45 protein-coding genes and 1 pseudogene (1 of these 46 running past the window's edge) are annotated in these 57,671 nt (G+C 70.9%); 22 read left to right on the forward strand and 24 right to left on the reverse strand.

The genetic code is table 11. The features are described from left to right. Positions 1–82: 82 nt before the first annotated feature. The 6 genes from Vqi01_RS17720 to Vqi01_RS17745 all read right to left on the reverse strand — a co-directional run bounded on the left by Vqi01_RS17720 (position 83) and on the right by Vqi01_RS17745 (position 7,391). A complete protein-coding gene (locus Vqi01_RS17720) occupies positions 83–1,285 on the reverse strand; it encodes a DUF6004 family protein (RefSeq protein WP_204035916.1) in 1,203 nt (400 codons plus the stop codon). Positions 1,286–1,533: 248 nt separating this feature from the next. After that, positions 1,534–2,886, reverse strand: coding sequence for a metallopeptidase TldD-related protein (locus Vqi01_RS17725; protein ID WP_204035967.1), 1,353 nt, complete (start codon positions 2,884–2,886; stop codon positions 1,534–1,536). Positions 2,887–2,909: 23 nt separating this feature from the next. Then, the gene (locus Vqi01_RS17730) at positions 2,910–4,457 is read right to left on the reverse strand and encodes a TldD/PmbA family protein (protein WP_204035917.1); all 1,548 of its coding nucleotides are present in this window, start codon (positions 4,455–4,457) and stop codon (positions 2,910–2,912) included. Next, entirely contained in the window at positions 4,421–5,689 is a 1,269-nt protein-coding gene (locus tag Vqi01_RS17735) for a cysteine desulfurase (protein ID WP_204035918.1), read from the reverse strand. The genes Vqi01_RS17730 and Vqi01_RS17735 overlap by 37 nt, the downstream gene beginning before the upstream one ends. Next, positions 5,686–6,504 (reverse strand): crotonobetainyl-CoA--carnitine CoA-transferase, encoded by an 819-nt coding sequence (locus Vqi01_RS17740; protein ID WP_204035919.1) that lies wholly within the window; start codon positions 6,502–6,504, stop codon positions 5,686–5,688. The genes Vqi01_RS17735 and Vqi01_RS17740 overlap by 4 nt, the downstream gene beginning before the upstream one ends. After that, complete coding sequence (locus Vqi01_RS17745) at positions 6,501–7,391, reverse strand: class I SAM-dependent methyltransferase (protein WP_204035920.1); 891 nt, start codon at positions 7,389–7,391, stop codon at positions 6,501–6,503. The genes Vqi01_RS17740 and Vqi01_RS17745 overlap by 4 nt, the downstream gene beginning before the upstream one ends. A gap of 200 nt (positions 7,392–7,591) precedes the next feature. Between Vqi01_RS17745 and Vqi01_RS17750 the strand changes: the two genes are divergently transcribed. After that, entirely contained in the window at positions 7,592–8,320 is a 729-nt protein-coding gene (locus Vqi01_RS17750) for a DUF899 family protein (RefSeq protein WP_204035921.1), read from the forward strand. Here Vqi01_RS17750 and Vqi01_RS17755 read toward each other — a convergent pair. Genes Vqi01_RS17755 through Vqi01_RS17785 form a run of 7 tightly spaced genes read right to left on the reverse strand, consistent with a single transcriptional unit; the run spans position 8,278 to position 20,274 of the window. Next, a complete protein-coding gene (locus tag Vqi01_RS17755; protein WP_239098471.1) occupies positions 8,278–8,997 on the reverse strand; it encodes an NHL repeat-containing protein in 720 nt (239 codons plus the stop codon). The genes Vqi01_RS17750 and Vqi01_RS17755 overlap by 43 nt on opposite strands. A gap of 45 nt (positions 8,998–9,042) precedes the next feature. Further along, positions 9,043–10,179 carry a trans-sulfuration enzyme family protein gene (locus Vqi01_RS17760; RefSeq protein WP_204035922.1) on the reverse strand — a complete coding sequence of 379 codons (1,137 nt, stop codon included), beginning with the start codon at positions 10,177–10,179 and terminating at the stop codon, positions 9,043–9,045. Between the two features lie 3 nt (positions 10,180–10,182). Beyond that, on the reverse strand, positions 10,183–10,629 hold the full coding sequence (locus Vqi01_RS17765) for an acyl-CoA thioesterase (RefSeq protein WP_204035923.1): 447 nt from the start codon (positions 10,627–10,629) through the stop codon (positions 10,183–10,185). Continuing rightward, entirely contained in the window at positions 10,626–16,478 is a 5,853-nt protein-coding gene (locus Vqi01_RS17770) for a type I polyketide synthase (protein WP_204035924.1), read from the reverse strand. Before Vqi01_RS17770 ends, Vqi01_RS17765 begins: the two co-directional genes overlap by 4 nt. Next, positions 16,370–17,332 carry an enediyne biosynthesis protein gene (locus Vqi01_RS17775; RefSeq protein WP_204035925.1) on the reverse strand — a complete coding sequence of 321 codons (963 nt, stop codon included), beginning with the start codon at positions 17,330–17,332 and terminating at the stop codon, positions 16,370–16,372. Before Vqi01_RS17775 ends, Vqi01_RS17770 begins: the two co-directional genes overlap by 109 nt. Beyond that, positions 17,329–19,302, reverse strand: a complete 1,974-nt coding sequence (locus tag Vqi01_RS17780) for a CRTAC1 family protein (protein ID WP_204035926.1) — start codon at positions 19,300–19,302, stop codon at positions 17,329–17,331. The genes Vqi01_RS17775 and Vqi01_RS17780 overlap by 4 nt, the downstream gene beginning before the upstream one ends. A gap of 3 nt (positions 19,303–19,305) precedes the next feature. Further along, positions 19,306–20,274: a DUF1702 family protein gene (locus Vqi01_RS17785; protein WP_204035927.1), complete on the reverse strand. Its 969-nt coding sequence runs from the start codon at positions 20,272–20,274 to the stop codon at positions 19,306–19,308. Positions 20,275–20,540: 266 nt separating this feature from the next. Between Vqi01_RS17785 and Vqi01_RS17790 the strand changes: the two genes are divergently transcribed. The 3 genes from Vqi01_RS17790 to Vqi01_RS17800 all read left to right on the forward strand — a co-directional run bounded on the left by Vqi01_RS17790 (position 20,541) and on the right by Vqi01_RS17800 (position 23,848). After that, on the forward strand, positions 20,541–21,416 hold the full coding sequence (locus Vqi01_RS17790) for a helix-turn-helix domain-containing protein (RefSeq protein WP_372444374.1): 876 nt from the start codon (positions 20,541–20,543) through the stop codon (positions 21,414–21,416). A gap of 76 nt (positions 21,417–21,492) precedes the next feature. Next, on the forward strand, positions 21,493–22,854 hold the full coding sequence (locus Vqi01_RS17795) for a nucleotide sugar dehydrogenase (protein ID WP_204035928.1): 1,362 nt from the start codon (positions 21,493–21,495) through the stop codon (positions 22,852–22,854). A 4-nt stretch (positions 22,855–22,858) separates the two neighbouring features. After that, positions 22,859–23,848, forward strand: coding sequence for an NAD-dependent epimerase/dehydratase family protein (locus Vqi01_RS17800; protein WP_204035929.1), 990 nt, complete (start codon positions 22,859–22,861; stop codon positions 23,846–23,848). A 51-nt stretch (positions 23,849–23,899) separates the two neighbouring features. On the opposite strand, the gene Vqi01_RS17805 is transcribed toward Vqi01_RS17800, so the two are convergent. Together Vqi01_RS17805 and Vqi01_RS17810 are read right to left on the reverse strand one after the other, a co-directional pair. Next, a complete protein-coding gene (locus Vqi01_RS17805) occupies positions 23,900–25,087 on the reverse strand; it encodes an acyltransferase family protein (protein ID WP_204035930.1) in 1,188 nt (395 codons plus the stop codon). A 287-nt stretch (positions 25,088–25,374) separates the two neighbouring features. Then, positions 25,375–26,097, reverse strand: a complete 723-nt coding sequence (locus Vqi01_RS17810; RefSeq protein ID WP_204035931.1) for a class I SAM-dependent methyltransferase — start codon at positions 26,095–26,097, stop codon at positions 25,375–25,377. Between the two features lie 104 nt (positions 26,098–26,201). Between Vqi01_RS17810 and Vqi01_RS17815 the strand changes: the two genes are divergently transcribed. After that, on the forward strand, positions 26,202–26,591 hold the full coding sequence (locus Vqi01_RS17815) for an ArsR/SmtB family transcription factor (protein ID WP_204035932.1): 390 nt from the start codon (positions 26,202–26,204) through the stop codon (positions 26,589–26,591). On the opposite strand, the gene Vqi01_RS17820 is transcribed toward Vqi01_RS17815, so the two are convergent. Continuing rightward, entirely contained in the window at positions 26,588–27,760 is a 1,173-nt protein-coding gene (locus Vqi01_RS17820) for a glycosyltransferase (RefSeq protein ID WP_204035933.1), read from the reverse strand. The two genes, Vqi01_RS17815 and Vqi01_RS17820, sit on opposite strands and share 4 nt — an antisense overlap. 172 nt (positions 27,761–27,932) lie before the next feature. On the opposite strand from Vqi01_RS17820, the gene Vqi01_RS17825 reads away from it, so the two are divergent. The 3 genes from Vqi01_RS17825 (at position 27,933) to Vqi01_RS17835 (ending at position 29,960) form a co-directional block, all read left to right on the forward strand. Then, positions 27,933–28,706 carry a class I SAM-dependent methyltransferase gene (locus Vqi01_RS17825; protein ID WP_204035969.1) on the forward strand — a complete coding sequence of 258 codons (774 nt, stop codon included), beginning with the start codon at positions 27,933–27,935 and terminating at the stop codon, positions 28,704–28,706. A gap of 145 nt (positions 28,707–28,851) precedes the next feature. Next, positions 28,852–29,394 (forward strand): SRPBCC family protein, encoded by a 543-nt coding sequence (locus Vqi01_RS17830; RefSeq protein WP_204035934.1) that lies wholly within the window; start codon positions 28,852–28,854, stop codon positions 29,392–29,394. Continuing rightward, positions 29,391–29,960, forward strand: a complete 570-nt coding sequence (locus Vqi01_RS17835; protein ID WP_204035935.1) for an SRPBCC family protein — start codon at positions 29,391–29,393, stop codon at positions 29,958–29,960. The genes Vqi01_RS17830 and Vqi01_RS17835 overlap by 4 nt, the downstream gene beginning before the upstream one ends. Positions 29,961–30,020: 60 nt before the next feature. On the opposite strand, the gene Vqi01_RS17840 is transcribed toward Vqi01_RS17835, so the two are convergent. From Vqi01_RS17840 to Vqi01_RS17855, 4 genes are all read right to left on the reverse strand, one after another. Next, on the reverse strand, positions 30,021–30,860 hold the full coding sequence (locus Vqi01_RS17840) for an ABC transporter permease (protein WP_204035936.1): 840 nt from the start codon (positions 30,858–30,860) through the stop codon (positions 30,021–30,023). Continuing rightward, positions 30,857–31,843 carry an ATP-binding cassette domain-containing protein gene (locus Vqi01_RS17845; RefSeq protein WP_204035937.1) on the reverse strand — a complete coding sequence of 329 codons (987 nt, stop codon included), beginning with the start codon at positions 31,841–31,843 and terminating at the stop codon, positions 30,857–30,859. The genes Vqi01_RS17840 and Vqi01_RS17845 overlap by 4 nt, the downstream gene beginning before the upstream one ends. Before the next feature lie 117 nt (positions 31,844–31,960). Beyond that, positions 31,961–33,667, reverse strand: a complete 1,707-nt coding sequence (locus Vqi01_RS17850; protein ID WP_204035938.1) for an ABC transporter substrate-binding protein — start codon at positions 33,665–33,667, stop codon at positions 31,961–31,963. A gap of 19 nt (positions 33,668–33,686) precedes the next feature. Next, positions 33,687–34,685 carry a methyltransferase gene (locus Vqi01_RS17855; RefSeq protein ID WP_204035939.1) on the reverse strand — a complete coding sequence of 333 codons (999 nt, stop codon included), beginning with the start codon at positions 34,683–34,685 and terminating at the stop codon, positions 33,687–33,689. Between the two features lie 202 nt (positions 34,686–34,887). Between Vqi01_RS17855 and Vqi01_RS17860 the strand changes: the two genes are divergently transcribed. From Vqi01_RS17860 to Vqi01_RS17870, 3 genes are read left to right on the forward strand one after another with little or no spacing between them, the layout of a single operon-like run. Continuing rightward, positions 34,888–36,216 (forward strand): aminotransferase class V-fold PLP-dependent enzyme, encoded by a 1,329-nt coding sequence (locus Vqi01_RS17860; protein ID WP_204035970.1) that lies wholly within the window; start codon positions 34,888–34,890, stop codon positions 36,214–36,216. A 1-nt stretch (position 36,217) separates the two neighbouring features. Then, on the forward strand, positions 36,218–37,891 hold the full coding sequence (locus Vqi01_RS17865) for an ABC transporter substrate-binding protein (protein ID WP_204035940.1): 1,674 nt from the start codon (positions 36,218–36,220) through the stop codon (positions 37,889–37,891). After that, positions 37,888–39,120 carry a DUF885 domain-containing protein gene (locus tag Vqi01_RS17870; RefSeq protein ID WP_204035941.1) on the forward strand — a complete coding sequence of 411 codons (1,233 nt, stop codon included), beginning with the start codon at positions 37,888–37,890 and terminating at the stop codon, positions 39,118–39,120. The genes Vqi01_RS17865 and Vqi01_RS17870 overlap by 4 nt, the downstream gene beginning before the upstream one ends. Before the next feature lie 156 nt (positions 39,121–39,276). On the opposite strand, the gene Vqi01_RS17875 is transcribed toward Vqi01_RS17870, so the two are convergent. Together Vqi01_RS17875 and Vqi01_RS17880 are read right to left on the reverse strand one after the other, a co-directional pair. Continuing rightward, positions 39,277–40,470: a macrolide family glycosyltransferase gene (locus Vqi01_RS17875; protein WP_204035942.1), complete on the reverse strand. Its 1,194-nt coding sequence runs from the start codon at positions 40,468–40,470 to the stop codon at positions 39,277–39,279. Positions 40,471–40,521: 51 nt separating this feature from the next. Beyond that, positions 40,522–41,548 (reverse strand): annotated as a pseudogene (locus Vqi01_RS17880) (aldo/keto reductase). 163 nt (positions 41,549–41,711) lie between these two features. Between Vqi01_RS17880 and Vqi01_RS17885 the strand changes: the two are divergent. The 11 genes from Vqi01_RS17885 (at position 41,712) to Vqi01_RS17935 (ending at position 56,582) form a co-directional block, all read left to right on the forward strand. Next, complete coding sequence (locus tag Vqi01_RS17885; protein WP_204035944.1) at positions 41,712–42,842, forward strand: DegT/DnrJ/EryC1/StrS family aminotransferase; 1,131 nt, start codon at positions 41,712–41,714, stop codon at positions 42,840–42,842. A 37-nt stretch (positions 42,843–42,879) separates the two neighbouring features. Then, on the forward strand, positions 42,880–44,061 hold the full coding sequence (locus Vqi01_RS17890) for a nucleotide disphospho-sugar-binding domain-containing protein (protein WP_204035945.1): 1,182 nt from the start codon (positions 42,880–42,882) through the stop codon (positions 44,059–44,061). A 23-nt stretch (positions 44,062–44,084) separates the two neighbouring features. Further along, positions 44,085–45,290 (forward strand): cytochrome P450, encoded by a 1,206-nt coding sequence (locus tag Vqi01_RS17895; RefSeq protein ID WP_204035946.1) that lies wholly within the window; start codon positions 44,085–44,087, stop codon positions 45,288–45,290. Between the two features lie 45 nt (positions 45,291–45,335). After that, entirely contained in the window at positions 45,336–46,577 is a 1,242-nt protein-coding gene (locus Vqi01_RS17900) for an NAD(P)/FAD-dependent oxidoreductase (RefSeq protein WP_204035947.1), read from the forward strand. Positions 46,578–46,649: 72 nt separating this feature from the next. Further along, the gene (locus Vqi01_RS17905) at positions 46,650–47,681 is read left to right on the forward strand and encodes a ketoacyl-ACP synthase III family protein (RefSeq protein ID WP_204035948.1); all 1,032 of its coding nucleotides are present in this window, start codon (positions 46,650–46,652) and stop codon (positions 47,679–47,681) included. A 39-nt stretch (positions 47,682–47,720) separates the two neighbouring features. Beyond that, on the forward strand, positions 47,721–51,521 hold the full coding sequence (locus Vqi01_RS17910; RefSeq protein ID WP_204035949.1) for a type I polyketide synthase: 3,801 nt from the start codon (positions 47,721–47,723) through the stop codon (positions 51,519–51,521). Between the two features lie 30 nt (positions 51,522–51,551). Next, positions 51,552–52,622: a methyltransferase gene (locus Vqi01_RS17915; RefSeq protein WP_204035950.1), complete on the forward strand. Its 1,071-nt coding sequence runs from the start codon at positions 51,552–51,554 to the stop codon at positions 52,620–52,622. Continuing rightward, positions 52,619–53,563 (forward strand): formylglycine-generating enzyme family protein, encoded by a 945-nt coding sequence (locus Vqi01_RS17920; RefSeq protein WP_204035951.1) that lies wholly within the window; start codon positions 52,619–52,621, stop codon positions 53,561–53,563. Before Vqi01_RS17915 ends, Vqi01_RS17920 begins: the two co-directional genes overlap by 4 nt. Before the next feature lie 3 nt (positions 53,564–53,566). Continuing rightward, positions 53,567–53,833, forward strand: a complete 267-nt coding sequence (locus tag Vqi01_RS17925; protein WP_189046940.1) for a MoaD/ThiS family protein — start codon at positions 53,567–53,569, stop codon at positions 53,831–53,833. A 53-nt stretch (positions 53,834–53,886) separates the two neighbouring features. Next, on the forward strand, positions 53,887–55,311 hold the full coding sequence (locus Vqi01_RS17930; protein WP_204035952.1) for an NDP-hexose 2,3-dehydratase family protein: 1,425 nt from the start codon (positions 53,887–53,889) through the stop codon (positions 55,309–55,311). Further along, complete coding sequence (locus Vqi01_RS17935) at positions 55,308–56,582, forward strand: cytochrome P450 (RefSeq protein WP_204035953.1); 1,275 nt, start codon at positions 55,308–55,310, stop codon at positions 56,580–56,582. Before Vqi01_RS17930 ends, Vqi01_RS17935 begins: the two co-directional genes overlap by 4 nt. A 107-nt stretch (positions 56,583–56,689) precedes the next feature. Here the strand turns inward: Vqi01_RS17935 and Vqi01_RS17940 are convergent, their stop codons facing one another. Further along, complete coding sequence (locus Vqi01_RS17940; RefSeq protein ID WP_204035954.1) at positions 56,690–57,262, reverse strand: SRPBCC family protein; 573 nt, start codon at positions 57,260–57,262, stop codon at positions 56,690–56,692. Positions 57,263–57,438: 176 nt separating this feature from the next. Then, positions 57,439–57,671 carry the final stretch of a copper resistance CopC family protein gene (locus tag Vqi01_RS17945; protein WP_204035955.1) on the reverse strand. The gene runs 325 nt beyond the window's last position, so the window shows 233 of its 558 coding nt (coding positions 326–558); its start codon lies beyond the right edge, outside the window; the stop codon is at positions 57,439–57,441.

A 57,671-nucleotide genomic window follows, 5' to 3' on the forward strand; every position in this document is an offset into this window, starting at 1 on the left:
AACCGCCACCCTTGAAGAGTGACGTCGCCCCGGGTGACGAAGGGCACCCGGGGCGACGTCTGCTACCGGACTGAACCAACCGTCACGCGCTGACGTAGGCCTCGGAGCCCACGAGTGCGTCGGCCAGCTTCATCTGCACGCCGGTCAGGCGCGCCCGGACGTCGCCGCCGGAGGTGCGCAGAGCGGCGTCCGCGTGGTCGGCCGTCAGTACCGTGCCGGTCGGCTCGAGGTCCTTGAGCCGTCCGGCCAGGTGCACCGGAGCCGTCGCGTACAGCGTCGCCGACGGAGTGAGCAGCTCGAAGTGAGCGTCGAAGTGCAGCTCACCCGGGTAGCGCAGGGTGCTCAGGCTGTCCTCCGTACCCTCACCGAGCTGGCCGCCCGAGACGGTGAAGAAGCTGGCCCGCAGCATGACCTTGCCACCCAGAGCCGGGCTGTTGCCCACCAGCGCCACCCGCGCAAGCTGGGCCAACACGCCGGAACCCTGGTCGTGCTTCTCCGGGCCGAAGAGGAGGATCTCGGTGCCGGCGGCCAAGGGGTAGTCGCCAGCGAGTTCGATCTCCTCGGTACGGCCGTTGACCTCGACCTTGATCTTCGCCTCGGTCGACGCCTGAATGATGATCGACGGGTCGACCAGCATCGAGACGCACGGGCCGATGCTCGACGCGAAGAAGGCGCTCGGCGTGTCGCCGACGGCCTCGTTCTCGTCGTTCGACGGGTACCACGCGGCCGGCAGGTTGGTGCCCCCGACCACGTTGTGCGCCAGCATGACCTCGCCCTGGTCACCGTAGGGGCGACCGAGGAGCCCCGTTGTGAGCGGGGTCTTGTACGGCGGCACGCCGTCAACGATCCCCTTGACGTCGATGACGCCCCGGTGGACCAGCCGCATGGTGCTGGTCTCCAGGATGCCGAACCGACGGATGTGGAACTCCGCGGGGAAGTTCTTGCCGGGCACGATCTGCTTGATGTGACCGGTGTTCGGCAGGTAGGGGTTCGACAGGATCTGGATCCGGTCGTTGAGCGTGTAGCTGAACCCCTTGATGCCGACCTCGGGGGCGCTGATGAGCTCCAGGTTGAAGCTCGCCTTGCCGTCCTCGTCGACGGTGTGCTTGAACCCCTGCATCGGCCACTTGTTCATCTGCACGAAACCCGACATGTTGATCGTCTCTCGGCGACCACCGTAGTAGTCGTCGCCGAAGACGACCGTCGCCGCCGCCAGGATGTGCGGCCGCAGCGGCTTCGGCTCGATGTTGAGTGACTCGTAGGTCTCTCTCGCCGTGTCAGTCACGGCTCCACCTCCCTGTATGCCCCGGATGCGGTGACGCCTCTGTGACGCCTCTCGACCGGAGGACCACAACTCGGGACGCTATCGATTTTTAAAGTGCTCGTCAATCGGCCTCGATTGATCATTAGCGAAATAATGTCCCAATTCACGTATGGTTGAAGCCAAAGTACGAGGTAGGGCTGAGACTGTTCCACACACCAGTCCAGCGGAGTGCTATCGGTTTCTCTACCGCGAAGCTCGACCGGCGACCGTCAGACCGCACCCGTCGTGGCGGTCAGCGGAAAGTCCGGCACCCGCAGCATCGGCATGGCCACGTGCGCCACCGCGTCGCCCCAGTCCCGCGCCCGGGTCGGCACGGTGCGCCCAACCTCCGTGGCCCGCCTGACCATCGCCAGCGGGCTGTCGTTGAAGCGGAAGTTGTGCACCGCACCGACGACCTCGCCGTCCTCGACCAGGTAGACACCGTCCCGGGTCACCCCGGTCAGGGCCATCGTCGCCAGGTCCACTTCCCGGATGTACCACAGGCTGGTCAGCAGCAGGCCACGGCGGGTGCGGGCAATCAGGTCCGCCTCGGCACCGCCGCCCGGCGGCCCTTCGAGGATCAAATTCTCCACCAGCGGGGTCAGCGGCATGCCCAGTTCCTCGGCGCTGTGCCGGGTGTGCACCAGCGAGCGCAACCGCCCCTGCTCCCACCAGCGGGTCGGGCCCAGCGGCAGGCCGTTGTCGAAGACCGACCGGGCACCGCTCGACGCCGCCGCCACCAGGAAAGGCGCACAACGCAACCCCTCGGCCCGCGGATCGCTGCGGAGGGTCAACGGAACCCCGGCGATCGTCTCCCCGATCCGGGTACGGCCGCCGGCACGGCTGTAGGCCGTCCGGCCCTGCGCCGCCGCCCCGGCACCCGCCGTGGTGTACGCGTAGTTCATCAGATCGGCGACCGCGCTCGGCGGCACGAGGCACTCGTACCGGCCGGGTGGCAGGTCGACCCGCCGCCGCTCCCAACGCAGTCGCCGGTCGAGATCGTCCTGAAGCCCGGCCACCGACACGTCAGTGAAGTCGTCGGTGACGGCGCTGGTCCACACCGGAGCACCGCGCCCGTCACGCGCGGTGAACTCCAGGTGCCCGGCGGATCCGTCATGCCGCAGCCGGGCACCGGTGGAGGTCCCGAGAAACGTCGTCCGGGCCCGGTGTTCGGCGTACCCGTGCAGCACCTGGCCGTGGCGATCGGCCCGCGCGAACCCGGTCGAGAGCTGCTCGACCAGGCCGGCGAGCACGCCCGACGCGAGCGGCCGGACCGGGTCGTCCCAGTGCGGCGACGCCGCACCCGGCTCCGGCAATGGCCGGGCGTCCGGTGCCGGCGGTGCCTGCCGGGCCACGGCCTCCGCGCCATCCACCGCGTCGACGATCTCGGCCCGACCCACCCGGCCGGACACCGACACCGCGCCCACCCGGCCGCCGACGACCGACACCACCGACACCCGATACTCGTCCGCGTCGCCGGCCGCCACCAGCGCGCTGTCGGCCCACCGCAGGTAACGGTCGACGCCGGACTCCACGATCACCACGGTGGCGTCGCCCCGAGCGGCGGCGAGGGCCATCTCGATGGTCTCCTGCGGCCCCGGCGTGCTCATCCCGTCGCCCCCGTCCGCGTGTCCATCACGGGCACCGCCCGGAACAGCGCCGACGGGCAGCCGTGCCCCGCCGCGGCGATCTGGAGCGGCTGGGCCTTGCCGCACTGGCCGGCACCGGACATCAGCCAGGTCTGCGGACCACCGACCACCTCCAGCGATCGCCAGAAGTCGAGCGTCGTGCCCGTGTACGCGACGTCGCGTACCTGGCCGACCAGCCGCCCGTTGCGGATCCGGTGAAATCGCTGGGCGGTGAACTGGAAATTCACCCGGGCCATGTCGATGGAGAAGCTGTTGTCACCGACGACGTAGAGGCCGTCGCGGACCCGACCGATCAGCTCGTCGGTGTCCGGGCCGTCGGGTGCCGGGCACAGCGAGACGTTCGGCATCCGGGGCACTGGCAGGTGCCGGTAGGACTCCGCGTACGCGCAGCCGGTCGAGCGGTCCAGTCCGGCGGCACCCGCGGTCTGCCGATCGTGCTGCACCCCCACCAGCAGGCCCTCGGTGACCAGCGGCCAGGAGCCGGCGGCCACCCCGTCGTCGTCGTAGCCGACGGTCGCCAGCGCGTGCGGGGTTGTCCGGTCGGCCACCACCGTCATCTGCGGTGAGCCGTAGCGCAGGACACCGACGTCCTGTTGCCGGACGAAGGAGCTGCCCGCGAAGGCCGCCTCCCGACCGCGCATCCGATCCAGTTCGGTGGCGTGGCCGACCGTTTCGTGGATCGTCAGCCACAGGTTGGTCGGGTCGATCACCAGGTCGTACCGTCCCGGCTCGAGCCTCGGGGCGGCGGCCTTCTCGTCCAGCAGGTCGGGCATCCGGGCCAGTTCGCCGGCCCAGTCCCAGCCGGTGCCGGTCAGGTACTCCCACCCTCGGGCCGCCGGCGGCCCGAGCGTCCGCATCGCCTCGAACGTCCCGTCGCCGGCGTCGATCCGGAAGCCGAACGCCATCGGGTGCAGCCAGATGCGCCGTTGCCGGATCCGCCGGCCCTCGCTGTCGTGGTACACCGTCGACTCACGGAAGACCTGCAGGTACGCCTCGGCCAGGTGCGCGCCGCCGTCGCGCAGCAGCCCACACCAACCGGCCAGCAACGCGGTGCGCTCGGCGGCCGGGACCTCGAACGGATCCACCTCGTACGGCGACTGCCAGTCCACCGGTGCGGGCACCGGTTCGGCAGTGAGACGCACCGGCTCGCCCCGCAACGGTCGCACCGTACGGGCCAGAGCGCAGGCGCGGGCCGCCAGCGCGTCGACCCCGCCCGGGGACAACTCGACCCCGGCGGCGAAACCCCAGGTGCCGTCCACCAAAACCCGCACCCCGACACCGGTCTCCACGCTCTCCTGGCTACTCTCCGGACGGCCGTCGCGGACCCGCTCGCGCAACACACGGACCCGCCGCAGCCGGACGTCGGCGTACGTCGCGCCACCACGGCGAGCCTGCCGCAACGCCGCGTCGGCCAGGTCGTCGACCGGCAGCGTGTCGAATCCCGGCTCGACGGCCGGGGCCGGAGTGATCACCGGAAGCGGACCCCGGGGTAGTGCGTCGTCCACTCCCCTGCCCGCACGGTGCGCAGCACGGCCACCACCCGGTCGATCTCGGCGACGGTGCTGTAGACCGCGAAGGAGATCCGTACGGTTCCGACCAACCCCAGGTCGTCGAGGAAGGTGCTGGCACAGTGCACGCCGGAGCGGACGGCGATGCCGTGCCGGTCCAGGTGACCGCCGACATCGTAGGGATGCAGGCCGTCCACGGCGATCGAGACGATGCCGGCCGGATCGGCCGCCGGATCGCCGACGACCCGCACCCGTTCGATGTCGCCCAGCGCCTGCACGGCGTACCGGACCAGGTGCGCGTCGTGCGCCCGTACCGCCTCCCGATCGAGGCCCTCCAGCCAGGTCAACGCCGTGGCCAGCGCCACCGCCGCGGGGATGTCCGGGGTGCCTGCCTCCAGCCGGGCCGGTACCGGCACGTACGACACCGGGGCATCGTGGGAGACGCCCTTCACCGTCCCGCCACCGACCTGGTACGGCGGCAGGTCAGCGAGCAGGTCGCGACGGCCGTAGAGCACGCCCGAGCCCATCGGGCCGTACACCTTGTGACCGGAGAAGCAGTAGAAGTCGGCCCCGATCTCCCGTACGTCGACGGGCAGGTGTGGCACCGCCTGCGCGCCGTCGACGACGACCGGCACGCCGCGCTGGTGCGCGACGCGGACGAGGTCCCGAACCGGGTTGACGGTGCCGAGCACGTTGGAGACGTGGGTGACCGCGACGAGGCGGGTCCGGGGGCTCAGCTCGGCCGCCAGGGCGTCCGGCTGGACAGGCCGGCCGGCGGCGGTCGGCACCACCCGCAGGGTGGCGCCCTGCCGCTCGCACAACCGCCGCCAGGGCAGCAGGTTCGAGTTGTGTTCCATGCCGCTGACCACGATGTCGTCTCCTGGGCCGACGATCCGCGCGGCGAAGGTCTCGGCGAGCAGGTTCGTCGCGTCCGTGGTGCCCCGGGTGAAGACGATCTCCTCGTCATGGGCGGCGTTGAGGACGCGGCGCACGGTCGCCCGCGCCTGCTCGTACCGGTCGGTGGCCCGGCGGCTCAACTCGTAGAAGCCCCGGCCGATGTTGCTGTTGGCGGTGACGTACTGGTCGACCAGCGAGTCGAGCACACATCGGGGCTTCTGTGTGGTGGCCGCGTTGTCCAGGTATGCCAGCTGCGGGCGATGTTCGGCGTGGTCGAGGAACGGGAACTCGTCCCGCACCGATTCCAGGGGATGGGCAGCCGTGTCGGTCATCCTGACTCCTCCGTGAAGCTCGCGATGAAGCGGTCGAGGAAACCCGGTGGGCAGGGGAACAGCTTCTGCTCCGGGTAGGGCCGCTCCGTCGGCGGAATCCAGCCGGGAGCGCCGCGGCGGGGCCACCGCCCGGTCCGGTCCGCCAGGTGCGGCCCGTGGAAGAACCAGCAGATCTGGCTGACCTGCTCGGTGAAGACGACCGGGTGCACCAGTGGCGAGTACATCGCCAGGTGGCCGTAGGCGGCCCGGAACTCCCCTGCCACCCCCATCGTCGCGCCGTGCAGGACGTGCCCGAACACATCGTGCACGACCCGGAAGATGTCGTTGTGCAGCAGCTCGACACCGTCGACGGTGACGCCCGACGGCGCACAGAGCGGATGGTCCGGTGCCGGCCCGTGGGGACCGTGTCCGTCGCTGGTGAGATAGACGTACAGCACGCCCGTGCGGTCCACGGAGTCGATCAGTTCGGCCGCGCCGCGGTACGGCTGCCCCGGCCCCTGCCACGGCACGACCCGCAGCCCGGCCGGTTCGAGCAGCGCGAAGTGGCGCTGGGTCTCCTCGGTGAAGCGGGTGTACCGGGCGACGAGGTCGGCGTCGAGGGCGCGCCGAGGTGCGCGGTCGAAGTGCCGGGCCACCTCGCGGCAAAACTCCGGATCGACACGGACCCGGGTGCGGGACAGCCGGGACAAATCCCGGTGGGGGAGTTCGTCCCGTGCGGCGGCGGCGTCCACGTACGCCTGGGCGACTTTCAGCAGGCGGTCGTGCCGCGCCGACGGTCGGACCCGATCGGACGGGCTCTCGGCTCTGGTCGTCATCCAGTCCTCCCCGGCGTCGCCCCGTCGGGTGCGCCGCGCGCCCGCAGGCACAGCGCCGAACCGGGCAGGCACACGATGCCCTCGCCGTCGGCGTACCCGGCTGCGGCCTCGGCCAGTCGGTTCCACCCGGCGCGTTCGCCGTCACCGCCGAGGTGCTGCCGCACCGCACGCAGCAGCCCGGGCGGTGTCACGTCCCGGGCGTACTGGAGGTACTCGTCGACCGAGGCGAACCGCATCGAGACCGGCACGGACTCGATGGTGATCTCGACGAATCCGGCGGCCGCCAGTTCCTCGCGGGTACGCGTGGCGTCGCACATGCTGAAGGGACCGGGTCGCTGCGGTGGCGGGCCGGGCAGTTCGGCACCGAGAGCGCGGAAGGCCAGCGCGGTCATCGGATTGGCCGCCGGGGTGTCCCAGACCGCCGCGGCCAGCACGCCGCCGGGGGCCAGCAGGCGGCACAGGTCGGACAACATGCGGTGCCGATCGACGGCGAACATCAGGCCCCAGCGGCTGAGCACCGCGTCCATCGAGTGCGGTGGCAGGTCCAGTGACTCCACGTCGGACTCGACGAAGTCGATCGGATGGTCGAGACCTGCGGCGGCCATCCGGGCGCGGCGTACCATCTCCGGGGCGAGGTCGATGCCGAGGACCCGGCCGGTCGTGGCGACCAGGCGTCCGGCGCTGATCGCCGGCTCGCCCGTGCCGCAGCCGACGTCGAGCACCCGGTGGCCGGGGCGTAGTCCGGCCGCGCGCAGCAGCCAGGCGGTCACCGGCGCGGCGGCCCGTTCGTACCGGTCCCGCCAGAACTCCCACCCGCCGCTGACCGCGTTCCAGGTGTCGCGTTGCTCGGCCTTGAAACCTGCCGGGTCGAACTGCACGACAGTCATGCTGTCTCCTCGCCCGCGAAAATCGACTCCGCCAACTATATGATTAGTAAGTATCTTGGGCAACGTCGGCTGCTGCGGCCTGAAGACGCACCAACGACAACTTCTTCTTCAAGCGTCATGCCCTCGGCGCGGCGCCCCAGCCCCGCTCTCCCACCGGTAGCCTTCGCCCGAAGCACCGGATCGTCCGAAGGGGAGCCGACATGAGCCAGGCCGACCCAGCCACCCCACCACCGAGCTGGCCGGTGGGTGCCGACGAGGCGTACGCGGCGGCGCGGCGCGGACTCGCCGATGCCGAGCAGGAGCTGCGCGACCAGGTCGAACGGGTGGCCGCCGCCCGCCGTGCTCTGCCACCCGGCCCGCTGCTGGCCGACTATCGGTTCACCGAGGGCCCCGTCGACCTGGACCGGGCCGAGCCGAGCCGCGACGTGCGGCTGCGTGAGCTGCTCGACGGACACCCGACGCTCTTCCTCTACCACCTGATGTTCGCCCCGGACGCCACCGAGGCCTGCCCGATGTGCTCGATGTGGGTCGACGGCTTCCACGGCGTCCTGCCGCATCTGCTGCGGCACACCGCTGTCGCGGTGGTGGCGAAGGCACCGCTGCCCAAGCTGCGGGCGTGGGCGCGCGATCGTGGCTGGGCCGGCCTGCGGATCGTCTCCAGCCACGGCACCTCGTTCAACGCCGACATCCGGGCCGAGTACCCGGACGGCACACAACGCCCGATGGTCAGTGTGCTGCGGGCCGAGGGCGAGCGGGTACGCCATCTCTACTCCGCCCCGGCGAGCTTCCCGGACGGCGGCGAGCGCGGTATCGACCTGCTCAGCCCGGTCTGGAACGTGCTGGACCTGCTGCCCACCGGACGCGGCGACTGGTACGCCTCCAACGACTACACCGCCGAGCCCGGCGCCGGCCGATCCGCTCCACGCTGACCGTCCCCCTCGCCGAGGAACGCCTCGGTGGCCAGCAGGTCCGGCAGCCGTACCGCCGCCAGCCGGCGGCCCGCGAAGTCGGCGTACCAGACCAACGCGCCGTCCCAGGTCAGGCCGACCGGCCGACCATCGACGAGCGCCTCCCCGAGCAGCCTGCCGTCCCGGCCGTCCACCGCCCGCAGCAGCGCGGCCTCGAAGTCGGCGTAGATCACCACGTCCCCCGCCACGGTCAGACCGGAGGGCGTACCGGGCACCGCGAACTCCCGGCGCACGGTCATCGTCTCGACATCGCGCAGCTGCACCACCGACGGGCCACGCAGGCCCATCCACATCATCACGCCGCTGGTCTCGACACCACAGAGCCGGCCACTCGGCGGCCGAACCTCCCGCTCGGCGAGGACCTCCCCGTTGGTCGGGTCGATCAGCAGGATGCGCTTCGGACGTCCACCGACCTGGCACAGCGCCCCGCCGCCCACCGTCAGGTCCGCCCGTACCCGGCGGCAGGACAGCGTACGTACCACCGCCCCTGTGGCCGGGTCGAGCGCGTAGATCTCTCCGGCCTCCTGATCCGAGTGCCAGAAGACCTCACCGTCGTAGGTGAGCCCGCACAGATAACTGCCGGGCGCCGGCAGCTCTCGGACGACGGGCAATGTCGTGTCGACACCGGGAATGGTCATCGAAAACCCCTTTCGTCGCGGTGGAGTCGGTCGGCCCGGCCCGGGTCAGCCGCCGTCTGCGAGCGCCCGGGACAGGTCCTCGACCAGGTCGCGGCTGTCCTCGATGCCGGCCGAGAGGCGGATGAGCGAGTCACTGATGCCCCGGCGGGCACGGACCTCGGCGGGCACCGGCCGGTGCGTCATCAGCGCCGGACACTCCACGAGGGAGTGCACACCGCCGAGGCTGACCCCGCAGGAGAACAACGCGAAACGGTCCAGCAGCCGCGCCGACGGGCCCCCCAGATACTCGAAGGACACCATCGAACCGGGCCCGGTCATCTGGGCCTTGGCCACCGCATGCTGCGGATGCTCGGCAAGCCCCGGATAGTGGATCCTCCCGACGACCGGGCTGGCTCGGAGCCGCTCGACCAGCGCCCACGCGTTCGCCACCTGCCGATCCACCCGCAGCGACAGGGTGTGCAGGCCCCGCCGGACCAGAAAGCAGTCCAGCGCGCCCGGCACGTTGCCGGCCGCCGTCCGGTACGACCGGTACGACGCGTGCAGTTCCTCGTCCCGGTAGACCAGAGCGCCACCCAGCACGTCGGCGTGCCCGGCGATCGATTTCGTCGTGCTGTAGAGGGAGACATCCGCGCCCAGGTCCAGTGGACGCTGAAGCACCGGACTGGCGAAGGTGTTGTCCACCACCAGCCGGGCACCGCGCTCGTGCGCCCGGCCGGCGACCTCGGCGATGTCCACCACGCTCAGCAACGGATTGGTGGGCGTCTCGACCCAGACCAGCGCGACACCCGGGACGTCCAGCGCACTGTCGATCCCCTCCGGCGTGGTCAGGTCGGCGTAGCGCACCCGGACGCCCTGCCGGGCCGCCCGCTCGAACAACGCGTCGGTGCCGGAGTAGACGTCGTCGGTGCTCACCAGGCATTGCCCCGGGCGCAGCTGGGCGAGCACGGTCGCCGCGGCGGCCTGCCCAGAGGACAGGACGGTCGCGAACCGCGCCCCCTCCAGTTCGGCCAGGCACTCCTCCAGCTGCTCCCGGGTCGGGTTCTCTCCTCGCCCGTAGAAGTAGCGGGGGTCGTCCTGCGCCCGCCGCTCGTACGTCGTCGAGACGTGGATCGGCGGCACCACGTCTCCGGTGCCCGGCGTGACCCCACGGCCTCCGTGCACCAGGCGCGTGTCGAAACGCATCGGTCACCCCATCCCGACGCCGGCACTGCGGAACGGTGACAGCGCCCGGACCAGGCCGGCCGGTACGCGGGCCGGCTCGGTACGCCCGTTCGGCCCACGCATGCAGGCGATCCGCTGCCGCCCTCGGGCCACCAGCAGGTCATCGTCGGCGATCCGCAGGTAGTCGAAGGCCAGCTCGATCTGCGTCTGGGTCAGCTCGGCCAGCCGCATGCGTACCGCCAGCCGGTCGAACGGGGCCAGCTCGGCGAAGAACTCGCAGTCGACCTTCAGGGTGAACAGTTTCAGGTCGCCCCGCAGCTCGTCGAGCACCTCCGGCGCGTGCTCGTGCAGGAACATCTCCCGGCACCGGCCCTGCCAGCGCAGGTAGTTGACGTAGTAGACGTTGCCGACGAGGTTGGTCTCCTCGAAACCGATGGTGTGGTGGTACTCGTAGTAGCGCGACACTGTCACCCCTCCGTCCCGTTGAGGACCGCCACCACGACCCGCTCCGCGGCACCCGCCACCGTGCACACCCGGGTGGCGATCCGCACGCCACCGGAGTCCAGCACCACCCACCCGTCCGGGGCGGCGCCGGACACCAGGGTCAACGGACCGCCGGTGTGCCCCGCCTTCTGCAGGCATTCGGTCGCGCACCACACCCGGGTCGCCGCGAGGTCCGGCGTGTCACCCACCTCGGCGACGAGCAGCGCCGCCAGCGGCCCGTGCCGACCGATCAGGCCGCGCCGGGCGTCCGCCGAACGGACCGTCACCGGCTCGACGTCGCAGGCCAGCGGAGCGCCACCGATCACCGCGAGGCGCAGTGGCGCGGAGTACGCCACCGACACCTCACGCATGCCGTCGACCTCGGGTCGCCCGTCCGGTCGGTGCCGTACGACCACTGGCCGGCCGGCCGCCCGGGACAGCAGTGTGTCGGCATCGCGCGGCCCACCGCCCGGCGCGGCAGCCACCGCGATGTCCCCGGTGAACACCTCCGCCAGATGCCGCTGCAACAGCGGCCCGAGCAGCACCGCCGGCCACCCCGCAGCCGGTGCGTGTGGGCGTACCGCGCGCAGTCGAAGCCCCGTCCAACTCTCGATCACCGTGCCGGTCGCGTCACGGACCACCGCGTCGTAGACGTAGCCGGTGCCATGCTGCTCCCGTTCCCAGGCGGTCATGGTCACCGTCTCGGCGGCGGAGAGCTTCGGACCGGCGGACCAGATCCGGTCGATGCCCTCCGGCAACAGCGTCGCGTCCGGCACGCACACCTGGATGCCGTGCATGAACGCGTCCCGGGCACCGGGGTCGCCCAGCACGAGACGGCCCGGTAGGAAACGGCTGAACCATTCGCCCGCGTCGCTGGTGGTCACCTCCGCCTCCACGAGCCGCGCCGCCACCTGTCGGTAGCCGTGCAGCCGCTGGAACCGACCGGTCTGGAACAGCAGGTCACCATAGAGGTCGTGAGCGGGTTCCAGGGGCAGGGCCGGCAGCTCCGTCTGCCTCGGTGCGGCGGTGTCCTCCGGGTACGACCCGTCCGGCGCGAACCGCATGCGGGCCCGGAAGTGATCCGCCGCGAACCCGGTCGCGGCGCTGCGGATCACGACGTCGATCACCTGTGCCGACCGGACCAACGCGGCGACCCGGATCGTGACACCGTCCTGCGGGTCGACCACCACCGGCCGGTCGAACCTGACATCTTCGATGACCGGCACCCCCGGGTGGCGGGCCAACGCCGTGGCGACCTGGGCCATGGCCTCCAGGCCGAGCACCGCGGGGAAGAGCAGGTCACCGTCGAGCTGATGATCGGCCAGGTACGGGTCGGTGGTGGGCGCGAGATCCACCTCGCAGACGAGTTCCACACCGTCGTAGCGGATGAGAGGTCGCTCGGTGAACCGCAGCAGTGGCAGGTCCGGTCGGTGGTACCGCAGGGTCTCCAGCCCGCCGGTACGCCCGGTGACCACCACCACCGGCGGCAACGTGTCGTCGGAGAGCACCTCGCGCAGGACACGCAGTCCGTCCTCCGGGCCGATCGGGGTGACGCCACGGCCACTCAGCGCCTCGACCACCGACAGTCGTTCCCCCATGCCGACGCCGGACCACACCGACCACTCCAGGCAGACCGCGCGGCACCCCGGGTAGGTGGCCGCGACATCCCGGGTCAGCTCAGCGAGCGCCTCGTTGGCGGCGGCGTAGTGCGCCTCGCCGTGCAGCCCGGCCCGCCCGATGATGCTGCCGAACGTCACGAGCAGCCGCAGCCGCGCGGGGTCGATCGCGGCGAGCACCGCGCGCAGCCCGCCCACCTTCGGCGCGAACACCTGGCGCACCGCGGCTTCGTCGAGGTCGCCCAGCGCGGTGGGGGTGTTCAGCCCGGCGCCGTGCAGCACGGCGGTCACCGGGCCCCAGTCGGCGGTGAGGTCGGCGACGGCGGCGGCTACCGCGGCAGCGTCGGTGACGTCCACCCGCAGGTAACGTAGGTCGCCGGCGGAGTCACGGAGCCGGGACAGGTTCGCGGCCAGCACCTCGTCGGTGGCCGGGTCGGAACGACCGACCACCGCCAGCCGGCCACCGCTCTCCCGGGCCAGCATCGCGGCCGCCTCGGCGGTGATGCCCTTGCCACCACCGGTCACCAGTAGCACGTCCTCCGGCCCTAGGGGCAGCGGACCCGGCCGGGAATCGACCGGAGCCGGCCGCAGCATCGGCACCCGGCGGATGCCCGCCGCGTCATACGTCACCTCGGTGAAGTCGACGGTGCCGGCCACCTCGGCCACCACCTGGTCCACAGTGTCCGGTCCGAGCGGCGTCGTCACCACCGTGGTCCGCAGCCGGTCGCCCTCCAGTCGGGCGGTCTTCGCCAGCGCCCCACCCCGTGCCGCCGGCTGCACCAGCACCAGCCGGCCGCCGGCGGATTGCCGCAGCGCGGCCTGGGCACCGCGTACCGCGATCTCCAGGTACGCCTCGTCGGGGTCGTCCGGCAGGCAGACCAGGACGCCAGAGCCGAGCCCGGCCTCCTCCAGCGCGCACCGCAGCGGCTCGGCGAGCGGATGGCCGGGACTGGCGAAGAGCTCCCACCTGCCCCCGGTGCCGGCCAGCTCGCCCGCCGGCACCGGCTCGTCGACCATGTCCACGACGAAGGTTCGTACCCAGGGCGCGACCCCGGCGACGAGATCGGCCCGTCCGGCGGTGTCCTCACGCCCCCGGGCTTGCAGCGCCTCGGCCATCTCCCGCAGGGTGGCGGTGGCGAAGTTGGTCGGCACGGACACCGCCGACAGCCCCATCGCACGCGCCGCCTCGCTGACGATCTGCCCCACGGTGATCGAGCTCATGTGCAGATCGTCGAGGAGGCGACTGTCCTCGTGGAGCACCTCCACCGGCAACTCCGCCCGCTGCGCCACCAGCTGGCGGACCAGCTCCAAAGCCCCGTCGCCGGCAGGGAGCGCGACCTCGGCGGCCGGCGTGGGCGACGCGGCGGTGGCCGGCACCGCCACCTGGGGAGCGGACTCGCAGGGGTTGGCGAAGAAGGTGCCGGGCCGTTCCAGGTCCAACGGCCGGGTGAACCGGTCCTCGAACAACGCCGGATAGCTGGCCGGACCGCCCAGCACGTACACCGCGCCGACGGCGGTGAGCAGGCCGACGAGAGACTCGGCGTCGGTGTCCAGCGCCAGCGCCGGAAGGTCCGGCATCTGGTCGCGGGCCAGCCGGGTGAGCACCTGCCCCGGCCCCACCTCGACGAACAGGTCGACCTCGACCGCGGCACGGGCCAGTGCCGCGGTGAAACGCACCGGCGCCTGGATCTGCCGGTGCAACAGCTCGACCAGGTCGGTGTCCGGTGGCAGCACGATCCCGGTCACCGTCGAGGCCACCCGCCGCAACGGCGGGCCGAACCGGCACGACCGCAGCCGTTCGCCGAAGGCTTCGGCCGCAGGCGCCATCAGCGGCGAGTGGAACGCGTGCGAGACATCCAGCCGGGTGCAGGCCAGCCCGGCCAGCGAGGCCCGCCGAGCCACCTCGCCGACGGCGTCGTCAGTGCCGGCCACCACCGTCTGTCGGGGGCCGTTGTAGCCGGCCACCACCGCGCCCGTGCCGTCCAGCAGGGCGGCGGTCTCCGTCGGGTCGCCGATGACGCCGGCCATCGCACCGGGCCGGGCCAGGCTCGCCATGAGCTGCCCCCGCGCCGCGACCAGATCCCGCAGCTCACCCTCGTCCAGGCAGCCCGCCCAGTGCAGGGCGGTCAACTCGCCGAGGCTGTGCCCGACAGCGACGGTGGCATCGATGTCGAGCGCGTCGAGCACCCGCAACGCGCCGATCGACCCGGTGACGATGCGGGGTTGGGCGGCGGCGGTCGCGGCGCTCGCGCCACGGTCACCGCCCGGGGCGTCGCCGGCGGCCCGCCAGACGTCGTCCACCTCGGTGAATCTCCGGCGCAGTGCGCCGCCGCCCCAGCCCTGACCGGACCCCTGGCCGGGAAAGAGGAACCCAACGCGGACCGGACGGGTGACCCGCCCGACGAAGACACCCCGCCCCGGGTCGACCAGCCTGCCCGGGGCACCGGGTGCCAGCGCGGCAGCCGCCGCCTCGAGCGCCCGCTCGGCCTCCCGAGGGGTACGGGCCACGAGGGCGGCGCGGTAGGCCCGCCCACGTTGCTGCCGGTGCAGCGTCGCCGCCAGGTCGGACAGGTCGGCGAAGGCGAGCCCGGCCACCACTGGCCGTAGCTGCTCCAGCCGTTTCCGCAGGGCGTCCGGGCCGTCGGCGTCCACCAGGAGCAGCTCGGCGTCCTGCGCCGACCGGGCGAGTTGCCGGGTACGCCGGTCCAGCTGCCGGCGACGCGGACGTACCGGCCCGTCGATCACCAGGTGGGTGTTGATGCCACCGAACCCCATCGCGGTGATCCCGGCCCGCTGCGGGGCGTTGTCCGGCCAGGGCTCAGCACGGCGGACCACCCGCAGCGCCGGCCGGTCACCGACGAGTTCGGCGTGCGGATCGGTGCAACCGACGGTCGGCGGGATGACCTGATGGTGCACCGCGAGTACGGCCTTGATCAGCCCGGCCACGCCAGCCGCCGCCTTGGTGTGACCGATCATGCCCTTGATGGAGCCGATCGCCGCGGGTGCGGCCTGCGGGTCGGCCGACCGTCGTTCCGCGCCGAGCGCCCTCAGTTCGGTGGCGTCGCCCACCGCTGTCCCGGTGCCGTGCCCCTCGAACAGCGGCACGGTTTCCACGCCGAAGCCGGCCCGCTGGTACGCGCGGCGCAGCGCCAACCGGTAGCCGTCGGCCTCGGGTCGGGTCATGCCGCCATGTCCGTCGGAGGAAACACCCCAGCCGGCGACCGTGGCATAGATGCGGCGGCCCTGCGCGAGCGCGTCCCGCTCCCGCATCAGCACGACCATGCCGCAGCCCTCACCCGGCCAGAATCCGTTGGACCGGCGGTCGTAAACGTACATCTCCTCCCTGGCCAGGGCGCCGGTGCGGGCGAAGCCGACCATCTCGAACGGGTCGATCGACAGGTCCACTCCACCGGCGATCGCCACGTCGACGTCATGGTCGGACAGATTGCGACAGGCGGTCAGCACGGACAGCAGCGAGGAGGCGCAGGCACCATCCACCGTGTAGCCACCACCGTGCAGGTCGAAGTAGTTGCAGATGCGACCGGCGATGGTGTTGGACAGGCCACCGGCGAGGCTGTCCTCGGTCACCTCCGGAAACGGCGACTTGTAGGAGGACTCCAGACCGGCGAGGAAATCTGCCACCCGCTCGTCGTCCCAGCCCTGCTCGCCCAGCGCGGCACCCACCACCCGCCGTACGTACGGCCAGCGCAGCCGCATCGTCCCCGCCCGGGTGAATTCGCCGGTCAGCGTGTTACCGACGACGACGGCCGTACGCTCGCGGGGCAGTCCGTCGCCCTCGGCGAACCCGGCGTCGGCCAGTGCCTGCGCGGCCATGTCCAGCGCCAGCCAGTGGGTCAGGTCGGTGGACCGGTAGGTGCTGCCGCTGACCTTGAAGCCGACCCGGTCGAACTCGTACCCCTCGATCACCGCAGCGTTGGCCGCGTAGTAGCGGTCGGCCGCGGTCGGGTCCGCCGACCAGTAGTCCTCGGCGCGCATCCGCTCGTCGGGCAGCCGGCGGAACGCCCGCCGCCCGGCGAGGGCGTTCTCCCAGAGTTGGCCGGGTCCGACGGCGTCGGGAAACCGGCAGGCCAGGCCGACTACGGCTATCCGACTCATGCCCGCACCATCTCGCGTGTCACGTTGGCCGGCACCTTGCCGTCCACAGCCCCGGCATCGGTGGGCTGCGGCCGGGCGGCGAGGCGCACCGCGTGCAGCGACCACAGGAAGCCGCCACGGATCAGGCAGACGATCGCGGTGGCGAAGAACAGCCCGTACACGATGGATGCGCCGGTGAGCACGCCGTAGACCAGAGCGACACTTCCACCGAAGGCGAGCTGCGACCACGGCTTCGACGGCGTCGTCCCCGGATCGGTGATCATGTAGTTGGTGAACAGCACGAACGCCACACCGGTCATGGGGATCAGCGCGGTGACGATGGAGGTGTCGAGCACCAGGCCACGGAACACCGCCTGGAGGACGAACACCCCGAGCCAGCCGACGATCAGCCACATGCGGCCGGTGAGCTTGGCGTTGAGCAGCGTCCCGAAGACCACGATCGCCGCCGGAACGATCCAGTCGCCGACGCCGGTGAGGTTCTCGGTGAAATGGTACGGCGGTGCGATGGAGATCCACGGAAACAGCAGCAGCGCGACCGCGATACCGAAGTTCGACGGGTTCATGTGATGCCGGAGCCGGCCGTTGACCGGCGCTCGGAACAGCCACTTGCCGCTGATCGCGATCATCACCGCCAGGAGCATGACCGGCAGCTGGTCGTTGACGTACAGCAGCATGTTCACGGCGAGGCTGGTGATGTGCGCCGGGTAGAGGAACTCGATGAATCCGCGTACGCCGCCGCCGAGGTAACGGGCGCGGCGCTCCTCGGCCCACGCGCCGATCGTCTCCAGCAGGATCTCGACGCTGTACCCCACCGCCAGCGCGAGCAGTGGCCACGCCCAGGCCTGCTCGAACCCGAGCACGGTGTATCCGAAGATGTTCAGGACCGTAATGGAGATGGCGAACCTGCGCAGCGCGGTGACGATCCGCGGGTCCTTCTGGTGGATACGATGCTGACTCATCGCGAAGCCTTCCGTGCCTGGGTACCGAGGGCGAGGGTGTGCCGCCCGGGGGTGAGCCGCAGCTCCTGCTCCCGGAAGGTGCCCTCACGGTCGCGCCAACTCAGCCGCACGGTGACCGGACCAGTCACCTCACCGAGGCCGACCGAAACTTCGTTGCTGCGCCGGCCGGAGTGGCCGCTACCGCCGTCGACGCGGTCGATCAGCACGCGCCCGTCCGGGGTGGTCACCCGGACCTGCGCGCCGATCACCGGTGACCCGGCACCGGCGAGCGGGTCGGCGGCCTGCGGCTGGTCGTGCAGCAGCCGCAGCGTCAGGTTGGCCCCGGTCGCCGGGCTGTCGTTGTGGTAGAAAACGGGTGCGTCCCACTGCCGGGCCACGGCGAAGTCGGGCCGGCCGTCGCCATCCGCGTCACCGACCGCGACACCCCGGCTGGGCACCCGCTCGGCCAGCCCCAGTTCCAAACTCAGGTCCTCGTACCGACCGTTGTCGCCGGCCACATGGAAGACCAGGTGCTGGCCGCCGGAAATGTCGTCGCCCTGCTCCACCCGTGGCCACCACCGCGGGTCGGCCAGCAGCTCGTCGTTGGCCGTGGCCAACTCCTGCAACTGCGCCCAGCGGTTGACCTCTCCCTTGACGAAGCCCGCCGTCTGCACGATGTCCGGCCGGCCCCGGTTGGTGAAGTCGGCGAACTTCACGTCCCAGCTCCAGCCGCTCCAGGCCAGGCCCAGCTCGGCGCTGCGGTCCTGCCACGGCGCCCTGCCCTCGCGCAGCGCGGCACGAAGCTCGTCGGTGTCGCGAGCCGTGTTGACGAAGGCGAAGTTGCTCTCCTGGAGGCCGAACGACGTGGTGATGTTGCCGACGTACAGGTCGAACATGCCGTCGCCGTTGAAGTCGCCGAAGTCGACGCCCATGCCCTTGAACGAGTCGTGGCCGACCCGCTTCGACTTGGGCGTCAACCCGGGTAGCCCGCTGCTCTCCACCAGGGCGAAGGCGATCCGGCCCGGCTCCGACCGGTTGTGCAGCAAACGGTCGGGGCCGAAGTCGTTGGCGATGTACAACTCCGGCAGCAGGTCACCGTCGACGTCGTTGGCGGCGACCGCGAGCGTCCAGCCCCGCGACACGTCAGCGGTGAAGACGTCCGGCACCTCGGCGTACGAGACGCTGGGCTCCGGGCCGGCGCTGCCGCCGGTGAACCTCAGCACGTGGTCCTCGCCACCGTTGAGCGCATTGGACATCGACCGGTTCATCGCCACCCCGCCGTGCTGGCCGGGATCGAGAACCGGGCTGTCGGGGAAGTAGTTGCCGATGTAGACGTCGAGGTTGCCGTCACCGTCGAAGTCGGCCAGCGTCGCGGCATTGGTGTTCCACTGCGGACCGGTGTAGGTGTCGCCGGCCGGCACCCGGTCGGGCAGCAACTCGACCGCCACATAGGCGTCGCGGGACAGGGCGGTCGCGTCGGCCCGCGCCAGGAACGCCACCGGTGTGCGACCCCAGTAGTAGACCAGTAGGTCGGTGCGGCCGTCTCCGTTGAGGTCGCCGGGCAGGCAGCCCATCGGGGCGATGTGCGGGTTGGTGGGCAGCGGCGCCGGGTCCAGCACGAACGGCTGGTAGCGGTCCGCGCCCGCCGTCGGTGCCGGCGACACCACGACCTGGTCGATGCGCGGGTCGGTGATGCAGAGATCGTTGGCGAGCCCGTCGCCGTCCAGGTCGTTCATGGCGATACCCGCCCCGACCGAGGAGATCCACGCCGCGATGTGCCGGTACGCACCGTTCACCTGGCGGATCGACTGCTGCGGCAGCCCACCCGGCATGGCCAGCGACAAGGGCGTGAACCGGTAGGACTGCGCCATCACCCGCCGCTCGTCGGCGCTCGCCTCCGGCAACCGGACAGCCACATAGGTGCCGACGAGCAGCACCAGCGCCACCGCCCCGGCCAGTTGCCTGCGGAGCATTCTTCTGATTGCCGACAAGGGTCAGCACCTCCCCAAGGTCACGAACTGCTGGGCGATCCGCTGCCGCCAGACCAGGTACGCCGGGACCGTCCCGTCGTGGTCGAGGCCGTCCGACGCGTGCTCGGTCACCTCGGCGGCCTGCGCCGCGGAGGTGCCGCAGAACACTTCGGTCGCGACGCCGGTGTGGTCGTTGATCAGGCCGGCACGCCGACGGGCCTGCGCGGCGAACGCGCTGCCCTGAGCCATGGCCGGTGCGTACGCCACGCCCCGTTCAGCCAGCCGGAGCAGCAGTTCGCGGCGGGCGCCGCCGGCGTATGTGGCGGCGAGCGCGGTTCCGCTGTACAGGTCCTCGCGCCGTTCGACGGGGAACTGGTCGATCGTGTCGGCGACCCGGTCGGGGTCGGCACCCGCCACGAACCACAACGCCCGCCCGACGCCCTGGTCGATGACCTGGCCGGTCCACCGCCCGGCAGGATCTCCCGGCCACGAGCCGATTCGGTCCCGGTGGCGTTCCCGCACGTATCGCTGAGTGTGGAAGTACGCCTGGTGGAAGCCGTATCCGTCGAGGGCCAGCCAGCTCAGCAGGCGGTCGGTCGGTTGGACCGCCCGCCACCGCCAGCGGGGCAGCCGGGCCATCGCCCACCCCAGCCCGACATGGACCATGTAGACGTGCCGATCGGCGGGACCGGCGAGGAATCGGGCAAGCCGGCGGCCACCGGTCAACCCGTCCAGCACGGCGAAGCCCATCGCAGCACCCTCGTACGCGAAGCCCCGCAGGTCGGGCTCGACCGTCTCCAGCCGCGCCGCGGCCTCGACGGGGCCCCGTTCACCCACCGCGTACCGGAAGCCGGTGAGGAAGTGAACGCCGACGGACTCCAGCAACTCGCGGCTGGCCTCGTCGCGGGCAACAAACCCGCGAGTGGCGAAGCTGGCCTCGGTTGTTTTCGGGGTCAGAAGGTTCTGACGAATGGTTCGCCAGTGGACGGGCATGGTTACTCCTGACGCGCGTCATCCGCAATAAAGCCGACCGATTCGGCAAATTGGACCCCGCTGAATAATCAGCCCCATCCGGGACCCGGTGTCGCCGTGCCGGTACCCGATCCATGTTTCACGGCGATCATCGGAGTTACTTCTCTCAACTTGCTCGGCTGGCCCACGAATTGCCGGCCGACCACCCCCAGCCAGCAATCAAGAAAACGTCAAGCACAGCCACGCACAATCCACAACGGTGCCCGATCGACTCCCAGGGAGTGCACGTGAAAACTACGCCAGGCGTGACGCGGAGCACGGTCGCCCATTCCCGTGCTGCCGCTGCGGCACGCGCCATCGAATACATGCGCGGTCATCTCGCGGAGCCACTGCAGCTTGCCGACCTGGCCCGGGTGGTTCCCTTCAGCCCGTTCCACTTCCACCGGCTCTTCCGGGACGTGACCTCGATGACTCCGGCCCGGTTCCTCGCCGCGCTGCGCATGGCGGAGGCCCGCCGACTGCTGCTGCACACCGGCCTCACGGTGTCCGCGATCACCGGTTACGTCGGCTACACCAGCGCCGGCACGTTCACCACCCAGTTCACCCGCCTCGTCGGCACCTCGCCCGGACACTTCCGCCAGTTGGCACGGCTGCTGGCCAGACGACCCTGCCATGTCCTGGCCCAGGCGCTGCGCCGGACGAGCACCGAAGTGGCCCGCCCCCGGCTGACGCTGCACCTGCCCGACAGCACCCCCGACGACCTCGTCCTGTTGGGCCTGCGCGCGGCGGGCGAGTCCAGTGAGGCGCCCACGGCGTGGGCGGCCTCCGCCGGCGGCACCGGCGTGCCGGTGGTGGCCCGTCCCGGCACGTACCACACCCGGGTCGTGCTGGTCCGCGGTCACAGCACGGTGGCCCGGGCCCTTGTGGACGAGGAGCCGAACAGCTATCTGGTGGGCACCGCGGACCTGCAAATTTCCCAGGACGGCGGGGCCCGTGCCCGCATCGCGATCCAGCCTCCCCGCCCCACCGACCCACCCACGCTGGCGATCGGGCCGGTGTGCCGACTGGTCGAGACGCTCATCGGCCGGGTCGCACCGGGGCGCTGGTCAGGACCGGCTCGGCCGATCAGCCGTCACGCGCCAGCCACCCCGGCCATCGCCTGACGGCGGTGACCTGACGGGTTCGCCCGACGGTGACCGGCCCGCGACGCTGTGAACAGGAAGGCGGTTCCGGACAACCATGCCATTCGATCCCGTTTCCGGACGCGTGTCCGCGCTGAAGGCCGCCGTCGTCGGCGCCGGTTACGTCGGCACCTGCCTCGCGGTCGCGCTCGCCGAGCGCGGCGCCGAGGTGGTGGCGATCGACAGCGACGAGTCCTTGGTGGCCGACCTGCGGGCCGGCCGGTGCCGGCTGCCCGAGCCCGGCCTCGCCGCCGCCGTGGCCGACCTCCGCGCCGTCGGGCGACTCACCGCGAGCAGTTCGTACGACGTGGTGGCCGGCGTCGACGTGGTGCTGGTGACCGTCGGCACGCCGACCGACCCGCGGGGCGAGATGGTCGCCGACCAGTTGGTGGCGGCCTGCGAACAGCTCTCGGGGTTCCTGCGTGCCGGGCAACTGGTGATCGTCAAGTCGACGGTCTCCCCCGGCACCACCCGCACTCTCGTCGCGCCGTTGCTGGAACGCGGTGGGCTGGTCCGCGAATGCGACTTCTGGCTCGCCTTCTGCCCGGAACGGCTGGCGGAGGGCGCCGCCCTGGCCCAGGTGCGCAGCCTGCCGGTCGTGGTGGGCGGGGTCGGTCCCCGCTCGGCCGCGGCGGCCGAGCACTTCTGGCGCTCCAGCCTGGGCGTCGAGGTCCATCAGGTGCCGTCTGCCGAGGCGGCCGAGGTGGTCAAGCTGGCCACCAACTGGTGGATCGACGCGAACGTGGCGGTCGCCAACGAGCTGGCACGGTACTGCTCGGCGCTCGGCGTGGACGTCCTGGACGTGACCGGCGCGGCCAACACCCTGCCCAAGGGCAGCAGCATGGTCAACCTGTTGATGCCCGGGGTAGGGGTCGGTGGCTCGTGTCTCACCAAGGACCCGTGGATGGCCTGGCGGGACGGCCGCAGTCGAGGCGTCCCGCTACGCACGGTGGAGACCGCCCGGGCGGTCAACGACGACATGCCCCGCTACACCGCCTCGCTGATCGCCGACGAGTTGCTCAAGCTCGGCCTGGACCGGTCGGACACCACGGTCGCCGTGCTCGGCGCGGCTTTCAAGAGCGACACCGGAGACGTCCGCAACACCCCGGTACTGGGCGTGGTGGCGGCGCTGCGCGAGGCCGGTTTCCGGGTCCGGATCTTCGACCCGCTCGCCGATCCGGCGCAGATCGAGGCCCGCTTCGGCCTCGCACCGGCGGCGAGCCTGGCCGAGGCGGTCGTCGGGGCCGGCTGTCTCGCCTTCCTCGCCGGACACCGCCAGTTCCACGACCTCGACCTCAGCACCCTGGCCACTCAGGTGCACCGCCCCTGCCTGTTCTTCGACGGGCGCATGCACCTGGCGCCGACGCGCATCCGCGAGGTGCTTCGGCTCGGCTTCGCCTATCGCGGTATCGGGAGGTGACATCGTGCCGAGGTCCTTGGTGACCGGCGGCTTCGGCTTCGTCGGCAGTCATGTGGTGCAACGCCTGCTCGACCGGGGTGACGAGGTGGTGGTCTACGATTCCGCCGACCCGCCGCCGGACCTGGCCGGAGCAGCCGCTGACATCCGGCACGTACGGGGCGACGTCCGTGACGCGACGGCGCTGACCGCTGCCGCCACCGGCGTGGACGAGATCTACCACCTCGCCGCCGTCGTCGGTGTCGACCGGTATCTCAGCCGGCCGCTGGACGTCGTCGAGGTCAACGTGGACGGCACCCGCAACGCTCTGCGGGCCGGCCTGCGCTCCGGTGCCCGGGTGCTGGTCTCCAGCACCAGCGAGGTGTACGGACGCAACCCCCGGGTGCCGTGGCGGGAAGAGGACGACCGGGTGCTCGGCAGCACCGCGACCGACCGCTGGTCGTACGCGACGAGCAAGGCCGCGGCGGAGCACCTCACCTTCGCGTACCACCGGCAGGAGGGACTGCCGGTGGTGGTGCTGCGGTACTTCAACGTCTACGGCCCGCGGCAGCGGCCCGCGTACGTGCTCAGTCGCACGATCGCCCGACTGCTACGCGGTGATCCACCGGTGGTGTACGACGACGGCCGGCAGACCCGCTGTTTCACCTGGGTGCACGAGGCGGCCGAGGCGACCCTGCTCGCGGCGGCGCACCCGCGGGCGGTCGGCGAGTGTTTCAACATCGGCAGCACCGTCGAAACGCCGGTGGCCGAGGCGATCCGGCTGGCCGCCGCGGTGGCCGGGGTGACGGTGTCGGCCCGGACGGCGGACACCGGTGCCGGCCTGGGGGCCCGTTACCAGGACATCCCGCGGCGCGTACCGGACTGCGGCAAGGCCGCCAACCTGCTCGGCTGGCGCGCTGAGACCCCCTTGGAGACCGGCCTGCGCCACACCGTCGAGTGGGCCCGGCGCAACCCCTGGTGGGCGGCGCAGGCTGATGACGGATTGGTCGCCCGGTAGCCGGAGCACGGCAGCGCCGCCCGTACGGTCACGGAGGGGTTCAGGGTGCGGTCAGCCCTGTCCGGGAACGACGGTGGCAGGGCGGACCTGCCCGCCGAGGCTGGGCCTGTCCCCGGCGACGCGGGCCCGTGCGTAACGGCGACGGAGCGGTTCCTCCACCCAGCGGTGCAGACCGATCGCGACGGCGATCGACACCAGCAACATCGCGCCCGCGACCAGGAAACCCACCCCGGCGCCGAAGCGCTGATCCGCACCGATCAGGTGCCGAATGATCAGCATGATCGGGAAGTGGATGATGTACAGCGCGTACGACGCGTTGCCCAGGGCGACCAACGGCCGGGAGCGCAGCACCCGACCGCGACCCTCCAGGTCCGCGTGGGCCAGGTTCGCCACCAACGCGAACAGGGGCAGGAACAGCGCCGCGCTGAAGATGAAGGTGAACGGCAGCATCGGGGTCAGCAGGAACGCTAGGATCGTGGAGACCACCAGCTTCCACCGGGCGACCCGCCGCCAGCGGCCGGTCTGCACGATGCGCGCCAGCACCATGCCGAGTAGGAAGTTCAGCAGCCGGACCGGAGGGAAGGTGTAGACGAACCAGTACTCGGTGAGGTTGAACGGCAACCAGTCCAGTTGGGCGACGCCGGGCAGCAGCGGGCTCAGTGCCGAGATCAGCAGGATCCCCCCGATGATCGCGAAACACCAGCGCCACAGCCGCTCGGCCGGGATGCGCAGCACCAGCGGCAGCAGCATCGGGAACAACAGGTAGAAGAAGGCCTCGGTCGAGATCGACCAGGCCGGGGCGTTCAGGTAGGACAGGTAGTCCCACGACGGCACCCAACCCTGCACCAGCAGCAGGCTCGCCACCGCCGGGCCGGGCCGCAGGTCGGTGGAGAATCCGCTGACCGGCGACGGCGCGCTGGCGACCAGGACGAACGCCACCGCGACACCCCAGGCGAGCACGTGCAGCGGCACGATCTTCCAGAACCGGCGACGCCAGAACCGGATGGCCCGGTCCATGGCCGGCGCCGACCAGGTCAGCACGAAACCGCTGAGGGTGAAGAAAGTGGCCAGGGCGGCCGACGCCAACGGTGTGGTCAGGCCCATCCCGAGTTGCAGCGCCTCGCTGGCGAAAAGCTGCGACGTGGAGAGCAGGTGCACCGCCGCCACGGTGAGGGCGAGGAAGAAGCGATAACCGGTGAGTGCCGGCAGGTGGTGTGGTCGTGCGTCGGTGTGCGTCACGTCGCTCCTCGGATGGACAGGGCCATGCCCTGAACCGCCGGATGCCGCCCGTCCATCCGCACCATCGGCGGGTGCCGACAATCGGGCTGAGTCTTTCGTCGTATCTGCCGACGAAACAGGATCAATCCGTCTGGCCGGCAAACGTCCAACGTCATGCTGATCAGTTACGGTGAATGCGACGATGACATGCGAACCGGCGCTGACGCACCGTACTATTGGCCGGTTCGTCGATCCGTAGAGCGAGGTTGTGACGCCGAGGAGGCGATCGCGTCCATCCGTTTTCCGGGTTACTCATTCACCGGATCACGAGTGGCCACGAAGAGGCCTCGTCCAGTTAACCAACCGGTCACATATGAACCGTCGCATCCGGCGGCGGCGAACGCGTCAAGATACTCGTCACGAGTGAACATCGCGAGCAGGCCGACCTGGGTGAACTCCCGGATGCCGTGGGCGTCGCACACCAGCCAGCGCTCCTCCATCCGGGTGAACCGGCCCTGCCGCGTCGAGCGCGAGACCCGAGCCACGACCCGGTCCGGCTCCCGCATCAGGTCACCGCCGAGGTGACCGTCGATGAACCGATCCGGGAACCACCAGGGCTCCACCACCAGCACGCCGTCGGGCGCGAGATGCCTGGCCATCGTGGCGACGGCCGCCCGCATCTCAGCCACCGTGCCGAGGAAGTTGATCGCGGTGAAGAGGCAGGTCACCGCGTCGAAAGTGACACCGAGCCGGAAATCACGCATGTCACCGGCGTGCAGCGCCACCCCGGGCAGCCGGCGGCGGGCCACGTCCAGCATGGCCGGTGCGATTTCCACGCCCTCGACGTGGGCGAACCTGTCGGCGAACGATTCCAGGTGCGCTCCGGTGCCGCAGCCGACGTCGAGCAGCCGAGTCGCACCCGGACGGACGGCCAGTATCCGGTCGGCCACGTCGGTGGCCTCTGCCTGCCAACTCTTGCCCCGGCTACGATAGGTCGCTTCGTACACTGCGGCGTGTTGTGGCCCGAACATTCCTCCCCCTCCCGGCACCACCGGCCGTCGACGGTGGCGTTCGGCGGTGCCGGGACAAGCGCCGACCTGCCGCCTTTATAACCACCGTCTGATATTGTCGTGCCGTGCACGCGTTCGACGTCCTGGGCGAACCCGTCCGCCGCCGCATCATCGAGCTGCTGGCCGATGGCGAGATGTCGGCCGGCGAGGTCGGCGCGATCGTGCAACGCGAGTTCGGAATCTCCCAGCCCGGTGTCTCCCAGCACCTTCGCGTGTTGCGGGAGAACGGCTTCACAACGGTGCGTCCGCAGGGCACCCGCCGCCTCTACGCCGTCGATCCGGCACCGCTACAGGAACTGGACCACTGGCTGGAGCGCTATCGCAGTTTCTGGAACCAGCGCCTCGACGCCCTGAGCACGGAGATCGCGCGGGGTCGCTCCCGCCGCCGACCCGACAGTGGCGAGTCGCCGTCCGACCGCCGGACCCGCCGTCGGTCCGGCGGCACGGGCGGCTAGGCGAACTCGGGCAGCCGGCGGGCGACCTCGTCGGGGGCCGGCATCGCGGCGATCTCGGCAGCGACCGCCTTCGCCGCCGTCCGGTAGCTCTCGTCGGCGATCAGCCGCCTCGCGGCGTCCGCCACCGCCTCGGCGTTGACACCGTCGGGCAGCAGGTGGTCACCGGCCTTCGCCTGGGCCACAGCTTGGGCGTTCGCGAACGAGTCACCCGCCCAGGGAAAGGAGAGCTGCGGCACACCGGCGTCGAACGCGCCGATGGTGGTGCCGCTGCCACCGTGATGGACCACCAAATCGACATGGGGAAGCAGCGCCGCCTGCGAGACCCACGACTCCAGCCGCACGTTGGTCGGCACCTCGCCGAGCTGGGTGAGATCGAGCGACGGGCCGCCCGCGACGAGGACGTCGACATCCAGGGTGGCCAGCCCGTCGATCGCGGCCCGCAGCACCTCGACGGTGCCACCGCTGGAGGTGCCCAGCGTCAGGTACACCAGGGGCCGGGACCTGGCCCGCGCGAGTACCCAGTCCGGGACGTCGGGCCGCTCGGTGAACGGCACCGGGCGCAACTCGTACCGCTCCGGGCGGGAGCGGAACGCCGGCTCCTGCAACGACGGCGGGTAGATGTCGAGGAACGGGTTGCCGAAGGCGTCGATGCGCCCGGGCGGCAGATCGATGCCGAGTCGAGCCGCGAGCCGGCCCACCTCGTCCTCAATGGAGCGTGTCAGCTCGTCCGGGGTGTCGCGGCCGACCCCGTGGCAGATGGTCGGAATGCCAGCCTTGGTGGCGGCCAGGCCTGCGCCGTAGTTGCTGATCTCCTGCACGACGAGGTCGGGTCGCACCCGGTCGAGCACCGGTTGGAGCTGGTCGAAGATGCGCTGCGGCATCACCTGCCCGAACACGATCTGGGGAAGCTCGCTGAGCTGCTCGGGCGTCAGCCCCTCAGGGCTGTCGGTGTCAAAACGGATCCGTAGCGCCGCCAGGAAGCCGTCGAAGACCGGCATCCCGGTGGCGACCGGCTCGAAGCCCTGGGCACGCAACGTCTCGGCGAAGCCCTCACCGGTGGCGAAGGTGACCTCGTGGCCGGCGTCCCGAGCGGCGGCGGCCAACGGCAGGAGCGGGTAGGTGTGGCCGTGTGTTCCGAGACTGGCGAACAGCACACGCACGTCGATCACTCGCCTTTCATGGGTCGACAGTCCACTTTACTCATATCTAGCACAAGCCTCACGGATCAACATTGTCGCAGCTTGCGCAACTCTTGTGACAAGCAACCTCACCATGTTGTGCCAGCCGAGGCTCCTGAATTACGCTTGAAAATATAAAGTGATCTACGTCTGGGAGGCCTCCATGGGCAGCGGTGACGGTCAAGACCTGCGCGCCTTCGTGCACGACTCGGCCGAGGAGACGGACACGACTCAGCGCCTGACGAAGCTCTTGACCAACTCCCCCATCCCGACCGAGGAACTGGTCAACAACCTTCCCCTCTTCCTGCGCCGGCACCAGTTGACCGACCTGCTCTCCATGGACCACCTCTACCGCGAGGTCCTGGACGTACCCGGCGTGATCATGGAGTTCGGTGTCCGGTACGGCCGCCACCTCGCCACCTTCACCGCGCTGCGTGCCCTCTACGAGCCATACAACCCGTTGCGGCGCATCGTCGGCTTCGACACCTTCACCGGGTTCCCGGACGTCAACGAGGTCGACATGGTCGGCCCGACCGCCTACGAAGGCCGGTTCGCGACTCCCGGGGGCTACCCGGCGTACCTGCGGGAGGTCCTCGACGCCCATGAGTGCAGCGAGTTCTTCGGCCACGTGACCCAGCGCAGCGTGCTCGTGGAGGGAGACGTACGCGAGACGGTGCCGCGCTACCTGGCGGAGAACCCGCAGACGGTCATCGCGCTGGCCTACTTCGACCTGGACCTCTACGAACCGTCCAAGGCGGTGCTTCAGGCGATCCGTCCGCACCTGACCAAGGGCAGCATCATCGCCTTCGACGAGTTGGACAACCCCAAGTGGCCAGGGGAGAACATCGCAATGCGGGAGACCCTGGGCCTGGACCACGCGACGCTGCGCCTGATCCCCGGCCGACCGGCACCCGCCTACCTGCGATGGGGCTCCTGAACCCCGCGTGTCCACCGCATATCGAGCCGACCGGGCGGAATACGTATAAACTGCGGCTTACGTTTGCGTCGACTTATGGAGAGGTGATCGAGCCGCGGTCACGCGGACCGTCCGCCTCCCGCACAGCGACAGTGAGGACGGAGACATGCCACAGGAGAAGACCGCGTCCGCCACGCGCACGGCGGCCAAGAGCACCACCGCCCGGAAGCCGAAACTGCCGAACTACGATCCGTTCGTCCGGCACAGTGTCACGGTCGCGACCGACCGCAGGACCGCCTTCAAGGTGTTCCTGGAGGACTTCCCGCAGTGGTGGCCGGCGAACTTCCGCACCACCAAGGTCGGTGCCCCCCTGGGCGTCGACCCCAAGAAGGGCGGCCGACTCTACGAGATCGACGAGCAGGGCGAGGAACACACCTTTGGCCTGATCCGCACGGTGGACGCACCGGACACCTTGGCCGTCGGCTGGCGACTCAACGGTTTCGGCCGCATCGACCCGGACAACGCCAGTGAGTTCACGGTGACGTTCGTGCCGGACGGTCAGAAGAAAACCCGGGTCGAGGTCGAGCACACCCACTTCGACCGGATGGGCACCAAGCACGCCAAGCGGGTGCGCAACGGCATGGACAAGGGATGGCCCACGATCCTCGCCTCCTTCGAGAAGAGGATCAAGGAGGTGACGGCGAAGTGAGCGACCTCAACAACCCGGTGGCCTCCGGCCAGCCGACCGAGCGGCTCATCGGCCGCCGTTCGATCCCCGCCGGCGACGCCCGCAGCGTCATCATCCGGCAGCGCTACGACGCGCCGATCGAGGAGGTCTGGAGCGCCTGCACCGACCCGAACCGGATCAATCGCTGGTTCATCGAGCCGAAGGGGGACCTACGCCAGGGCGGCACCTTCGACCTGCCGGGCAACGCCCACGGCGACATTCTGCGTTGCGAGCCGCCGCGGCTGCTCACCCTCAGCTGGATCTACGGCGACAAGCCCGACAGCGAGGTGGAACTGCGGCTCAGCGAAGACGGCTCCGGCGCGCTGCTCGAACTGGAGCACGCCACGGTCTCCGACCCGATGCTCATCGAGGTGGCCGTCGGCTGGGAGATGGCCCTCGACTTCCTGAGCATGTTCCTGCGCGGCGACCTGCCCGGCGTCTCCGTCCCCGAGGACGCCGCCGAGGAGTTCGAGCCGAGCCCCGAGATGATGCGGATCGCCCAGGAACGCGGCCAGACCTGGGCCGCCCTGGTCAACGCCGGATCCTGACCCGCTCAACGACGCCGGCCCCGGTTCCCGCAACGGAACCGGGGCCGGCGTCGTCGGAGGTCAGCGCTGCTTGCGGTTGTAGAGCAGGGCGGTCGGCGTCGCGAACACGACAATGAGCGCCGCACAGGCGAGCAGACCCGCCGTGAGATCACCGCCAGACAGATCACCATGCATCAGGCCACGGGTGGTGGTCGCCGCATGAGTGACCGGGTTGAGCTTCACCACCGCCTCGAGCCAGCCCGGCATGGTCTGGGAGGGGGCCAGGATGTTGCTGCCGAACAGCAGGATGAACTGGAGCAGGTTGACCACACCGGCCGCGGCCGTGGGCTGCGGGATCAACACCGCGAAGAACATCCACAACCAGCTCACGCTGAAGGTGAACAGTTGCAGGTAGAGCAGTGCCAGCACCACACCGGCGAAGCCACCGTCCGGGCGGAAGCCCAGCAGCAGGCCCAACGCCAGCGGCACGACCGAGGTCAGCGCGTACCGCAGGACGTCGCCGCCCATCGTGCCGACGAGCACCGCCGGCTGCCAGATGGGGGTGGAGCGGACCCGATCGAACATGCCAGTCGCGATGTCGCGGTTGAGCGTCAAGGCACTCATCATGCTCGACGCCACCAGCGACAGAACGATCACGCCGGGCAGGAAGAACTGCAGATAGTTCCCCGGCGTCCCGGCGATCGCGCCACCGAGCAAATACGTGAAGACCAGCGTCAGGATCACCGGGAACACCACGGCGGTACCGAGGTGGTCCTGGACGTACTTCAGCTTGATCAACGTCCGCCAGGCGAATGTACGGCAGGCGAAGAGGACACCCGGAGCGGGTGGCCGTTGCAGACTGGGCACCGACCGACCGGGAAACTCGGCCGCCGGCCGAGCCTGGGTGCTCGATGATGTCATGCCCGAACCTCCGCTTCCTCTTCTCGGGTGTCGTCCAGCGTGGAGTGACCGGTGAGCGCGAGGAACACCGTGTCCAGCGACGGCTGCCCCAGGGTGAAGTCCTCGACGCTGATCCCCGCGCGGGCCAACTCGCCCAGGGCGCGCGCGGCCTGGTCGGCGTCGGGAATCTTCACCAGCAGCCGGGACGGGTCGGAATCGGCATCCACGCCCGCGCCGATCGCGCGGGCGAGCAGCGTGCCCGCCTCAGCGCGGCGGGACGGATCCGTCAACAGCACCTCCAGCACGCCGTCGGCGCGGCTGGTCTTCAGCTCGGCGGGCGTCCCGCGGGCCACCACCCGCCCGTGGTCGATCAGGGTCAGGTCGTCAGCCATCTGGTCGGCCTCGTCGAGATACTGGGTGGTGAGCAGGATGGTGCCGCCGTCCTGGACGAGCACCCGGATCATCTGCCAGACCTCGCTGCGGCTGCGCGGATCGAGGCCGGTGGTCGGCTCGTCGAGAAAGAGCAGCTCGTGCGTCACCACCATGCTCGCGGCCACGTCGATGCGCCGTTTCTGGCCACCGGAGTAGGTCTTGACCAGCCGATTACCGACCTCAGTCAGCTCGAACGCCTCCAGCAGCTGCTCGGCGCGGGCGGTAGCCGGGCGGTGCCGCAGGCCCTGGAGGCGGCCGGCGAGGATCAGATTCTGAAGGCCGGTCATGTCCTCGTCGAGCGCCATGGTCTGCCCGGTCAGGCCGATCCGGCGGCGCACCGCCGACGCCTCGCGCACCACGTCGTGACCGAACACCTGGGCATTGCCGGAGGTGGGCTGCAGCAGGGTCGCCAGGATCTTCATGGCGGTCGTCTTGCCGGCGCCGTTGGGGCCGAGTACACCGTGGATCGTCCCGGTACGCACGGTGAGGTCCAGCCCGTCGAGGGCGCGCGTCTCCCCGTAGACCTTCACCAGCTCATGGGTCTCAATGGCCAGCGCTGGATTGCCTGTCATGCTCTCTCCCGTCGCGTCACAGCGAACTCGGGCAGTCGAGATCTTGCCCGGACCAAGCTACAGAAGCTACTTATATCATTCAAGCCTGCTATTAGTCGCGACGACAATAACGCCGAGTCAGTCCGGCGGGTCCAGCCACAGGTTGGCCGCGTCGTACCAGCGGTCGACGTGCGGGAGGGGAATCGCGTCACGTACCCGCGCGCTGGTCAAGTGCTCGATGGTCGGCTCGCAGACCAGGATCGGCACGATCGCCACGTCGGCGAGGACCTGCCGGTCGACCTGGTGCCACAGTGCCGCCGCCGAGTCCTCGTTGGGCGCGGAGAGGGCGCGGTCGATCAGGTCGTCCACCAACGGATTGTGGTAGCCGCCGTAGTTCGCCGTACCGACGGCGGTGTTGCTCTGGAACATGGGCTGGACGTAGGACCGGCCGTTGTTGCCGAACCAGTCGGGCATGAAGGCCGCCGGGGTGATGTCCCACTCCCCCGCTGCCGCCCGTTTCGGATCCTGGAGGATGCGGTAGTACTCGTCGGTCTGGTCGATCTCCACCAACCGGCAGTCGATCCCGCCCGCGGCCAGGTCCTCGGCGATCGCCTTCGCCACCTGGCCGTGCACCGCGTCGATCCGGTAGATCATCGTCAGGGTGAGCCCGTGCGGATAACCCGCTTCGGCCAGCAGTCGGCGACACCGCGCGCGGTCACCCCGGTCGCCGGGGGTCGGGTACGGGTCGTAGTCACGGTGGCCGACGTTGCCGGGCGGGATGACGCCGTGCGCGGGACGGGTCACCGTGCCGATTCCCATGTCGTCGAAGAACCGGACCAACCGTGCCTTGTCGATCGCGTACGCGATGGCCAGCCGAACCTCCCGTCGACGCAACGCGCCCGCCTCACGCGGACTGTTCAGGTTGAAGACGAGGTAGGGGTTGAGGGCCCAGCCGAGGTTGCGGTCCGCCTCGGTGCGTCGGCGTGGCCGCCCCACGGCGGCGCCCCAGGACAGGTCCGCCCGACCGCTGGCGATCTCGTCGCGGACCCGCTCGTCGCTGACCCGGGCCATCCGGACGTCGATTCGGTCCACGTACCGGCGGCGGATCGGGTCGGCGTCGGGCCGCCAGGCCGGGTTGTGCGCCATGGTGAGGTGGCTGCCCGGGACGTAGGAGGTGATCCGGTACGGACCGTTGGAACGGACCTGACCGACGAACTCCGGGCTGTCCGGGACGAGCTGGTCGTACTCGTGCGGCGCCGCCGAGGCGAACGGCATCGCCAGCAGGTTGAGCAGATCGTTGGCGGGCCTCCGCAGCTCGATGACCAACGTCCGGTCGTCGACCGCCCGCAGGCCGGCAATGTGGTGACCGTTCTGGTAGTCCGCGAGCTCCGCGGCGGTGGGTGTGCGGCCGGCGAAGCGAGCCCGGTAGCCCTCGGCGAACTGCGCCATCCCAACGATGGTGCTGGTGTAGTAGGCGAGGGCCCCCGCGCCGGCGACCGGATTCGCCATCCGCTTGAAGCCACGGACGAAATCGGCGGCGGTGACCGCCCGGTGCGGGCTGGTGTCCCAGTACACCCCGTCGCGCAGCCGCAGGGTGTAGCGCCGGCCGTCGGCGCTCAATCCTCCGTTGGCGACGGTGGGCAGCTCGGCGGCGACGTCCGGGATCGGCACCAGCGCCCGCGCGTCCTCTGTGGTCGGATAGCTGAACAGCTGTCGGGCGAAGAGCCGGATCACCTGGTGGGAGAAGGCGTAGTAGGCGGCGGCGGGATCGAGGTGGTCAAGCCCGCCAGGGCCGTAGAAGCGCAACGTGCCGCCGTGGCGGGGACGTGGGCGGGGATCCGGCACGGTTCGACGACCTTCCCGCTCAGGCCGGCACGCCGACTGCTACGGACATGGCCGACCGGGTGGTCACCACCCGCTCCAGGCGAAGGCCGGCGGCGGTGAACAACGGTTCGAGTTCGGCGGCTGTACGCTCCTGCCCGGTGCGCGCGGCAAGCATCATGAAGTCCATCTCCTTGCTCTGGTGGGGGTCGTTGCCCTCCGGGACGACCGCGTCGACCACCAGCACCCGGCCGTGCGCCGGCATCGCGCGGCGGCAGTTGGTCAGGATCCGTACGCTCCGCTCGTCGTCCCAGTTGTGCAGGATCCGCTTGAGCACGTGCACGTCGGCGTGGGGTGCCTCGCCGAGGAAGTCACCGGCCACGACCTTCCAGCGCCCGGCCACGTCCGGCTCGTCGAGCCGATGACGGGCGACCACCTCGGCGCGGTCCAGCAGGATTCCCTGGAGCCCGGGGTGCTCGCGCAGCACGGTGAGCAGGAAGCCGCCCCGCCCGCCGCCGACGTCGGCGACCGTGCCGGTATCGGGGAAGAGGCCGGTGCGGGCGAGGATCAGGTGCTCGGCGGCGCTGACCGTCTCCATGCCCTCGTAGTAGAGCGCCTCGGTCTCCGCGTCGTTGTCGAAGTAGTCGTTCAGCGAGCGCCCGAAGATCTCGTCGAACGCCGGTCGGTGCACCCCCATCGCGTCGGTCACCCGGTGGCTCATCGTCCAGAACATCGTGTCGGTGAACATGAGGATGCCGGCCCGCGCCGGCACCGGGGAGTCCGACCGCAGCGCGGCGCCCTTGTCGGTGAGGGCGAACCGGCCCTCGTGCTCCTGCACCACGTCCCGCGCGGCGAGCAGTCGCAGCACCCTGCGCAGCCCCTCGGCGTCGGTGCCGGTGGCGGCGGCCAACTCGGCCGCGGTGCGCGGCCCGTCGGCCAGGTGGTCGGCGACGTTCACTGTCGCGGCCGCCCGCAGCGCCGCCGCATAGGTGTACCCCATCGCCTCCTGGTAGAGGGCCAGCGCCGACTGCAACCTGTCCATGTCTCCTCCGGGGCCCGATCGCGACTGCCGCACACGCCTGCCCGGATGCTATACCGGAATGAAGTGGATGGCAGCGCCAGATCTCAATAAGCGCAACTTGCGCGATAGCGGGATCGCTTTTCGCTTGAGAAAATGATTGCTCTGAACGTCGGACCGGAACGCCGCCTCTGCGGCCTCCGGACCCGCCGTCGGCTACGAAGGGATCACCGTGAGCCATACCGTGGAGTCCCCCGGCTCGGCAACCGTCCCGGCGTCGGTGCCACCGAGCCCGTTGCGCACCGCGTCGTGGGCCCGCATCAGGGAACTGTTCGCCCTGGACCCGACGACCGTGCACCTCAACACCGGAACCGTCGGCGCCATGCCGTACGAGGTCCTCGACACCGTCGACCGAGTCACCCGACAGTGGACCGGCGGACTCCTGGACGTCTACCGGCCGGCCATGTTCACCGAGTACCGGGCCTTCATCGGCAGGACGTTCGGCGTGGACGAGGACGAGATCGTCATCTGCCACAACGCGACCGAGGGCGTCGCCCGGGTCATCCACGGACTGGACCTGCGTGCGGGTGACGAGGTGGTGACCACCACCCACGAGTGCTACTCGGTGCTGTCCAACTTCAACCTGCTGCGTAACCGGCACGGCATCGTGATGCGCACCGTCACCCCGCCGTCGGGCCACGACGTGCGGGCAGAGGAGATCATCGATCTGGTCGAGTCGGCGATCACGCCGCGCACCAAGGTACTGTCGTTCGCGGCGATCACCCTTTTCACCGGCACCATGTTCCCCGTCCGGCAGCTGTGCGAACTGGCGCACCGGCACGGCCTGACCACCGTCATCGACGGCGCCCTGATCCCCGGCATGCTCGACGTCAACCTGCGCGACTACGGAGCCGACTTCATCACCTGCTCCGGCTCGAAGTTCCAGTGCGGGCCCCTCGGCACCGGCCTGATCTACGTCCGCAACAAGGTGGTCCCCGAGTCCAACCCGCTGCCGTTGCCCACCTTCTGGCCGCTCATCTCGACCTGGTACCCGATGATGGGCAGCCCGCCGCCGCGTACCACCAACGAGGTGGCCAGCTACAACATGGGCGACTACCTGCAGAGCGCCGGCAGCGCCAACCTGGCTCGCGGTGCTGCGTTGACCCGCGCCTTCGAGCTGTGGGACGACATCGGGCGGGACCGCATCGAGCGGTACGTCATGGATCTCGCCGAGTACGCGCGCGGCCGGCTGATCGAGGCTTTCGGCGAGAAGGCCATGTATTCCCCCGGAGTCGACCCCCGGCTGCGCTCACCGCTGATCGCGTTCAACCCGTTCCGTCGCCCCGAGGACGCCTGGAACATCAAGAAGTTCATCACCTTCGTCAAACGGCTGGAGACCGAGCACCGGATCTGGACCCGTTGGACCGAGTTCGACGTCCCCGGATCCCCGCACCAGCACTACGCGGCACGCATCACCACGCATCTGTTCAACACGCGCGACGAAATCGACCACAGCGTCCGGACGATGGTCCGCCTTGCCGAGGAGATGTCCTGAGGTGACCCAGGCACGCAGCGCAGCGACCAGCACACCCGGTACCCGGCAGCGGCACACCCTGCGGTTGCTCGGTACCACCGCCGTCCACCAGGCCGACCCGGCCGCCGCCTGGTCCCCCGCCGAGCGCCAACTGCTGCGCCTGACCACACGGCAACTGGTCAGCTACCGAGGGGCGGCCGACCCGACCGACTGGCGGGCCCTCGGCCCGGTCGGCGACCTGGCGGTCGACGTGCCGTCCACCTACAACGCCGGGCTCGGCGCCAGCCACCGCTCATACGTGGCACACCTGCGCCCGGACGTCTGGTGGGACACCCCGCAGCCGAGGCGGATCACCGCTCACGACGTCGTACGCGGCTTCAAGCGACTGGCCAACCCGGTGACCCGCCATCCCGCCCTGCCCTATTTCCGCGGCACGGTGCGGGGCATGGACCGGTACTGCGACGAGTACGCCGCCGCCGTCGCCGGCCAGCCGATCACCGCGGCACTGCTGGCCGCCTTCGCCAACGCCCACGACCTGCCCGGCGTGTTCGCCCTCGACGACGAGACGGTCGTCATCGAACTCCTCCGCCCGGCGTTGGACTTTCCCGACATGCTCGCCCTGACCTGCGCCTCCCCGGCCCCCGCCGAGTACGACGCGTACCTGCCGGGCAGCCCCGAACTGCACGCCCACCTCGTCGCCAGCGGTCCGTACCGAATCGCTGCCTGGCAGCCCGGGGACACCATCCGGTTGGAGCCGAACCCCACCTGGCGTCCGGAGAGCGACCCGGTGCGGCACCAGCGGTTCGACGCCGTCGAGTTCCGGGTGTCCGGCGACGGTCCGCGCCGGCTGGCCGACCAGATCTCCGCCGACGTGGCCGACCTGCCGTGGGGGGTGCCCGTCGGCCAGGTGAGCGGGTACCGGGCCGACCCGTTCCTGGTGTTCAACCTGCGCGACCCGGCCAACCCGGCGGTGGCCACGGCAGCCGTGCGGCGGGTGATCGCCGACGCGATCGACCGGTCCGCGCTGGCCCGGATCGCCCGCGCCGACGACCCGTGGTCGGAGATCCGCGAGGCGTACACCGTGGTGCCGCCGGGCAACGACGCACACCTGCCCCCGGACCCGCCGGCCGAACCCCCCGCGCACGGCTCACCCCGCCAACGGCTCGCCGTCGCCGGCCATCCGGACGGACTCGTCCTGACCGCGGTGCACCCCGACCGCGCCGAGGAACTGGCCCTGGCCCGCGCCTGGGCCGCCGACCTGGCTACGGCCGGCATCGAGGTGCGGCTGGTGGCCCTGAACGAGGCGGCACACCGGGCGCTGCTCACCGGTGCCGCAGGCGCACCGGCCCAACGTTGGGACGTCAGCACCACGTCGTGGGCGGCGCCGTGGGGCTACGGCAACGCGCGGGTGTTCCTTCAACCGCTGGTGGATGGCACACGGCCCAGCGGTTACCGCGACGAGGAGGCCGACCGGATGGTCGAGCAGGCGGTCGACGCCGCCGATCCCCGAACGGCCGTGGCGTGCTGGCAGCAGGTGCAACGACGGCTGCTGGCCGACGCGGCGGTCGTCCCCCTGCTGTTCCGACGCCCCACCGGCGCGGCACCGCGCGGGCCGCGAGTGCGCGGCGCCGATGCCCTGCCCTCACTCGGTGGACTGGCCGACCTCGGCGAGGTCCGCCTGGGGAGCGAGCGGTGAGCACCGGCGAGGACGTCGTCGCCGACTACCTCACGCTCGGGCTGCGGATGGGCCGGCTCGTCGACGGCTACGTCGACTGTTGGTTCGGCGACCCGGAGCTGGCCGCCCGGGTCGCCGCCGAGCCGGTGCACGACCCGGCGATGCTGGCCCGGCAGGCCGGTGAGCTGTTGGCCCGGCTGTCCGACGCGGACCTGCACGCCGACCGCCGGCGGTTCCTCACCGCCCAGGTACGCGCCGTGCACTGCGCCGCGCGGCGGGCCGCCGGTGAGCCGATCGGTTTCCTCGACGAGGTGCGAACCTACTTCGAGGTCGAGATCGGACTCGGCGACCCGGAGCGGTACGCGGCGGTGCACGACGCGATCGGCGCGCTGCTGCCCGGCAGCGGCACCCTGATGGAGCGGGTGGAGGAGTTCTACGCCCGCAACGTAGTGCCACCGCACCGGCTGGGGCCGGCGGTACGGGCCGTCGCCGACGCGCTTCGCGAGCGTGCCCGGCCGCTGCTGGGGCTGCCCGCCGCCGAGCAGGTGGAGATCGAGGTGGTCCGCGACCGGCCGTGGAACGCGTTCAACCGCTACCACGGCGGGTTCCGCTCCACGGTGACCCTGAACGAGACGGCGGGCCGCACGATCGCGGTGCTGCCGTTGATGGCGACCCACGAGGCGTACCCCGGTCACCACGCCGAGCACTGCCTCAAGGAAGCCGGACTGGTCCAGCAGCGCGGCTGGGACGAGCACCGGATCGCCCTGATCAACACGCCGCAGTGCCTGGTGGCCGAAGGTACCGCCGACCATGGCGCGACGGCCCTGATCGGTCCCGGTTGGGGACGGTGGACCAGCGACCTGCTGGCCGACCAGGGCGTCACCGTCGAAGGTGAGCTGGTCGAACAGCTGGTCGCACTGGTCAACCAGCTCATGCCGGCCCGCCAGGACGCGGCGATCCTGCTGCACGACCAGGGCGTCCCACCCGACGATGTCGTGACCTACCTGCACCGGTGGCTGCTGCTGCCCCGGGACCGGGCCGAGCAGATCGTCACCTTCCTGGTCGATCCCTTGTGGCGGGCCTACTCCACCACCTACGTCGAGGGTGCCCGGCTGGTCGGCTCGTGGTTGGCCGCCCGGCCGGCCGAGGTGCCGTTGATCGAGCGGTATCGCACTTTGCTGACCGAGCAGGCGCTGCCCGGCCAGCTGCACGACGACATCGTCGCGGAGACGACCGTCCGGCGCCCATGACCCGCTGATCCGGCCCCCGGCTCCCTGGGTGCCACCGAGCGGTCGGTGGCCGGCGCTGCACCCTGTTCCCGGCGGCGCAGCCCTCGACGCATCCGGTTCGCCGACGAGGGCGCAAGCGTCCGAGCCCGCCAGGCGGCTCGGCCACGCGGGCCGGCGTCACCGGTGCCGGGACAGATACGCCTCGGTCGCGTCGGCGGCGCGTACCGCGCCGCCGGCCTGCCGCACCTGCTCCCGCATCGCCGCCACGCGCCGCGCCAGCGCAGGGTCGCCGGCCACCCGCTCGACAGCGGCGAGCAGCGCCTGCCCGTCGGCCTTCTCCCCGGGCAGAAGCACACCGAGACCGAGTTGGTCGACCCGGCGGGCCATCGGCTGCACATCGAAGGATTGCGGCACGACGACCAGTGGACGCCCCCAGTGCAGCGCTTCCATCAGGGTGCCCATGCCACCGTGCGTCACGCAGACGGTCGCCCGCTCCAGCACCTCCACATGCGGCACCCACGGGTGCGCCTCCACATTCGGTGGCAACTCACCGAGCTGCGCCGGAGCGACCTGGTCGCCGAGGGTCATCACCACGTGCCAGGGCTGACCGGCGAACGCGCGGGCACAGTCGCGGAAGAACTCCGGCCGGTCGTTGAAGGTGGTGCCCAGCGACACCAGCACGACCGGTCGGTCGTCGGCGGGCGGCGTCCACCGCCCGAGAAAGCGTCGTTGCCCGAAACAGGGCCCCACGAACTCGAATCGTTCGTCGAAGCTCTCCCCGGCGATCTGGAACGCCTTCGGCACGAACACCAGGTTGAACTGCTCGACGTGCTGCCAGCACGCCACCACCGACCGGGGCGAACCGTGCTCGGCGAGCAGTGCCGCCAGGTTGTCCCGGAACGCCGGGAGGTCCAACGGGTCGATCGTGCCGGCCAACTCGATCATGTCCTGGGAGAAGGAGTAGTGCTCGTTGGAGGCGAAGGCGGCGCTGAGCCGGCCGGCCGGCCGATCCCACCGGGCGGCCAGCAGCTGCCCGGCGATGAACGGGAAGTCGTCGTAGAGAACCAGGTCCGGGACGTCGTCGTCGAGCGCGGCAGCGGTGGCCCGCAGCACCGACATGTTCTCCCGCAGATACATCAGATGCGGTCGGACACCGAGGTCGTCGGCACCGAAGACCTCGGCGGCGTCGGCGTCGATGATCTCCGAGGCGTACGGCACCACGGTCGCGCCGGCCGCCGCGACCGGCACGGCGAACCCGCCCGCGGTGACGTAGCTGACCCGGTGTCCACGCCGGACCAGCTCGGTGACCACAGCCAGGGTGGGCAGGACCAGACCGTGGCTGGCCACGTTGACGAACAGCAGATGGGCCACCGGTCGACTCCGTCCGTGGTCGCGTCCCGCACCGGGCGGCACGGGTTCAGGTCAGGACATCCAGGCGTCCGGTGCCGGACCACCACGCCCCGGCGGCGGGAACAGCTCGTCCAACCGGGCCAGTTCGTCGGCCGCCAGTGGCCGGTCCAGGGCGCGCAGGGCACCGTCGAGGTGCTCCGGCGTACGGGGACCGACCACGGCGGCGGTCACTCCCGGCCGGTGCAGCACCCACGCCATGCCGACCTCGGCCGGGTCCCGCCCGAGGTCGGCGCAGAAGCGCTCGTACGTCTCCAGCGCCGCGCGGTGGCGGGCCAGCCCTTCAGCGGCCCTCCCCTGGGCGGATTTCACCGCCGTGCCCTCCGCCCGCTTGCGCAGCACGCCACTGAGCAGGCCGCCGTGCAGCGGTGACCAGACCAGCACGCCGATGCCCTCGGCCGCGGCGGCCGGTAGCACCTCCAACTCGACGTACCGGGTGACCAGGTTGTAGACGCACTGCTCGCTGGCGAGACCGAGCAGCCGGTGTCGGCGAGCGGCCTCCTGCGCGCTGACCAGGTCCCAGCCGGCGAAGTTGGAGGAACCCACGTAGCGGACCTTGCCCTGGCGCACCAGTTGCTCCATGGCCTGCCAGATCTCGTCCCAGCCGACCTCCCGGTCGACCTGGTGCATCTGGTAGAGGTCGATGGTGTCGGTCTGCAACCGACGCAGCGACGCCTCGCAGGCGGCGATGACATGCCGGGCGGACAGGCCTCGGTCGTTGGGGCTGTCGCCCATCGGATTGCCCACCTTGGTGGCCAGCACCACCGAGTCGCGGCGGGACGGATCCTTGGCCAGCCAGCGGCCGATCATCTCCTCGGTCCAGCCACGGTGGACACGCCAGCCGTAGATGTCCGCGGTGTCGACCAGGTTGACCCCGCAGGTCCACGCATGGTCCAGCAGCCGGTGGGCATCCGCCTCGTCGACCCGCCCGCCGAAGTTGACGGTCCCGATCGCGACCCGGCTCACTCGCAGGCCGGTCCGGCCGAGCCGGACATGCAGCGACGCCACCCGTACCTCCCCTGTGCCGGGCCGGATCCGACATCCGACGACCTCCATACACAATATAGATTTATGAAGCATGTGACGTGGGCTGATGCAAGGTCCGCAATCACGAAGAACGGATAACGTCACTGGACGCGCTTCCGCCCTTGACCTCCCCTCATCAATCACTTGAGAATCATGTTGCACCTATCGAGGGGGGCGCGATGATCCCGTTGTCCAAGGTCGCCATGTCACCGGACGTCGGCCGACGCGTCTCCGCCGTGCTGCACAGCGGACGTCTGGAGCACGGGCCGACCGTGGCCGAGTACGAGGCGGCAGTCGGCGAACGCATCGGCAACCCCCGCGTCGTGTCGGTCAACTGCGGCACCGCCGGACTGCACCTGGCCCTCAGCCTCGCCGCCCGCCCCGGGCCCGGTGAAGCCGATCGGGCCGATCCGGGTGAGGTGCTGAGCACCCCCCTGACCTTCGAGGGCACCAACTGGCCAGCCCTCGCCAACGGGCTGCGGGTGCGCTGGGTCGATGTCGACCCGGCGACGCTCAACGTCGACCTCGACGATCTGGCGGCCAAGATCTCACCGGCCACCCGGGCCATCGTGGTCGTGCACTGGCTCGGATACCCCGTGGACCTCAACCGGCTCTCCGCCGTGGTGGACCAGGCCGCAGCCAGGTACGGTCACCGGCCCCTGATCATCGAGGACTGCGCGCAGGCGTGGGGGGCCACCTACCGGGGCAACCCGCTCGGCACGCACGGCAACATCTGCGTGTTCAGCACCGGCGCGATCAAGACCCTCACCACCGGCAGTGGCGGACTGGTGGTGCTACCCGACGACGACCTGCACGAGCGGCTGCGGCTCCGCCGGTGGCTGGGCATCGAGCGAGCCTCGGACCGGATCACCGGCGAGTACGACGTGACCGAATGGGGTTACCGGTTCGTCCTCAACGAGATCGGTGGCGCGATCGGCCTGTCCAACCTGGAGCACGTCGACGATCTGCTGCGCCGGCACCGTGAGAACGCCGCCTACTACGACAAGGAGTTGACCGGTCTCGACGGCGTCGAACACACCGAACGCGCCGACGACCGGGAGCCCTCGTTCTGGGTGTACCCCCTGAAGGTGCGCGACCGCCCCGCCTTCATGCGCCGGCTGCACGAGGCCGGCATCGCCAGCAGCGTCATCTCCCGCCGCAACGACGCGCACAGCTGCGTGGCGTCGTCACGAGTCCACCTGCCCGGCCTGGACTCGGTGGCCGACCGGGTGGTCTACATCCCCGTGGGCTGGTGGCTCACCGGGGAGGACCGTTCCCACGTCGTCGAAACGATCAGATCCGGCTGGTGAACCACGCCAGCCGCCACCCGACCCGAAGGGCACCGACATGCGCGTCCTGTTCGTCTCCTCCCCCGGTATCGGTCACCTCTTCCCCCTGATCCATCTCGCCTGGGGTTTCCGCACCGCCGGCCACGACGTGGTCATCGCGCTGGCCGAACACGCCCAGAAGGCCGCCGCCGCCGGTCTGGAGGTGGTGGATGTGGCCCCGGACTACAGCGCGGTCAAGGTCTTCGAGCAGGTGGCTAAGGACAACCCGCGGTTCGCCGAGACGGTCGCCACCCGCCCCGCCATCGACCTGGAGGAGTGGGGTGTGCAGATCGCCGCGGTCAACCGGCCGCTGGTGGACCGCACCATCGCCCTCGCCGACGACTTCAAGCCCGACCTGGTCGTCTACGAGCAGGGCGCGACCGTCGGGCTGCTCGCCGCCGCGCGCGCCGGAGTGCCCGCCGTCCAACGCAACCAGAGCGCCTGGCGCACCCGGGGCATGCACGTCTCGATCGCCTCCTTCCTGACCGACCTGATGGAGAAGCACCAGGTCACCCTGCCCAAGCCGAGCGTGACGATCGAGTCGTTCCCGCCGAGCCTGCTGCTGGAGGCCGAGCCGGAGGGCTGGTTCATGCGCTGGGTGCCGTACGGCGGTGGGGCGGTCCTCGGCGACCGGCTGCCGGCGCCCCCGGCCCGCCGCCCGGTGGTGGCCATCACGATGGGCACCATCGAACTCCAGGCGTTCGGCATCGGCGCGGTGGCGCCCATCATCGCCGCCGCCGCCGAGGTGGACGCCGACTTCGTGCTGGCGCTCGGCGACCTCGACATCACCCCGTTGGGCAAGCTGCCGCCGAACATGCGTGCGGTCGGCTGGACCCCACTGCACACGCTGCTGCGGACCTGCACGGCCGTGGTGCACCACGGCGGTGGCGGCACGGTGATGACCGCGATCGACGCAGGTCTGCCGCAGTTGCTCGCCCCCGACCCCCGCGACCAGTTCCAGCACACCGCACGGGAGGCGGTCAGCCGACGCGGCATCGGCCTGGTGAGCACCGCCGACAAGGTCGACGCTGACCTGCTGCGGCGGCTGATCGGGGACGAATCGATGCGCGCGGCGGCGCGTGAGGTCCGCGACGAGATGCGGGCGCTGCCCACGCCGGCGGAGACGGTACGGCGCCTCGTCGAGCGTGTCGAAACTGAGCCGGCTCACGCCGCCCGCCGGCCCGTCCGGCGGAGGGCGTGACCAGCCACCGGAGGGAAAACCTCGTGTTGGCCGATGCCGTGACCGCGTTCGATCCGACCGCCGTCGACGTCCAGCGCGACCCGTACCCGTCGTACCACTGGCTGCTCCGACACGATCCGGTGCACCGGGGTGCCCACCAGGTCTGGTACGTCTCGCGTTTCGCCGACGTCCGCGCGGTACTCGGCGACGAACGGTTCGCCCGTACCGGCATCCGCCGATTCTGGACCGACCTGGTCGGGCCCGGCCTGCTCAGCCAGATCGTCGGCGACATCATCCTGTTCCAGGACGAGCCGGACCACGGCCGGCTACGCGGGGTGGTCGGCCCGGCCTTCTCCCCATCGGCGTTGCGCCGCCTGGAGCCGATGATCGAGGCCACCGTCGACGATCTGCTGCGCCCGGCGCGGGCCCTGGGCGCGATGGATGTCGTGGCCGATCTGGCGTATCCGCTGGCACTGCGTGCGGTGCTCGGGCTGCTCGGCCTGCCGGCTGACGACGCCGACGCGGTCGGCTGCTGGTCGCGTGCGGTGGGCCGGACGCTGGACCGGGGCGCCACCGCCGAGGACATGCGGCGGGGGCACGCGGCCATCGCCGAGTTCACCGACTACGTCGAGCGGGCGCTGGCCGAGCGGCGCGACGACGGTGCGGACCTGCTGGCCCTGATGCTCGCCGCCCACCGCAGCAGGCTGATGAGCCGTAACGAGATCGTCAGCACCGTGGTCACCTTCATCTTCACCGGTCACGAGACAGTGGCCAGCCAGCTCGGCAACGGCCTGCTCAGCCTCCTGCACCACCCGGAACAGTTGGAGCTGGTGCGCCGACGGCCGCGCCTCGTACCACAGGCGGTCGAGGAATGCCTACGCTTCGACCCGGCGGTGCAGTCGAACACCCGGCAGTTGACCGCCGACGTCGAGTTGCACGGCCGGCGGCTACGCCGCGACGACATCGTGGTGGTCCTCGCCGGCGCGGCCAACCGGGACCCCGGGCGGTACGACCGGCCCGACGAGTTCGACATCCGCCGCGACCCCGTCCCGTCGATGTCCTTCGGGGCGGGCATGCGCTACTGCCTCGGGGCGTACCTGGCCCGACTTCAGCTGCGCACCGCTCTCGGCGCCATGGCCACGCTGCCGGACCTGCGCCTGGCCACCAGCCCGAACGAACTGGCCTACCAACCTCGAACGATGTTCCGCGGTCTCGCGAGGCTGCCGGTCGCGTTCATGCCGGCCGGCTGAGCCCCGCCGGCGGTCCGACGTACGCGAGCAGGAGGAGCAGGTGCCATGAGACAACTCGTTGCCGAGTACGACGTCATCGTCGTCGGTGGCGGCCCCGCGGGGGCGTGCACCGCCGGGCTTCTCGCGCTCGAGGGGCACCGGATCCTGTTGCTGGAGCGCGAGAAGTTTCCCCGCTACCACATCGGCGAGTCGCTGATCACCGGCATCATTCCGACGCTGACCGCGTTGGGGCTGCTCGACCGCATGGCCGAGCTGCGGTTCCAGGTCAAGTACGGCGGCAGTCTGCTGTGGGGCGAGAACCAGACCGAACCGTGGTCGTTCCGCTTCCGAGAGGTCCGTGGTGGCCGCTACGAGTACGCCTGGCAGGTCCGGCGCGCCGAGTTCGACGCGATGCTGCTGGACCGGGCGCGGGAACTGGGCGTGCAAGTCGTCGAGGGGGCGACCGTCCGGGACGTGCTGACCGACGGCGACCGGATCGCAGGCGTGCGCTATCAGCTCAAGGGCGAGTCGGACTCCGTACCGGCGCGGGCGACGATGGTGGTGGACGCCTCGGGCCAGCATCGCTGGTTGGGCCGCCGGCTCGGGCTGGTCGACTGGTACGACGACCTGCGCAACGTGGCCGTGTGGAGCTACTGGCAGGGTGGCCTGCGCTACCCGGGTGAGCACGAGGGTGACCTGCTGACCGAGAGCCGCCGGCAGGGCTGGCTCTGGTACCTGCCGCTGAGCCCGGAGCTGACCGGCATCGGCTACGTCACGACCAGCGACCTGCTGGTGTCCTCCGGGATGCCGCCGGAGCAGTTGCTGGAAAAGCAAATCGCGGAATCGTCCGAGGTCTCCTGGCTCACCGCGGGCGCGAAGCGGGTGGACATCTATCGCGCCGCGCGCGACTGGTCGTACGCCTGCCAGCAGTTCTCCGGCCCGGGCTGGGTCCTGGTCGGCGACGCGGCCGCGTTCATCGACCCGTTGCTCGCCTCCGGGGTGACCCTGGCCATGCGCGGCGCGAGCAGTGTCGCGAAGGCGATCCACGAGACGCTGACCGCACCGGACAAGGAACGGCACGTCATGAAGGACTACGAGGACCGGTACCGGGACTTCCTGGGCTCGCTGCTGGAGTTGGTCCGGTTCTTCTATGACGGCGCGCACGGCAAGGAGGAGCTGCACCTGCGAGCCCAGGCCATCGTTGATCCCGACCGCAGCCTGCCTCCCAAGATCTCCTTCGTGTCGCTGCTCTCCGGGCTGATCCGCGGGGACGAGAGCCTCGGCCCCGACGCGATCAACGAGCATTGACCCCAACATCAAGCGCTATATATTGTTAAAGTAGAAAATCCTGAAGATCGTTCGCCCCGAGGAGTGAACTCGATGCGCACCGCCGGAACGTACATTCGTGGAATCGGGGCCTACCTTCCTGAGACCGTGACCGTCGAACACGCCGTCGCCCAGGGCTGGTATCCCGAGGAGGACATCGAGACCCACAAGCTCGGCGGCGCCGCCGTCGCCGGAGACCTACCCGCGCCGGAGATGGCCCTCCGCGCCGCACAGGACGCCCTGAAAACCAGCGAGCTGAATCGTGGCGACATCGACCTGCTGCTCTACGCCGCCGCCTGGCACCAGGGCCCCGAAGGCTGGATCGCCCACGCGTACCTCCAGCACTACCTGCTCGGCGGCGTGCCCCGGGCGAGCGAGATCCGGCAGGGCTGCAACGGCATGTTCACCATGCTGGAACTGGCCGCGAGCTACCTCAAGGCCGTGCCCGAACGCACCGCCGCGATGCTGGTGGCCGCCGACAACTACGGGACCCCGCTGTTGGACCGCTGGCGGACCAACCTCGGGTTCATCCTCGGCGACGCCGCCTCGGCTGTGGTGCTGAGCACCGAGAGCGGCTTCGCCGAGCTGCTGTCGGTCTGCTCGATCACCGTGCCGGAGGCCGAGGAGGTCCACCGCGGCGGCGAGCCGCTGTTCCCGCCCGGCGCGACCCTCGGCAAGGATCTCGACTTCGGCGCGCGGCTCTTCTACCACATCACCGAGCAGACGCCCGTGCTCGCCGTGCTCGGCGAGGCCCAGGAGACCATGACGACCGTGGCCGAGCAGGCACTCTCCGAAGCCGGCATCGACACCACCGATCTGACCCGCGTCTCCTTCATGAACTACTCCCGTGAGGTGGTGGAGCAGCGCTGCATGGCACCACTCGGCCTCGGCATGGAGAAGTCCACCTTCGACTTCGGCCGCATGATCGGCCACTGCGGCGCCAGCGACCACCTCCTCGCCCTGCACCACCTGCTGCGTACCGGCGAGCTGACGGCCGGTGACCACATGCTCTGGCTCGCGATGGGCCCCGGCGTCGAGTTCACCGCAGCCGTGCTGCGCATCCTGCACACGCCCGACGGTCTGTGACCGGCCGGAAGCCGCCACCCGACCCACGGAGGTACGACGATGACCCGGGATGACCCTGCCGGCCGCCCCTTCCAGGTGGCCGTCGTCGGTGTCGGCTGCCGGCTGCCCGGCGACGTCGACAGCCCCGACGCCCTCTGGGAACTACTGCTCAAGGGCGGCCAGACCAGCGGAGAGATCCCCACCCAGCGCTGGCGGGCGTACCGCGAGCGAGGCCCGGAGTACGAGGCGGTCCTGCGGGAAACGGTCACCGCCGGCAGCTACCTCGACGACATCGCCGGCTTCGACGCCGAGTTCTTCGGCCTGACCCCCCGCGAGGCCGCCGAGATGGATCCGCAGCAACGGATCCTGCTGGAGGTCGGCTGGGAAGCCCTGGAACACGCCGGCCTGCCACCGACCGGGCTGGCCGGCAGCGACACCGGCGTCTTCATCGGAGTCAGCACCACCGACTACGGCGACCGGCTCCTGGAGGACCTGCCCACCGTCGAGGCGTGGACCGGCATCGGCGCGGCCACCTGCGCACTGGCCAACCGCATCTCGTACGCCCTGGACCTGCGCGGACCGAGTGTCGCCGTCGACACCGCCTGTTCGGCGTCGCTGGTCGCGGTCCACCTGGCCTGCCAGAGCCTGCTGCTCGGCGAGAGCACCGTCGCCCTGGCCGGCGGCGTCAACCTGGTGCTCGCGCCCGGACAGAACGTGTCGCTGAACGCCGCCGGCACGCTCGCGCCCGACGGGGTCAGCAAGTCCTTCGACCGCGACGCCGACGGCTACGGCCGAGGTGAGGGCTGCGGTGTCCTGGTGCTCAAGCGACTCGACGACGCGGTCCGGGACGGCGACCGGGTGCTGGCCGTGATCATCGGCAGCGCGGTCAACCAGGACGGACGCACCGACGGCATCATGGCGCCCTCCGGGGAGGCCCAGCAGCACGTCGTACGCCGCGCCTGCGCCCGCGCCGGCGTCACACCCGACAGCGTCGACTACGTGGAGGCACACGGCACCGGCACCCGACTGGGCGACCCGGTCGAGGCCGGCGCGCTCTCCGCGGTCTACGGCACCGGCCGGCCGCCGGAACGGCCCTGCCTGATCGGGTCCATCAAATCGAACATCGGCCACCTGGAGGGCGCGGCCGGCGTCGCCGGACTGATGAAGGCGATCCTCGCGCTGCACCGGGGCCAGATTCCCGGCACCCCGCTGCGCGGCCGGTCGATTCCCGCGGTCGATGGCGACGGCACGGGGTTGCGACTGGTCACCAGCCCGCTGCCCTGGCCCCGTCGGGACGGGCCTCGCCGGGCCGCCGTCTCCGGCTTCGGGTACGGCGGCACCATCGCCCACGTACTCCTGGAACAAGCCCCGCCCCTGCCGTCGACCGACACTGCGGACGACGACGAAGGTCAGCCCATGGTGCCGCTGTCCGCCCGCTCCGCCGCTGCCCTTCGGGCACAGGCCGGCCGGCTCGCCGACCGGCTCGCCGCCGACGACCGGGCGAGCCTGGCCGACATCCGGCACACCCTGGCACACCGACGCGCCCACCTGAGCCACCGCGCCGTGGTCACCGGCACCGACCGCGGCGACCTGACCGCCGCGCTGCGCCAACTCGCCGACGACCAGACAGACGCCGGCACCGTGTCCGGGGTCGCACCGGGCGGCCGCTCCGCGCGCCCGGTGTGGGTGTTCTCCGGGCACGGCTCGCACTGGGCCGGAATGGGCCGCGACCTGCTCAGCCACGAACCGGCGTTCGCCGCCGCGATCGACGAGATCGAACCGGTGGTCGCCGAGGAGGCGGGCTTCTCGCTCCGCACCGCCCTCGGCGCTACGGAACTGGGCGGCGTCGACCGGATCCAGATCCTGACCTTCGCCATGCACCTCGGTCTCGCCGCCCTGTGGCGGGCGTACGGGGTGCGACCGGCGGCGGTCATCGGCCACTCGGTCGGCGAGGTGGCCGCCGCCGTCACCGCCGGAATGCTGAGCCCGGTCGACGGTGCCCGACTGATCTGCCGTCGCTCCGCCCTGCTGCGCCGCGCCGCCGGGCGGGGCGCGATGGCCATGGTGACCCTGCCCTTCGCCGACGTCGCCGAACGGCTGGCCGGCCGGGCCAACCTGGTCGCGGCCATCGCCTCCGCCCCCGCCGCCACGGTGGTCTCCGGCGACATCGGCGCAGTGGACGAGATCATCGAGCAGTGGCCGGCGGACCGGATCGCCGTTCGCCGGGTGCAGTCCGATGTGGCCTTCCACAGCCCGCACATGGACCCGCTCGTCGACGAGTTGCGCGCCGCGGTGCTCGACCTGGCCCGGGCGCCGGCCGTGGTGCCGATGTACTCGACGGTGCTCGACGACCCATGCGCGACGCCCACATGCGACGGTGACTACTGGGCGGCCAACCTCCGTCGCCCGGTACGCCTGGTCCAGGCGGTCGAGGCCGCCCTCGCCGACGGACATCGCGTCTTCCTTGAGATCTCCGCGCACCCGGTGGTCGCCCACTCGCTGCGGGAGACCGCCGACCACGCCGACATCGCCGACGTGTACATCGGCACCACCTTGCGGCGGCACGCCCCCGGCCACCGCACCATGGCGGCGGCAGTCGCCGGGGCGTACTGCCACGGGGTCGAGGTCGACTGGACGCGCCGCTACCCGCAGGGCCGGCTCGTCGACCTGCCCCACTACGCCTGGCAGCACCGCCAGCACTGGCGTGAGCCCGAGCCATCGGGCAGCGCAGGTGGGCACGACATCGGGTCGCACACGCTGCTCGGCACCCCGACCAGTGTGGCCGGCAGCGAGCTACGCCTCTGGCACACCGTGCTCACCGACGCCACCCGCCCGTACCCGGGCAGCCATCAGGTGCAGGGCGCGGAACTCGTGCCGGCGGCGGTGTTCGTCGCCACGTTCCTCGCCGCCGCCGACCGCGAAGGTGCTCCCGTGGCGTTGCGGGAGCTGTCGATGCGGGTCCCGCTCGCCACCCACCTGCGCCAGGAGATCCAGGTGGTCGACGACGAAGGCCAACTGCGGCTCGCCTCCCGACCGGCCAACGGCGACCCGGCACCGTGGCTGACCCATGCCACCGCCCTGGCCGTGCCGGCGACCGGCCCGGTCGACGGCGCCGTGGCCACACCGCCGGCCGGCGGTGTGGTCGCCGACGTCGGTCTGATCGGAGCCCACCTGACCGCCGTGGGAGTGCCGGCCACTGCCTTCCCCTGGACGGTGGACCGTCTGATCATCGCCAAAGGCGGCCTGCGGGCGCGGGTCCGCTTCCCGGAGGCGGCCGGCGGCTGGGCGGCGATCGTCGACGCGGCCGTCTCCATCGCACCGGTCGTCTTCCCCGGTCCGCCCCGACTGCGCCTGGTCGACGGCGCCGAGTGGGTCGAGATGGCCGGCGCACCGCCGATGGTCGCGGTGATCGACGTGATTCGCGACGCCGCCCGCGAGGACACCGCCTCGGCCCTGGTCAGCGCGCCCGACGGCACGATCGTCGCGCAGCTCGCCGGCTTGCGCTACCCGGTGGTGCCGGACGCTCCGGACGTACCGACCGACCAGTCCGGAGCGTCCGGCGGGTCGCTGTCCGCGATGGACCCGGACGAATTGCGCGAACGCCTGATCGACGAGGTGCGCGCCGCGATCGCCGCAGAGATGAAACTCCCCGTCGAGTCACTGGACCCGCGCCTGCCCCTCGTGCAGCAGGGCATGGACTCGGTGATGACCGTCATCGTGCGGCGGCGGCTGGAGAAGACGTACCGCCAGGTGCTGCCGGCCTCGCTGTTCTGGCAGCAACCGACCATCACGGCGATCGCGGCCGAACTGACCGAGTTGATCGCCGCCCCGCCGCAGCCGGCCGGGGCGGCCGCCCGCTGACCCACCGGACGCGCCCCACCGGAGGACCGCATGGCACCGACCACGAGCAATCCCCAGCCCGGGCTGCGGCACCGGATGCAACACCTGGTCTACGGGTTCTTCACCGCCCAGACGCTGCACGTCGCCGCCCGGCTGCGGATACCGGACCTGCTCGCCGACGGCAAGGCCGACGTCGCCGCGCTGGCCGAGGCCACCGACACACACGCACCGTCGCTGCGACGGTTACTGCGGGCGCTGGTGTTCCTGGAGGTGCTGGAGGAGCCGGAGCCCGGCATCTTCGTCCTCACCGAACAGGGCGAGTTGTTGCGGTCGGACGCCATCGGATCGATGCGGGAACTGGTGCTGCTGCTCTCCGGGCCGGAGAGCTGGGCCGCCTGGGGGCAGCTCGAACACAGCGTCCGCACCGGCGAGGTGGCCTGGGAGCATGCGCACGGGCAGAGCTGTTTCGCCTACCTCGCCGCGAACCCCCGGCGGCAGGCGGCGTTCAACGCGGCCATGGCGGAGGGATCCCGGGCGTTCGTGCCGACGTTGTTGTCCGCGTACGACTTCTCCGACCTGGAAACCGTGGTGGACGTCGGCGGTGGCAGTGGGGATCTGCTCGCCGGGGTCCTCGCCGCGCACCCGCGGCTGCGGGGGACGGTCTTCGACACCCCCGACGGCGTGGCCGACGCCGCGCGCACGCTCGCCGCGCAGGGCGTGGCCGACCGGTGCGAGGTCCGGGCCGGGGACTTCTTCCGGTCGGTGCCGTCGGGCGCGGACGCCTACCTGCTCAAGAGCGTCCTGCACGACTGGGACGACGACCAGTGCGTGGCAGTGCTGCATACCGTCCACCGAGCGACCCGGCCGGACAGCCGGATCCTGCTCGTGGAGTCCGTCATGCCACCGACCGTCAGCACCAGCCCGAGCGTCGCTCAGGTGGTCATGAACGACCTGAACATGATGGTGTGCCACGGCGGGCGGGAACGCACCGTGGCCGAGTTCCGGGAGCTGCTGCGCGCGGCGGGTTTCCAGCTGGAGTCCGTCGCACCCTGCCCGGCACCGAGCGTGATGTGTGTGCTGGAGGCGACGCCGGTGCCAGTGCCGAACGGAACGCAGCCATGACCAGCATGGGTGACCTGCACACCACCGGGCCCACCGCCCCGCCGGCCCACGCCAAAATGGTTCGCATTCCCGGTGGCACCTTCCTCCAGGGTTCGCCGGAGCGGACGTTGGACTGGCTGGAGGCCGAGGGGCAGGCCTTCCCCCGGGACTGGTTCACCGACGAGACGCCGCAGCGACCGGTGACCCTGCGCGACTACCTCATCGACCGGTACCCGGTGACCGTCGCCGAGTTCGCCGACTTCGTCGCCCGCACCGGGTACGTGACCTCGGCCGAGCGGGCCGGCGGCAGCATGGTCTACAGCGACTATTGGGAAATCCGCGAGGGCGCGTGTTGGCACCGTCCTGCCGGCTACGGCAGTGGCGTCCGCAACCGCGGCGAGCACCCGGTCGTGCACATCTCGTACCCCGACGCCGAGGCATACGCGACGTGGGCGGGCAAGCGGCTACCGACCGAGTCGGAGTGGGAACGGGCGGCGACCGGGCGGGCGTACCGGCTCTGGCCCTGGGGCGACACCTGGGACCCGACCCGGGCCAACACCGCCGAGTGGACCGGCGGCAGCCTCCGCGGGCTCGACGAGTGGCGGCAGTGGTGGTCGAGGATCCACAACGCGCAGGGGCCGGTGCCGCAGACCACACCGGTTGGCGCGTTCTCACCGCACGGCGACAGCCCCGACGGCTGCGCCGACATGACGGGCAACGTGTACGAGTGGACCTCCACCACCGCCCACCTGTACGCGCCCGAGACCCGCTGCGACCCCACCATCCACCTGGTGATGGGCCGGTTCCGGGCGATCCGGGGCGGCTCCTGGATGAACTTCCGCTACCAGGTCCGGTGCGCGGAGCGGCTCTACGGAGATCCCACCGGCTGGTCCAACTTCGCCCTCGGCTTCCGCTGCGCCGACGACCCACCCGAGTCCGGCGCCGAACACCACGGGAGGTAGCAAATGGTCACGGTGCTGCTGTCGGCGGGCTGGGCCCACCGCGGGCAGAAGACGTTCGCGTGCCACGAAGGCACCGTCCGCGACGTCATCCGGGAGTTCGTCGAGTCCTACCCGCACTACCGGCGCCGGCTGCTCGACGACGACGGTGAGCCGCTGACCTACTACAACGTCTACCTCGACGGCGACCTCGTCAAGGCCACCGACCGATCCAGGGTTGCCGCCCCCGCCGACAGCACGGTGGCCATCGTTCCGCCTCTGGCCGGGGGGTGACCCTTCGGCCGGTCGGGTCGCCGTCACCCACCAGGTCAACCTTTGGAGTAGTCATGGTCCTGCCGCACACAGAAGCCCGACCTCGTCCGGGGCACACCGACCGGGACCACCTCGTCGCCCGGCTGGCCCGATCGGCACGACACCGCCCGCGTCCGGTCGCCGACCTGGAGGCCTGGCTGGACGCGCGGGCGCGGGCCAACCCCTTCGAGATCACCGAGGTGCCGTTCGCCGAGCTGACCGGGTGGTCGTTCGCGCCGCACAGCGGTGATCTGGTGCATGACAGCGGCCGGTTCTTCAGTGTCGAGGGCCTGCACGTACGCACCGACGGTGGGCCGGTCGACGAATGGTGGCAGCCGATCATCCACCAGCCGGACCGGGCCATCCTCGGCATCCTGGCCCGTGAGATCGACGGCGTGCTGCACTTCCTTCTTCAAGCCAAGATGGAGCCGGGCAACATCAACGGCATCCAGTTCTCCCCCACCGTGCAGTCCACCCCCAGCAACTACTTGCGGACACACCGAGGAGCACGATCCCGATACGTGGAGTACTTCCTGGAACCCGGGCGTGGACGAGTGCTGGTGGACGTGCTCCAGTCGGAGCAGGGCTCGTGGTTCCGCGGCAAGCGCAACCGCAACATCCTCGTCGAGGTGACCGACGACATCGAACCGCACCCGGACTACGTGTGGCTCACCCTCGGCCAGATCCACGACCTGCTGCACCGACCCAACCTGGTCAACATGGACGCCCGTACCGTGCTGTCCTGCCTGCCCGGCCACGCGGTCGCGGCCGACCCCGCCGATTCGGGCATCGCCGCCGCCGTAGCGCGCTCCTCGCTGGCTGACGACGACGCGGCGTGGCAGCCGTTGCTCCAGGTCCGCAACTGGTTGACCGCCAACAAGGCCGGCCGGACCCTGGTGGCTCACCAGGTGCCACTGCGGCAGGTACGCGACTGGCACCGCGGCGATGTCGACATCCGGCACCGCTCCGGCCGGTTCTTCCGGATCGTCGGGCGTGCCGTGCGGGCCAGTAACCGGGAGGTGACCCAGTGGCGGCAGCCACTCCTGGCCCCCTGCGGCACCGGTCTGGTCGCCTTCGTCGTCCGGCGTCTCGGCGGCGTCCTGCACGTGCTCGCCCACGCCGACCTACGACCCGGCTACCGGGACATCGTGGAGCTGGGCCCGACTGTGCAGTGCACTCCAAACAACTTCACCGGCGCAAACCGCCCTGCCTACCTGGACCTCGTCTGCTCCGACCAGGTCCAGGTGCACTACGACGTCCTCCAGTCCGAGGAGGGTGGACGGTTCCACCACGCGGTGACGCGGCACCTGGTGGTGGAGGTGGGCCCGGAGTTCCCGGCCACGACCCCACCGGACTTCACCTGGGTGACCCTGCGCCAGCTCACCGCCATGACCGCGTTCAGCTACCAGGTCAACATCGAGGCGCGTAGCCTGCTGCTCTGCCTGCGGGCGCTGGCATGAGTGGGTACCAGAATCCGCCGACCGGCGACCACCCCGGCGCGTCGGGGTCGTCCGGGCCGACCGATCCGGGCATCGACGCGTTTCCGCTGCCTCGGCGCTGCCCCTTCAGCCCACCTGCCGAGTACGCGCGACTACGCGCCGAGCACCCGGTCGTCCGACTGCCGATGCTCGGCGGTGACACGGCCTGGGTGGTCTCCCGGCACGCTGACGTCCGGCACGTGCTCAGCAATCCCCGGATGAGCGCGGACCGACGTCGACCCGGCTTCCCGAAGTTCGCGCCGACCACGGAAAGCCAGCGGCAGGCGTCGTTCGCGAACTTCCGTCCACCGATGAACTGGCTGGACCCGCCGGAGCATGCCATCGTCCGGCGACAGATCATCGACGAGTTCTCCGTGCGCCGGGTCCGGCAGTTACGGGCGATGGTCGAACGGGTGGTCGACACCCATCTCGACGCGTTGGCCGCCGCCGCACCCGGTGCCGACCTGGTGTCGGCGTTCGCCTACCCGGTGCCATCACAGGTGATCTGTGAGGTGCTCGGCGTGCCCTACGGCGAGCACGAGTTCTTCGAACAACGTTCGACGCTGATGTTCCGCCGGAGCGCGCCGGCCGACGAACGCGCCCGCTGCGCCCGGGAGATCCGCGACCTTCTCGACGTGGTGGTTACAGACAAGGAGCGCCGTCCCGGCGACGACCTGCTCAGCCGGCTGCTGTACCGGCAGCGCGGTGCCGGTGGTGTGGACCACGAGGCCGTGGTCAGCATGGCTTTCGTGCTGCTGGTCGCCGGGCACGTCACCACCTCCAACATGATCGCGTTGAGCGTGCTGGCCCTGCTCACTCATCCGGCCCGGCTGGCCCGGCTACGCGCCGAGCCGGAGCGGTTCCCGGCCGCCGTGGAGGAACTGCTGCGGTATTTCACCGTGGTCGAGGCGGCGACGGCCCGCACCGCCACCGCCGATGTCACGATCGGCGGGGTGACCATCAGGGCCGGCGAGGGGGTGGTGGCGCTGGGGCAAGCAGCGAACCGTGATCCGGCGGTGTTCGAAGACGCCGACGAGTTCGACCCGGACCGGGACGCCCGTGCACACCTCGCCTTCGGCTACGGCCGGCACGTCTGCCCAGGTCAGCATCTCGCTCGGTTGGAACTGGAGGTCGCACTCAGCCGCCTGTTCCGGCGGCTGCCCGGCCTAAGGCTGACGGCGGAGGTCTCAGACCTGCCCCTCAAGGAGGACAGCAACATCTTCGGGTTGTACGCCCTACCGGTCGCCTGGTGATCCGAGCGGGTATCGGGCGACCCCGGCGGCTTCGAGCTGGCCAGTCCGTGTCCGGGCCCCGTTCCGCAGCGGCCCGCAGCGTACTCACGGCATCGGGAAGTGCCCGGTCAGGGCCGTCCGGTGACCAACTTCTCCCACACGCCGCCGATCCGATCGGCCGTCGCCGTGGCCGCCGCCATCTGCTCGGGTCCGGCGGCGGCGATCCAGTCGACCGCCCGTCCCTCGGGCAGTTCGCCGGCCAGGTAGTCCCTCAAGGCCAGCAGACCCATCTCCCAGCCCGCGCCCAGCCCCCAGACGCCGGGACCGGCGTTCGGCACGATGTCCGCCGGCACCGGAGCGTGCTCCAGCTCCAGCACGGTGGACTCGCCGTCCGGGGTGAGCCGTAGCTGCACCTCGCTGCTGCCACCGCCCGACTCCCAGGTCAGGCCGATCAGGCGGGGGCGCTCGCACCGGCGGATCTCGCCGCCGGCGTTGCCCTCCAACTGGAAACGCCCACCGGCCCGGAGGTCACCGGCGATGGGCAGGAACCAGCGCACCAGGCGCTGCGGGTCGGTGATGGCGTCCCACACCTCCTCAGGGGAGGCGTCGTAGCTGCGCCGGAGCACCAGGATGCTCATGCCGTTCGGGTGTTCCCGCAACTCGCGGTCGGTGTCCTGGAGCCCGTCGAAGATCCTGCTCATTGCCCTCGTGGCCTTCCTGCGGGTGCATCCTCACACCGGATTCGATCCGGCGACACCCGAGGACCTTAGCAGCCAGAACTCACGCAATGTCCCATCTGTACCGGGGCGACGTCACGAGTCGTGCCGGCCCGCCTGGGCACAGCAGAACGCGGCGGCGGATGCCCGGCGGCGGAACGTCAGGCGACGTCACGCGTCCGGCGGCGCAGGAGCAGCACCACCACGACGAGCAGCACGAGGCCGTCCAGCGCGAGCAGGGCGGCACCCATCGGGTCCACCCCGTGGGTGTGGGCCGCGTCGTCGGTCGTGTCCGCCGGCGCGGCGGGCGCCGCAGCGTCTGAAGAGCCGACGGTGAAGCGGGCGATACCCGAGACGGTACCCCCGTTGGCGGTCACCACGTGGTAGGCCACCG

The organism is Micromonospora qiuiae, from assembly GCF_016863555.1.
Lineage (GTDB): Bacteria > Actinomycetota > Actinomycetes > Mycobacteriales > Micromonosporaceae > Micromonospora > Micromonospora qiuiae.

Bases quoted from the DNA above. Each gene is read 5' to 3' on its own strand.
- Vqi01_RS17910 (WP_204035949.1), top strand. From the start codon at position 47,721: ATGACCCGGGATGACCCTGCCGGCCGCCCCTTCCAGGTGGCCGTCGTC.
- Vqi01_RS17825 (WP_204035969.1), top strand. From the start codon at position 27,933: ATGGGCAGCGGTGACGGTCAAGACCTGCGCGCCTTCGTGCACGACTCG.
- Vqi01_RS17920 (WP_204035951.1), top strand. From the start codon at position 52,619: ATGACCAGCATGGGTGACCTGCACACCACCGGGCCCACCGCCCCGCCG.
- Vqi01_RS17915 (WP_204035950.1), top strand. From the start codon at position 51,552: ATGGCACCGACCACGAGCAATCCCCAGCCCGGGCTGCGGCACCGGATG.
- Vqi01_RS17745 (WP_204035920.1), bottom strand. From the start codon at position 7,391: ATGACTGTCGTGCAGTTCGACCCGGCAGGTTTCAAGGCCGAGCAACGC.
- Vqi01_RS17840 (WP_204035936.1), bottom strand. From the start codon at position 30,860: ATGACATCATCGAGCACCCAGGCTCGGCCGGCGGCCGAGTTTCCCGGT.
- Vqi01_RS17940 (WP_204035954.1), bottom strand. From the start codon at position 57,262: ATGAGCAGGATCTTCGACGGGCTCCAGGACACCGACCGCGAGTTGCGG.
- Vqi01_RS17755 (WP_239098471.1), bottom strand. From the start codon at position 8,997: ATGACCATTCCCGGTGTCGACACGACATTGCCCGTCGTCCGAGAGCTG.
- Vqi01_RS17885 (WP_204035944.1), top strand. From the start codon at position 41,712: ATGATCCCGTTGTCCAAGGTCGCCATGTCACCGGACGTCGGCCGACGC.
- Vqi01_RS17775 (WP_204035925.1), bottom strand. From the start codon at position 17,332: ATGAGTCAGCATCGTATCCACCAGAAGGACCCGCGGATCGTCACCGCG.
- Vqi01_RS17930 (WP_204035952.1), top strand. From the start codon at position 53,887: ATGGTCCTGCCGCACACAGAAGCCCGACCTCGTCCGGGGCACACCGAC.
- Vqi01_RS17810 (WP_204035931.1), bottom strand. From the start codon at position 26,097: ATGTTCGGGCCACAACACGCCGCAGTGTACGAAGCGACCTATCGTAGC.
- Vqi01_RS17750 (WP_204035921.1), top strand. From the start codon at position 7,592: ATGAGCCAGGCCGACCCAGCCACCCCACCACCGAGCTGGCCGGTGGGT.
- Vqi01_RS17830 (WP_204035934.1), top strand. From the start codon at position 28,852: ATGCCACAGGAGAAGACCGCGTCCGCCACGCGCACGGCGGCCAAGAGC.
- Vqi01_RS17925 (WP_189046940.1), top strand. From the start codon at position 53,567: ATGGTCACGGTGCTGCTGTCGGCGGGCTGGGCCCACCGCGGGCAGAAG.
- Vqi01_RS17740 (WP_204035919.1), bottom strand. From the start codon at position 6,504: ATGACGACCAGAGCCGAGAGCCCGTCCGATCGGGTCCGACCGTCGGCG.
- Vqi01_RS17855 (WP_204035939.1), bottom strand. From the start codon at position 34,685: ATGGACAGGTTGCAGTCGGCGCTGGCCCTCTACCAGGAGGCGATGGGG.
- Vqi01_RS17795 (WP_204035928.1), top strand. From the start codon at position 21,493: ATGCCATTCGATCCCGTTTCCGGACGCGTGTCCGCGCTGAAGGCCGCC.
- Vqi01_RS17785 (WP_204035927.1), bottom strand. From the start codon at position 20,274: ATGCCCGTCCACTGGCGAACCATTCGTCAGAACCTTCTGACCCCGAAA.
- Vqi01_RS17905 (WP_204035948.1), top strand. From the start codon at position 46,650: ATGCGCACCGCCGGAACGTACATTCGTGGAATCGGGGCCTACCTTCCT.
- Vqi01_RS17935 (WP_204035953.1), top strand. From the start codon at position 55,308: ATGAGTGGGTACCAGAATCCGCCGACCGGCGACCACCCCGGCGCGTCG.
- Vqi01_RS17890 (WP_204035945.1), top strand. From the start codon at position 42,880: ATGCGCGTCCTGTTCGTCTCCTCCCCCGGTATCGGTCACCTCTTCCCC.
- Vqi01_RS17845 (WP_204035937.1), bottom strand. From the start codon at position 31,843: ATGACAGGCAATCCAGCGCTGGCCATTGAGACCCATGAGCTGGTGAAG.
- Vqi01_RS17735 (WP_204035918.1), bottom strand. From the start codon at position 5,689: ATGACCGACACGGCTGCCCATCCCCTGGAATCGGTGCGGGACGAGTTC.
- Vqi01_RS17760 (WP_204035922.1), bottom strand. From the start codon at position 10,179: ATGCGTTTCGACACGCGCCTGGTGCACGGAGGCCGTGGGGTCACGCCG.
- Vqi01_RS17900 (WP_204035947.1), top strand. From the start codon at position 45,336: ATGAGACAACTCGTTGCCGAGTACGACGTCATCGTCGTCGGTGGCGGC.